At 66.2% G+C, this 46,930-nt stretch carries 44 protein-coding genes and 2 pseudogenes; 28 read left to right on the top strand and 18 right to left on the bottom strand.

Going from position 1 to position 46,930, the window contains the following annotated elements; all coding sequences use genetic code 11:
- The 6 genes and pseudogenes from BSIN_RS25840 to BSIN_RS14530 all read left to right on the top strand — a co-directional run.
- Window positions 1-276, top strand: a pseudogene (locus tag BSIN_RS25840) (hypothetical protein); the annotation flags it as partial.
- A 106-nt stretch (window positions 277-382) separates the two neighbouring features.
- On the top strand, window positions 383-715 hold the full coding sequence (locus BSIN_RS14550; protein WP_059517518.1) for a RebB family R body protein: 333 nt from the start codon (window positions 383-385) through the stop codon (window positions 713-715).
- 97 nt (window positions 716-812) lie between these two features.
- Window positions 813-1,145, top strand: a complete 333-nt coding sequence (locus BSIN_RS14545; RefSeq protein WP_059517516.1) for a RebB family R body protein — start codon at window positions 813-815, stop codon at window positions 1,143-1,145.
- Between the two features lie 120 nt (window positions 1,146-1,265).
- Window positions 1,266-1,910 carry a glycoside hydrolase domain-containing protein gene (locus tag BSIN_RS14540; protein ID WP_069233427.1) on the top strand — a complete coding sequence of 215 codons (645 nt, stop codon included), beginning with the start codon at window positions 1,266-1,268 and terminating at the stop codon, window positions 1,908-1,910.
- A 185-nt stretch (window positions 1,911-2,095) separates the two neighbouring features.
- Entirely contained in the window at window positions 2,096-2,434 is a 339-nt protein-coding gene (locus BSIN_RS14535; RefSeq protein ID WP_089341023.1) for a hypothetical protein, read from the top strand.
- 4 nt (window positions 2,435-2,438) lie between these two features.
- On the top strand, window positions 2,439-4,556 hold the full coding sequence (locus BSIN_RS14530; RefSeq protein WP_089341022.1) for a phosphocholine-specific phospholipase C: 2,118 nt from the start codon (window positions 2,439-2,441) through the stop codon (window positions 4,554-4,556).
- A gap of 297 nt (window positions 4,557-4,853) precedes the next feature.
- On the opposite strand, the gene BSIN_RS14525 is transcribed toward BSIN_RS14530, so the two are convergent.
- Window positions 4,854-5,498, bottom strand: a complete 645-nt coding sequence (locus BSIN_RS14525; protein ID WP_089341021.1) for an RBBP9/YdeN family alpha/beta hydrolase — start codon at window positions 5,496-5,498, stop codon at window positions 4,854-4,856.
- Between the two features lie 149 nt (window positions 5,499-5,647).
- Here BSIN_RS14525 and BSIN_RS14520 point away from each other — a divergent pair, with 149 nt between their 5' ends.
- The 5 genes from BSIN_RS14520 to BSIN_RS14500 all read left to right on the top strand — a co-directional run bounded on the left by BSIN_RS14520 (window position 5,648) and on the right by BSIN_RS14500 (window position 8,852).
- Window positions 5,648-6,085, top strand: coding sequence for a VOC family protein (locus tag BSIN_RS14520; protein WP_059517982.1), 438 nt, complete (start codon window positions 5,648-5,650; stop codon window positions 6,083-6,085).
- A 4-nt stretch (window positions 6,086-6,089) separates the two neighbouring features.
- On the top strand, window positions 6,090-7,031 hold the full coding sequence (locus tag BSIN_RS14515; protein WP_089341020.1) for a 2-hydroxyacid dehydrogenase: 942 nt from the start codon (window positions 6,090-6,092) through the stop codon (window positions 7,029-7,031).
- Window positions 7,032-7,131: 100 nt separating this feature from the next.
- Entirely contained in the window at window positions 7,132-8,067 is a 936-nt protein-coding gene (locus BSIN_RS14510) for a hydroxymethylglutaryl-CoA lyase (protein WP_089341019.1), read from the top strand.
- Between the two features lie 69 nt (window positions 8,068-8,136).
- The gene (locus BSIN_RS14505; RefSeq protein ID WP_089341018.1) at window positions 8,137-8,643 is read left to right on the top strand and encodes a YbaK/EbsC family protein; all 507 of its coding nucleotides are present in this window, start codon (window positions 8,137-8,139) and stop codon (window positions 8,641-8,643) included.
- Window positions 8,535-8,852, top strand: a complete 318-nt coding sequence (locus BSIN_RS14500) for a DUF1289 domain-containing protein (protein WP_369828187.1) — start codon at window positions 8,535-8,537, stop codon at window positions 8,850-8,852. Before BSIN_RS14505 ends, BSIN_RS14500 begins: the two co-directional genes overlap by 109 nt.
- 273 nt (window positions 8,853-9,125) lie before the next feature.
- Here BSIN_RS14500 and BSIN_RS14495 read toward each other — a convergent pair whose 3' ends face one another.
- Entirely contained in the window at window positions 9,126-10,028 is a 903-nt protein-coding gene (locus BSIN_RS14495) for a DMT family transporter (RefSeq protein ID WP_089341017.1), read from the bottom strand.
- A 111-nt stretch (window positions 10,029-10,139) separates the two neighbouring features.
- On the opposite strand from BSIN_RS14495, the gene BSIN_RS14490 reads away from it, so the two are divergent.
- On the top strand, window positions 10,140-10,628 hold the full coding sequence (locus BSIN_RS14490; RefSeq protein ID WP_089341016.1) for an Lrp/AsnC family transcriptional regulator: 489 nt from the start codon (window positions 10,140-10,142) through the stop codon (window positions 10,626-10,628).
- Window positions 10,629-10,644: 16 nt separating this feature from the next.
- Here the strand turns inward: BSIN_RS14490 and BSIN_RS14485 are convergent, their stop codons facing one another.
- On the bottom strand, window positions 10,645-11,538 hold the full coding sequence (locus tag BSIN_RS14485) for an alpha/beta fold hydrolase (RefSeq protein WP_059517491.1): 894 nt from the start codon (window positions 11,536-11,538) through the stop codon (window positions 10,645-10,647).
- A gap of 659 nt (window positions 11,539-12,197) precedes the next feature.
- Between BSIN_RS14485 and BSIN_RS14480 the strand changes: the two genes are divergently transcribed.
- Window positions 12,198-13,157 (top strand): NAD(P)H-dependent flavin oxidoreductase, encoded by a 960-nt coding sequence (locus BSIN_RS14480; RefSeq protein WP_069233435.1) that lies wholly within the window; start codon window positions 12,198-12,200, stop codon window positions 13,155-13,157.
- Window positions 13,158-13,341: 184 nt separating this feature from the next.
- On the opposite strand, the gene BSIN_RS14475 is transcribed toward BSIN_RS14480, so the two are convergent.
- The 3 genes from BSIN_RS14475 to BSIN_RS14465 all read right to left on the bottom strand — a co-directional run bounded on the left by BSIN_RS14475 (window position 13,342) and on the right by BSIN_RS14465 (window position 16,589).
- The gene (locus tag BSIN_RS14475; protein WP_059517487.1) at window positions 13,342-14,304 is read right to left on the bottom strand and encodes a LysR family transcriptional regulator; all 963 of its coding nucleotides are present in this window, start codon (window positions 14,302-14,304) and stop codon (window positions 13,342-13,344) included.
- Between the two features lie 339 nt (window positions 14,305-14,643).
- Complete coding sequence (locus BSIN_RS14470) at window positions 14,644-15,720, bottom strand: porin (RefSeq protein WP_059517476.1); 1,077 nt, start codon at window positions 15,718-15,720, stop codon at window positions 14,644-14,646.
- Window positions 15,721-16,088: 368 nt separating this feature from the next.
- The gene (locus BSIN_RS14465; RefSeq protein WP_089341015.1) at window positions 16,089-16,589 is read right to left on the bottom strand and encodes a peptide-binding protein; all 501 of its coding nucleotides are present in this window, start codon (window positions 16,587-16,589) and stop codon (window positions 16,089-16,091) included.
- Window positions 16,590-16,972: 383 nt separating this feature from the next.
- Between BSIN_RS14465 and BSIN_RS14460 the strand changes: the two genes are divergently transcribed.
- The 6 genes from BSIN_RS14460 to BSIN_RS14435 all read left to right on the top strand — a co-directional run bounded on the left by BSIN_RS14460 (window position 16,973) and on the right by BSIN_RS14435 (window position 24,340).
- Window positions 16,973-18,016 carry a bile acid:sodium symporter family protein gene (locus BSIN_RS14460; protein WP_089341014.1) on the top strand — a complete coding sequence of 348 codons (1,044 nt, stop codon included), beginning with the start codon at window positions 16,973-16,975 and terminating at the stop codon, window positions 18,014-18,016.
- Between the two features lie 799 nt (window positions 18,017-18,815).
- Window positions 18,816-20,375: a methyl-accepting chemotaxis protein gene (locus BSIN_RS14455; protein ID WP_089341013.1), complete on the top strand. Its 1,560-nt coding sequence runs from the start codon at window positions 18,816-18,818 to the stop codon at window positions 20,373-20,375.
- Window positions 20,376-20,562: 187 nt separating this feature from the next.
- Window positions 20,563-21,582, top strand: a complete 1,020-nt coding sequence (locus BSIN_RS14450) for a LacI family DNA-binding transcriptional regulator (RefSeq protein WP_089341012.1) — start codon at window positions 20,563-20,565, stop codon at window positions 21,580-21,582.
- On the top strand, window positions 21,579-23,030 hold the full coding sequence (locus BSIN_RS14445; protein ID WP_089341011.1) for an AGE family epimerase/isomerase: 1,452 nt from the start codon (window positions 21,579-21,581) through the stop codon (window positions 23,028-23,030). The genes BSIN_RS14450 and BSIN_RS14445 overlap by 4 nt, the downstream gene beginning before the upstream one ends.
- Window positions 23,027-23,935 carry a carbohydrate kinase family protein gene (locus BSIN_RS14440; RefSeq protein ID WP_089341010.1) on the top strand — a complete coding sequence of 303 codons (909 nt, stop codon included), beginning with the start codon at window positions 23,027-23,029 and terminating at the stop codon, window positions 23,933-23,935. Before BSIN_RS14445 ends, BSIN_RS14440 begins: the two co-directional genes overlap by 4 nt.
- Window positions 23,936-24,115: 180 nt before the next feature.
- On the top strand, window positions 24,116-24,340 hold the full coding sequence (locus BSIN_RS14435) for a hypothetical protein (RefSeq protein WP_059517459.1): 225 nt from the start codon (window positions 24,116-24,118) through the stop codon (window positions 24,338-24,340).
- A gap of 36 nt (window positions 24,341-24,376) precedes the next feature.
- On the opposite strand, the gene BSIN_RS14430 is transcribed toward BSIN_RS14435, so the two are convergent.
- Window positions 24,377-24,571, bottom strand: a complete 195-nt coding sequence (locus tag BSIN_RS14430) for a DUF2905 domain-containing protein (RefSeq protein WP_059517457.1) — start codon at window positions 24,569-24,571, stop codon at window positions 24,377-24,379.
- A gap of 21 nt (window positions 24,572-24,592) precedes the next feature.
- Window positions 24,593-25,783 carry a class I SAM-dependent methyltransferase gene (locus BSIN_RS14425; RefSeq protein ID WP_089341027.1) on the bottom strand — a complete coding sequence of 397 codons (1,191 nt, stop codon included), beginning with the start codon at window positions 25,781-25,783 and terminating at the stop codon, window positions 24,593-24,595.
- A gap of 13 nt (window positions 25,784-25,796) precedes the next feature.
- Between BSIN_RS14425 and BSIN_RS14420 the strand changes: the two genes are divergently transcribed.
- The 6 genes from BSIN_RS14420 to glmS all read left to right on the top strand — a co-directional run bounded on the left by BSIN_RS14420 (window position 25,797) and on the right by glmS (window position 32,294).
- Window positions 25,797-26,585, top strand: a complete 789-nt coding sequence (locus BSIN_RS14420; protein WP_173678687.1) for an SDR family NAD(P)-dependent oxidoreductase — start codon at window positions 25,797-25,799, stop codon at window positions 26,583-26,585.
- 83 nt (window positions 26,586-26,668) lie between these two features.
- On the top strand, window positions 26,669-27,073 hold the full coding sequence (locus tag BSIN_RS14415; RefSeq protein WP_069233445.1) for a dihydroneopterin aldolase: 405 nt from the start codon (window positions 26,669-26,671) through the stop codon (window positions 27,071-27,073).
- Window positions 27,070-28,098 carry a tRNA 2-thiocytidine(32) synthetase TtcA gene (ttcA, locus tag BSIN_RS14410; RefSeq protein WP_089341009.1) on the top strand — a complete coding sequence of 343 codons (1,029 nt, stop codon included), beginning with the start codon at window positions 27,070-27,072 and terminating at the stop codon, window positions 28,096-28,098. Before BSIN_RS14415 ends, ttcA begins: the two co-directional genes overlap by 4 nt.
- A 167-nt stretch (window positions 28,099-28,265) precedes the next feature.
- Window positions 28,266-28,670, top strand: coding sequence for a YybH family protein (locus BSIN_RS14405; RefSeq protein ID WP_089341026.1), 405 nt, complete (start codon window positions 28,266-28,268; stop codon window positions 28,668-28,670).
- Window positions 28,671-29,007: 337 nt separating this feature from the next.
- Window positions 29,008-30,369, top strand: coding sequence for a bifunctional UDP-N-acetylglucosamine diphosphorylase/glucosamine-1-phosphate N-acetyltransferase GlmU (gene glmU / locus BSIN_RS14400; RefSeq protein ID WP_089341008.1), 1,362 nt, complete (start codon window positions 29,008-29,010; stop codon window positions 30,367-30,369).
- A 71-nt stretch (window positions 30,370-30,440) separates the two neighbouring features.
- Window positions 30,441-32,294: a glutamine--fructose-6-phosphate transaminase (isomerizing) gene (gene glmS / locus BSIN_RS14395; RefSeq protein ID WP_089341007.1), complete on the top strand. Its 1,854-nt coding sequence runs from the start codon at window positions 30,441-30,443 to the stop codon at window positions 32,292-32,294.
- Between the two features lie 120 nt (window positions 32,295-32,414).
- Here the strand turns inward: glmS and BSIN_RS14390 are convergent, their stop codons facing one another.
- The 9 genes from BSIN_RS14390 to BSIN_RS26030 form a co-directional block, all read right to left on the bottom strand.
- Window positions 32,415-32,615 (bottom strand): heavy-metal-associated domain-containing protein, encoded by a 201-nt coding sequence (locus BSIN_RS14390; RefSeq protein WP_059517443.1) that lies wholly within the window; start codon window positions 32,613-32,615, stop codon window positions 32,415-32,417.
- 204 nt (window positions 32,616-32,819) lie between these two features.
- Entirely contained in the window at window positions 32,820-33,524 is a 705-nt protein-coding gene (locus BSIN_RS14385; protein WP_173678688.1) for a hypothetical protein, read from the bottom strand.
- Between the two features lie 104 nt (window positions 33,525-33,628).
- Window positions 33,629-34,132, bottom strand: a complete 504-nt coding sequence (locus tag BSIN_RS14380) for a hypothetical protein (protein ID WP_089341025.1) — start codon at window positions 34,130-34,132, stop codon at window positions 33,629-33,631.
- Window positions 34,133-34,349: 217 nt separating this feature from the next.
- A complete protein-coding gene (argG, locus tag BSIN_RS14375) occupies window positions 34,350-35,693 on the bottom strand; it encodes an argininosuccinate synthase (RefSeq protein ID WP_059517439.1) in 1,344 nt (447 codons plus the stop codon).
- A 124-nt stretch (window positions 35,694-35,817) separates the two neighbouring features.
- Entirely contained in the window at window positions 35,818-37,179 is a 1,362-nt protein-coding gene (gor, locus tag BSIN_RS14370) for a glutathione-disulfide reductase (protein ID WP_089341005.1), read from the bottom strand.
- Between the two features lie 180 nt (window positions 37,180-37,359).
- Window positions 37,360-37,584, bottom strand: coding sequence for a hypothetical protein (locus tag BSIN_RS14365; RefSeq protein WP_089341024.1), 225 nt, complete (start codon window positions 37,582-37,584; stop codon window positions 37,360-37,362).
- A gap of 311 nt (window positions 37,585-37,895) precedes the next feature.
- Entirely contained in the window at window positions 37,896-38,078 is a 183-nt protein-coding gene (locus BSIN_RS14360; protein ID WP_089341004.1) for a hypothetical protein, read from the bottom strand.
- A 56-nt stretch (window positions 38,079-38,134) separates the two neighbouring features.
- Entirely contained in the window at window positions 38,135-39,784 is a 1,650-nt protein-coding gene (locus tag BSIN_RS14355; RefSeq protein WP_089341003.1) for an NRAMP family divalent metal transporter, read from the bottom strand.
- 108 nt (window positions 39,785-39,892) lie between these two features.
- Window positions 39,893-40,033, bottom strand: a complete 141-nt coding sequence (locus BSIN_RS26030; RefSeq protein WP_173678686.1) for a hypothetical protein — start codon at window positions 40,031-40,033, stop codon at window positions 39,893-39,895.
- A 1,390-nt stretch (window positions 40,034-41,423) separates the two neighbouring features.
- Here BSIN_RS26030 and BSIN_RS14340 point away from each other — a divergent pair.
- Complete coding sequence (locus BSIN_RS14340) at window positions 41,424-43,025, top strand: carbohydrate porin (protein ID WP_089341000.1); 1,602 nt, start codon at window positions 41,424-41,426, stop codon at window positions 43,023-43,025.
- A 371-nt stretch (window positions 43,026-43,396) separates the two neighbouring features.
- Here the strand turns inward: BSIN_RS14340 and BSIN_RS14335 are convergent, their stop codons facing one another.
- Window positions 43,397-44,695, bottom strand: a complete 1,299-nt coding sequence (locus BSIN_RS14335) for an NADH:flavin oxidoreductase/NADH oxidase family protein (RefSeq protein WP_089340999.1) — start codon at window positions 44,693-44,695, stop codon at window positions 43,397-43,399.
- 652 nt (window positions 44,696-45,347) lie between these two features.
- On the opposite strand from BSIN_RS14335, the gene hpnI reads away from it, so the two are divergent.
- Together hpnI and BSIN_RS14325 are read left to right on the top strand one after the other, a co-directional pair.
- Window positions 45,348-46,607: a bacteriohopanetetrol glucosamine biosynthesis glycosyltransferase HpnI gene (gene hpnI, locus BSIN_RS14330; protein WP_089340998.1), complete on the top strand. Its 1,260-nt coding sequence runs from the start codon at window positions 45,348-45,350 to the stop codon at window positions 46,605-46,607.
- A 28-nt stretch (window positions 46,608-46,635) separates the two neighbouring features.
- Window positions 46,636-46,930, top strand: a pseudogene (locus tag BSIN_RS14325) (hypothetical protein); the annotation flags it as partial.

Raw genomic sequence — 46,930 nt, 5'->3', positions numbered from 1 at the left:
ACGCCGCCCGCGAGCCCCGCTGCACCCGCCGCCGGCGAACCGCCGGCCGCCGTGCCGGCACCGCCCAACACGGCCCACCCCAAGCCGATCGCGGATGCGCTGCAATCGGTCACGTCGCTCGCCGAGTTGCGCACGGCGCTGCAACGCTTCGCCGCGCAAGCGGATATGCGGCCCGCTGAAGCGCAACTGGCGCGCGCAGCCGATTACGTGATCGAGCTGATTCAGCGCGATATCGCCACGCACACGGACGCCCGCGCATACGCGCCGGCATCCTGATGATTCGTATTGCCAAACAATCGGACGCCACGCTCACATTCCGCGCGCCTCAACGTTCTTTCCTGCGCACGGCATTTTCCGTGCATGACATGATAGGAGCCACACCATGACTTTTCCGACCACCGTCAACGACCAAATCACCGACGCCGTCACGCAGTCGAACGTCAAAGTCGTCGCGGAAAGCCCCGCGATGGCCTTGGGTTCGATCTACCAGACGATGGCGCACTCCACCGGCATCCTGTTCCAGAACGCCGTGTCCGCGCAGCAGCAGCAGAACACGCTCGCGCAGGCGGCCGCCAACATGGGCTTGATGCAGATCTACAGCGTCGACACCACCGCCGGCGCGGCGGCCACCGAGAAGGTCGCGCAAGGCGGCATCGCCGACAACCTCACGAGCCTGTTGACCGTGCTGCAATCGTTCCGCTCGCCGCCGCAATGACGCCGCCGGGCATCGCCGCATGAGCCGGCGCCGGGCTGACCGTCAGCGCGCCGCGCCGCTTCCATTCCCGCTACGACTCAACTTCTAGGAATCAGCCATGACCACTCCGACCGCAGTCAATTCGCAAATCACCGATGCCGTCACGCAATCGAACGTCAAGGTTTTGGGAGAAAGCCCCGCAACGGCGCTGGGCACGATCTACCAGACGATGGCGCATTCCACCGGCATCCTGTTCCAGAACGCCGTGTCCGCGCAGCAACAGCAGAACACTGCGGCGCAGGCAGCCACCAACATGGGCGTGATGCAGATCTACAGCGTCGACACCACTGCCGGCGCGGCAGCTACCGAGAAGATCGCGCAAGGCGGCATCGCCGACAACCTCACGAGCCTGCTGACCGTGCTGCAAGCGTTCCGCTCGCAACCGCAATAACCGCACTCGCGAACCGGATACGGCCGCCCCGCGCCCGCGAATCGACGCGCCGCCGCACGCCGATTCGTCTTGGCGCGGGCCGCCCGGCCGCCGCACCCCGGACAGATCAAAGGACATGCCATGCCAAACGGATTCGACACCGTGCAAAACTGCGCCGCCAACGCGAACGCGATCCGCAACGCGCAATACGACTTCGTTGCCCGCTATCTGAGCATCGATCTCTACGACGATCCCCCTCATCCCAAGGTGATCGGCCGCGACGAGGCCAACGCGATCTGGAACGCCGGCCTGAAGCTCGTGCTCGTCTACGAGGACGCCCCGTCGTCCTGCGATTACTTCAGCGCGCTGCGAGGCTACATCGACGGTTTGCGCGCCGCGACCCAAGCAGGCGATCTCGGCGCGCGAAACGGCGGCTTGTATTTCACGGTCGACTACGACGCGCCAGCCGCCGACATCGACGGATGCATCACCTCATATTTCCACGGCGTCGCAAGCGGCGTCGCGGCAGCCGGCAACGGCAACCGCCGATACGGCATCGGCGTGTACGGATCGGGCAGCACGTGCCGGGCGATGCAGCAGGCAGGCCTCGTCCAGTACACGTGGCTTGCGAACTCGGCCGGATGGTCCGGCTATGATCCGTCGCGGCCGTGGTCGATCGTGCAGCAGGCGCAAACGACGATTTCGCTCGATTGCGGAACAATGCACGTCGACCCTGATACGGCAAGCGCGAACTTCGGCGCGTTCGTGCCGCCGGCCGCCGGCTGAGCGGCGCGCCCGAAGAGCGCCCACTTGCGCGGCAGCCGGTGCGCATCGGCGTCAATGACAGCCATTCGTCAGACATGGAAAGAAAATCGTCATCACATTGGCGTAGCAAACAGGTCACGCAATCGACGCATCATTTCGTCATACTTCGCAGCATGCCCAATTCGCGTTCCTCCCGGAGCCTGCCGATGCGCCACCGTTCAGCCATGCTCGGCGCCGTCGTCTGCGCCGCGTCGCTCGTGGCGGCCTGCAGCGACGACGCGTCCGAAGCATCGCGCGCGCAGGCCAATGCCGCCGCGCAGCAACCGCCGTTCGCCAGGAACAGCGCCGATGCGTTCAACGGCGGCGCGCCAGCCGGCGGCAACGCCGCCGCGAGCGCGCCGCTCGCGCCGCCCGTGATCCACTACCCGCCCGAAGACGCCGACGAAGACGCATCCGGCGCGAAGGCAGCGCTCATGCATGCCGCATCGAGCCCAGGTCGAACGCGCGGCATCGCCGCGCCCTCTTCCCCGCAGAACCCGAGGTGAACAGATGACATCAGAAAGCCGCCGCCGTTTCCTGCAGACCGTCGCGCAATCCACGAGCGCCGCCGCCGCGCTCACCGTCTTGCCCGAATCGATTCGCCGTGCGCTCGCGATCCCCGCCGCATCGCGCACCGGCACCATCCGGGACGTCGAGCACATTGTCGTGTTCATGCAGGAAAACCGCTCGTTCGATCATTATTTCGGACACCTGCGCGGCGTGCGCGGTTACAACGACCGCTTCCCGATCCCGCTGCCCAACGGTAAGCCGGTCTGGTACCAGCCGTCGAAAGCCGACCCCGGCAAGCCCGTGTTGCCGTTTCGTCTCAATACGCTGACCACGAGCGCGCAATGCATCGGCGATCTCGATCACTCGTGGTACAAAACGCACGCGGCGATCGACGGCGGCCGCTACGACCAGTGGCCCGCGAACAAGACCGACATGACGATGGGCTATCACGTGCGCGAGGACATCCCGTTCCACTATGCGCTCGCCGACGCGTTCACCGTCTGCGACCACTATTTCTGTTCGCTGCCCGGCCCGACGCATCCGAACCGCTCGTATCTGATGACCGGCACGGTCGATCCGACGGGCAAGTTCGGCGGCCCGCTGCTCGACAACAACGACTACGTGGACGGCGACGTGCCGCCGCAATATCAACTGCTGTCGTGGACGACCTACCCGGAGCGCCTCGAGGCCGCAGGCATTTCGTGGCAGATCTATCAACAGGGCACGACCTGGGTCGATCCGCTGAACGGCAACTACGGGACGAACATCCTGCAAAACTTCGCGAACTTCATCGATGCGAAGCCGGGCTCGTCGCTGTATCAACGCGCGCAAACGGTGCGCACGCTCGACGATCTGAAAGCCGACGTGCTCGCGAACAAGCTGCCGCAGGTGTCGTGGCTGCTGCCGCCCGCCGCGTTCTCCGAACATCCGAAGTACACCCCTGCGTATGGCGCGAACTACACGTCGCACATTCTCGATGCGCTGACCGCGAACCCCGACGTGTGGCGCAAAACCGTGCTCTTCATCATGTACGACGAGAACGACGGCTTCTTCGACCACATCGTGCCGCCGCAACCGCCGACGTCACGTGCGCAGGGCTTGTCCACCGTCACCGTCGACGGCGAGATCCATAACGTCGTGAACCCCGGACGCGGCGGCAAATACACGGCCGACGGCCTGCCTTACGGCCTGGGCCCGCGCGTGCCGATGACCATCGTCTCGCCGTGGACGAAGGGCGGTTTCGTGTGCTCGGAAGTCTTCGACCATACGTCGGTGATCCGCTTCATCGCCGCGCGCTTCGGCATCGACGAGCCGAACATCACGCCATGGCGCCGCACCGTGTGCGGCGACCTGACGTCGGCATTCGATTTCCGCACGCCGGATGCGACACTGCCGCCGCTGCCCGACACCAGCAACTATCGATCGATCGCCGACCAGCTCTGCTCGACCAAGCCCGCGCCGAGCGTGCCCGCCGCGCCGAGCCCGGTCGACCCGCAAGAGCCGGGCGTGCGCCCGGCGCGCGCGCTGCCCTACGAATTGCATGTGAACGCGCGCGTGCAGGGCGGCACGACGCTGCGCATCGAATTCGCGAACCGCGGCAAACAGGGCGCGCACTTCTATGTGTACGCGACGAACCGCGGCGATGGCCCGTGGCGCTATACGGTCGGCGCACACGCCACGTTGCACGACGAGTTCGACCTGTCGGCGACGAACGGCGCGTATGCGTTCACCGTATACGGCCCGAACGGCTTCGTGCGCACGTTCGCCGGCACTGCCGCGCCCGACGGGCACGGCCCGCATGCGGCCGCGCATCCGGAAGTGCAGGCGGGCTACGACGTCGCGAACGGCAACCTGTATTTGAAGCTCAAGAATCACGGCGGACAGAGCATCAAGCTGAGCCTGTCGGACAACGCATACGGCGCGCCTGCGCGTCAGCTGACACTGCGCGGCGGCGACGAGCGCATCGAGCAGTGGCCGCTTGCATCGAGCCATCACTGGTATGACGTGACAGTGTCGGACGGCGCAACGGGCAAGTTCGTGCGCCGCTTCGCAGGCCATATCGAAACCGGCAAGCCGAGCTATTCCGATCCGGCGGCGCTCGCGCCCGTTACGGCTTGACCAGCCTCCGGGCGGCGCGCGCAACGCGCCGTCGCTCGTGGGGCAGTGCGCGACGCAAGCAGGCTGCCTTTTGCGTCGCGATCCTGCCGGAGGCGGGCGACGCGCCGGTCAGCTGCAATCGGCGGCGTTCCGCCTGGGCCCTGCGTCAAACCGCATTCGCACGCGTCGGCCGTCGCCGCAACGCACGCGCAATCCAGCGCTTCAACGACGCAAGCCGCATCGGCGATGCCCCGGCCGCCACGAACGCGCCTCCTGCCAGCCGCGTCATCGCACACGCACCGCCGCCGTTTCGACGGCTCAAACCGTGGCGAGCGAATTCCGCCCGAACGTGCCGGCGGTGCGCTCGTCATTGTCATCGTCATTCTGAAATCTGAGCGGCGCCGCGCAATGCACGAGCGTATCGACCAGATATTTCGCGCGCGGCCACGGCCCGTAGCCGGCGGCGGTATTGATATGCCCGGCGTCGCCGAGATTGACGAACGCGCTGCCGAGCCGGTGCGCAAGCTCGCGCGCGTCCGCGAGCGTCATCCATGGGTCGGTCTCGCTGCCGATCAGAATCGACGGCACGGCGAGCCGGTACGCGTCGAACTCGCCCGCGAACGCGAATTTGCGCGGATTGGCCGGCGCCACGAACAGCACGCCGATCACATCCGCCGTTGACATCTCGGCAGCCGATGCAGACTGCACGAGCGCATGCGCGGCCGCCAGGCAGCCGAAACTGTGCGCGGCCAGCACGAACGGGCCGCGCTCGCGCGCGAGCAGATCGCGGACCTTTTGCGCCCAGCGCGCGAGATGCGGCGCATCCCAGTCGTCCTGTTCGACGCGCAACGCGCGTGCGAACTGCCGCTCGAGCCAGGTCTGCCAGTGCGCGCCTTCGCTGCCGTGCAGGCCGGGCACCGTGACAAGGCGCGGCGGCCAAGTCGATTTGCTGCATGAGCGCATGTGTCCCTCGCCAAACTAGGAGCTTGGTGACGATTCTCACGCGCGTCACGCGCGCGGCGAACCAATTTTTTGTGCTTTGCATTTCGACGGCCCGCGACGCGCGGCGCGACAAAACCGTAGAATGTCAGCTTCCGATGAGGAGACACCGCATGTCCGCTACGCGATCTGGCGCGTTGCGCCCGTTCCATCTCGCCTTTCCGGTCACGAGCCTCGAGCGGGCGCGCCGCTTCTACGGCGAGTTGCTCGGCTGCCCGGAAGGCCGCAGTTCCGAACATTGGGTCGACTTCGATTTCTTCGGCCACCAGCTCGTCGCGCATCTCGCGCCCGGCGAGGCGGGCGATTCGGCCGTCAATCCGGTTGACGGCGACGAGGTTCCGGTGCGCCATTTCGGCGTCGTGCTGTCGATGGACGAATGGCATGCGCTTGCCGACAAGCTCAAGGCGGCCGGTACGCATTTCTTGATCGAGCCGCATATCCGCTTCAAGGGCGAAGCCGGCGAGCAAGCAACGATGTTCTTCACGGATGCGTGCGGCAACGCGCTCGAGTTCAAGGCATTCGCCGACATCGGCCAGCTCTTCGCGAAATAGCCGCATGCGCATCCTGCTCCATACGCCGAACGACGACGCGGGCGACTGGCAACGCGATATCGAGCGCACACTGCCCGGCGCGCAGCCGCGCGCATGGCAGCCGGGCGACGACGCGCCCGCCGATTACGCGCTCGTCTGGCGCGCGCCGCGTGCGTTCTTCGCGCCGCGCGCGGGCCTGAAGGCGATCTTCAATTTGGGCGCGGGCGTCGATGCGATGCTCGCGCTCGAACGCGATCATCCGGGCACGCTGCCGAGCGGCGTGCCGCTCGTGCGCCTTGAAGACGCCGGCATGGCGCAGCAGATGATCGACTACGTCGCGCATGCGGCGCTGCGCTATCTGCGCCGCTTCGACGAATACGCGTTGCTGCAGCGCGAGCGCCGCTGGCAGGTGCTCGAACCGCATCCGCGCGACACGTTCGTCGTCGGCGTGCTCGGCCTCGGCGCGCTCGGCCGGCAGGTCGCGCACGCGCTCGCCGCGCTCGGCCTGCCGGTGCGCGGCTACAGCCGCACGGCGAAAACGCTTGGCGGCATCGCGACATTCGCCGGCCGCACGCAGTTCGACGCATTCGCCGACGGCGTGAAACTGCTCGTGAACCTGTTGCCGAGCACGGCCGATACCGCCGGCCTCCTGAACGCGCAGACGTTCTCGAAGCTCGCGCGCGGCGCCTACCTCATCAACGCCGCGCGCGGCGCGCATCTCGTCGAAGCGGACTTGCTCGACGCGCTCGCGAGCGGCCGCGTCGCCGCCGCGACGCTCGACGTCTTCGCCGACGAGCCGCTGCCGCAGCACCATCCGTTCTGGCGCGAGCCGCGCATCACCATCACGCCGCATTGCGCCGCGCAAACGCTGCGCGCCGACGCCGTGCGGCAAATCGCCGAGAAGATCGCCGCGCTCGAACGCGGCGAGCCGATCAGCGGCGTGGTCGATCGCGCGCGCGGCTACTGAGCGCGCAACCGCACGAGCCCGATCACGCCATGCCCACCACCGCGAAAGCCCCGCCCTCGCCCATCTCGATGCCGGGGCGCCCCCACCTCAGGAGACTCGCATGACGCTGCCCTCTTCCGTCAAGATCGTCGAAGTCGGCCCGCGCGACGGGCTGCAAAACGAAAAGGCGTTCGTCCCCACCGACGTCAAGATCGAACTCGTGAACCGGCTCTCGCGTGCCGGCTTTCGCAATGTCGAGGCGGCGTCGTTCGTATCGCCGAAATGGGTGCCGCAGATGGCCGACGGCGCCGACGTGATGGCCGGCATCGAACGCTGCGCGGGCACGATCTACTCGGCGCTGACCCCGAACCTGAAAGGCTTCGAGAACGCGCTCGCCGCGCGCGCCGACGAAGTGGTGATCTTCGGCGCGGCAAGCGAGGCGTTCTCGCAGCGCAATATCAACTGCAGCATCGCCGAGAGCATCGCGCGCTTCGAGCCCGTCGCGCGCGCGGCGAAGGAAGCGGGCGTGCGGCTGCGCGCGAGCGTATCGTGCGCGCTCGGCTGCCCGTACCAGGGCGACGTGCCGGTCGCGGCGGTCGTCGACGTCGTCGAGCGGCTCGCCGCGCTCGGCTGCGACGAGATCGACATCGCCGACACGATAGGCGTCGGCACGCCGGCACAGACGCGCGCCGTGCTCGACACGGTCGCGAAGGTATTCCCGCGCGAGCGGCTGTCGGGCCACTTCCACGACACCTATGGGCAAGCGCTCGCCAATATCTACGCGGCGCTTCTCGAAGGCATCACGATCTTCCACGCGTCGGTCGCGGGCCTCGGCGGCTGCCCATATGCGAAGGGTGCGACCGGCAACGTCGCGACGGAAGACGTGCTGTACCTGATGCGCGGCCTGGGCATCGAGACCGGCGTCGATCTCGACGCGGTGGTCGCCACCGGCGATTTCATCTCGAACGCAATCGGCCGCGCGAATGTGTCGCGCGCGGGCCGCGCGCTGCTCGCCAAGCAACGCGCGAGCGCCGACGAGCCGCCCGCGTGCGCATGACGCGCCCCCGCCCCGTTATTCGGATCGATCGAACCACTCCAATCACTCAAACCCAGCAAAGCCATCGTCATGCCACATCCAGCTCCCCTCGACCAGCTCCCCGATTCCGCGCGCCGCGTCGCGCTTTTGCTGCGTGAGCGCGGCCATGCGAAGGACATCGTCATGCTCGAGGAAACCGGCAAGACCTCGGCCGAAGCAGCCGCAGGCCTCGGCTGCTCGGTCGCGCAGATCGCGAAATCGATTCTGTTTCGCCGTCGTGCCGACAGCGCGCCGGTGCTCGTCGTCGCGAGCGGCGCGAACCGCGTCGACGAGAAGAAGGTCGCCGCGCATGTTGGCAACATCGGCCGCGCCGATGCGAAGTTCGTCCGCGACCACACCGGCTACGCGATCGGCGGCGTGTGCCCGGTCGGCCATCTCGTCGAGCCCGTCACGCTGATCGATCGCGATCTGCTCGAACTCGACAGCCTGTGGGCGGCGGCCGGCCATCCGCATGCGGTGTTCAATTTGTCGCCGCAGGAACTCGTCGCGCTGACGGGCGCGCCCATCGCCGAAATCGCCGTGCGCGACCCGGCATGAGCGAAACGACGACACAACGCCGCGCCGGCCCGCAGGCGCATGCGGTCAATGCCGGCGTGCCGTCGCCGTGCACGAACGTATGCAGGATCGACGAGCTGACCGGCTGGTGCGCCGGCTGCCGCCGCACGCGCGACGAGATTGCCGGCTGGCGCAGCTTCGACGACGACGCGAAACGCGCGGTGCTGGCCCGACTCGCCGCGCGCCGGTAATCGGCCGGCGGCCGATCCGGATGTAATGGCCGCACGGGTGGCACGCGGGCAGGCGTCGTGCGTCAACCTGACGGCGCACGCATCGGCATTCGAAAAAAAAAGCCGTTCGCCCCAACAGGCGAACGGCGTGCATAAGAGAATTCTGTCGACGTGATCAACGTCATGCTCCATGATACGACGCCCACTCGCTGCACCGCATCAGGAGTTTCCCTACAATTTTCTTGCGCCGTCCCACACGGCTTGCGCTTCACTGTCCCGCTCCCTGCCGCACGGTCAGTTGCGCACCGCAACACGCCGCGCCGGCACGATGCGCCATCCGAGATTCACGCCGGCCGCCGCGAGCAGGATCAACACCGCGCCGAATACCTGGCTCCATGCGAGCGTCTGCCCGAACGCGAACCGATCGACGACGATCGCGACAACCGGATAGACGAACGACAGCGCGCCGATCGTCGCGGTCGGCAGCTTCTGAATCGCGCCGTACAACAGCACGTACATCACACCCGTGTTGACGACGCCGAGCACGACGAGATCGAACCATTGCATCGGCGTCGCGGGCAACGCGTCGAAGTGAGCGAACGGCGCGAGCAGCAGCATGCCGACACCCGTCTGGAACAGCGCGAGCAGATGCGGCGGCGTGCCCTTCAGACGCTTCGTGACGATCGACGACACCGCGTAGAGAAACGCCGCGCCGAGCGCGAGCGCAACGCCTTCCAGATACTGGCCGGGCAGCGCGAGCACCGCGGGCTCGACCCGCACGACGCACACCAGGCCCGCAAATGCGATCGCAAGCCACGCGATGGTCGATACGGTGAGACGCTCGCGGAAGATCAGCGCGCCGAGCGCGACGAGCATGAACGGCTGCGTGTTGTAGACCGCCGTGGCCATCGAAATGGACGCGCGTGAATACGCGGCGAACAGCAGCACCCAGTTCGCGACAATCGTGACGCTGCTGAGCGCAGCGAGCGCGACCGTGCGCGCGCGAAACAGGTCGCGGCGCAACAGACCCAGCGCCGCGCAGACGACGAGCATCGTCGCCCCGCCGAACAGGCAACGGAAAAACACCACGTTCATCAAATGCTGCTGCGACGACACGACCAGCCAGCCGATCGTCCCGGACATCAGCATCGCAAGCACCATCTCCAGCGCACCGCGGCGCATTTCGTTCGAAGCCATTTGAATTCACCCAATGCAAAGGTCTGGCTTCGATTTTAGAGACTTGCATCGCGCATCTCTATCGCTAAACTGAGAAAAAGACGCCGCTGCACCTTTGAAACGAAGGTCAATATGCAAAAACGCCTTTCATCGACCACGCATCCGGCGAGCCCGCTCGACGCGCTCGACCGCGAGTTGCTGCGCGCACTCGCCGACGACGCGCGCCTGAGCGTCAGCGAGCTTGCGCGGCGCATCGGGCTGTCCGCGCCGAGCACGGCCGAACGTCTGCGCCGGCTCGACGCGCAAGGGGTGATCACGCGCTTCACGGTCGAACTCGATCCGCGCGCGCTCGGCTACACGCTGCAAGCGATCGTGCGCGTCAAACCGCTGCCCGGCCAGCTTCATCTGGTCGAGGAATTGCTGCGCCGCATTCCCGAGTTCGTCGAATGCGACAAGGTCACGGGCGACGACTGCTTCGTCTGCCGTCTCTATCTGCGCTCGATCGAGCAGCTCGACGAAATACTCGCGAAGGTGACCGAGCGGGCGGAAACGAGCACCGCGATCGTCAAGTCGACACCCGTTGCGCGGCGCCTGCCGCCGCTGTCGACCGACGGCGACTGACGTTTGCCGCGCCCTGTCACACGGGCTCGCTTGCCTCGAAGAACGCCAACGCCTCATCGATCAACGCGACGGGCGCTTCTTCCGGAATGTAGTGGCCGCATGCGATCGCGCGGCCGCTCACGTCACGCGCCACGCGCCGCCATTCGTCGAGCGGATCGAACAAACGTCCGACTACGCCTTCCTCGCCCCACAGCACGCGCAGCGGGCATACAAGCTTGTTGCCGCGCTCGAGATCCGCGCGGTCGTGCTCGAGATCGATCGTCGCGGACGCCCGGTAGTCCTCGCACATCGCATGCACCGCGCCCGGCTGGCGCAATGCGTCGCGATACGCCTGCAGCGCCTGCGGCGAGAACGGCGCGAGCCCGGCCGAGCGATGCGCCATCACCGCGTCGATATACGCATCGGTATGACCGCCGATCAGCGTCTCGGGCAACGGCTCGGGCTGTATCAGAAAGAACCAGTGAAAATAAGCGGTCGCAAACGCGCGGTCGGTGCGCTCGTACATCGCCAGCGTCGGCGCGATGTCGAGCAGCAGCATGCGCTCGACCGCATCGCGATGATCGAGCGCCATCCGGTGCGCAACGCGCGCGCCGCGATCGTGCGCGCACACGTAGAAGCGGGGAAAGCCGAAGTGACGCATCACGGCCACCTGATCAGCCGCCATCGTGCGCTTCGAGTAACACGCATGCCGCGCATCGCCCGCCGGCTTACTCGAGGCGCCGTAGCCGCGCAGATCCGTGGCGATCACGGTGAAATGCCTGGCGAGCGTCACGGCGACACGATGCCAAATCATGTGCGTCTGCGGGTGCCCGTGAAGCAACAAAAGGGGCGGCCCCGTGCCTCCTTTGACGCCGAAAATATCGACATCTTGCACCGTCACGCGAAACGGTGCGAACGCCTCAAACGACATGGTCTTGTTCTCTAGAATCGTTGTGCTTGATATTGTAGAAGTGCGGTTGTCGCGCATCGCGCGCGCCGGTGCGCAAAACATAGAAACTGAGCACTCATTCGACAGGGCCCCGGCCGCAGCGCATTTTGTTAAGCATGCCTATAATGGCACGACCGTTCGTGTTAATTTGCCACTAATGCGTATCCGGCCCGACCGCATTCGATCCGTCCGATCCTGCCGGAATGCCCGTGCGCCACGAACGATACGATGCGCTTTGTCATCGCGCGCGCAACAACAACCGCCACGGGCCACAAGTGAGTGCCGAAGCGCTACCTTCGGCTCGTGGCATGGAGCCGGAGTCAACGCTAAAGCGCTAACTCTGGTCGACCGCCGCGGGGCGGGTGTAAGGCGCTGAAGCGCCTACTCCCGCTATCCGCGGCATGGGACCAGAGTCAATGCTAAAGCGCTAACTCTGGTCGACCGCTGCGGGGCGGGTGTAAGGCGCTAAAGCGCCTACTCCCGCTATCCGCGGCATGGGACCAGAGTAAGCGCTAAAGCGCTAACTCTGGTCGACCGCTGCGGGGCGGGTGTAAGGCGCTAAAGCGCCTACTCCCGCTATCCGCGGCATGGGACCAGAGTAAGCGCTAAAGCGCTAACTCTGGTCGACACCGGAGACACATATGGCCCTGCCTGCCGTTCTGCAACAACTCGCGCTGCCCGTGATCGCTTCGCCGATGTTCATCGTCAGCTATCCTGAACTCGTGCTGGCACAATGCAAGGCGGGCATCGTCGGCTCGTTTCCCGCCCTCAACGCACGGCCCGCCGAATTGCTCGACGAATGGCTCACGCAATTGCAAGCGCAGCTCGCCGAGCACAAAGCCGCGCACCCCGACGCAGTGATCGGGCCGATCGCCGTCAACCAGATCGTCCACCAGTCGAACGTGCGGCTCGAGCACGATATCCGCGTCTGCGTCGATCACAAGGTGCCGATCTTCATCACCAGCCTGCGCGCACCCGCACGCGAAATCGTCGACGCCGTCCACAGCTACGGCGGCATCGTGCTGCACGACGTCATCAATCTGAGGCATGCCCAAAAAGCGCTCGAAGCGGGAGTCGACGGCCTCATCCTCGTCGCGGCAGGCGCGGGCGGCCATGCGGGCACGACGTCGCCGTTCGCGCTCGTCGGCGAAGTGCGCAAGATCTTCGACGGCCCGATCGTGCTATCCGGCTCGATCGCCAACGGCGGCTCGATCCTCGCCGCGCAGGCAATGGGCGCCGATCTCGCGTACATAGGCACGCGCTTCATCGCGACGCAGGAAGCGCACGCGGTGGACGATTACAAGCGCGCAATCGTCGATGCGAAATCCGCCGACATCATCTACACGAATCTCTTCACCGGCGTGCACGGCAACTACATTCGCGAGAGCATCGTGAACGCGGGCCTCGATCCGGAAGCACTGCCGGTCGCCGACAAATCGAAGATGAATTTCGGCAACGACAAGTCGAAGGCGTGGAAGGACATCTGGGGTGCGGGGCAAGGCGTCGGCCTGATGGACGACGTGCCGAGCGTCGCGGAACTGGTCGGGCGCCTGAAGCGCGAGTACGACGAAGCGAAAGCCCGCCTGGGAATTCGCGCTTAACGCGCTGACGGAAGATTCACGGCTGCGCCATACGGCGCGCCGTGGCGAACGCCGCGCAGCATGGCGCGCGAACGGCGTCGCGCTCGGGCGCGGCGCACCGAAGCCGCGGCGGCACGCGCGGCCCGCTCGCCACCGCGCAGCGCACGCCTAATCATCCGCCACGCCGAACCGGCAAGCCACGCCGTCAACCGAGCCGCTTCATCCGCGGCATCGAATACTGCCGCAGCCGCTCGTCGATCGACGGACACAGCGATTGCCCGGAGAAGCGATCGGCAACGAAGTCGACGAACGTGCGCACCTTCGCCGACACGTGCCGTCGGCTCGCGTACACCGCGTAGATCGGCAACTCCCGCGGCGGCAGCACGTCGAGCAGCAGCGGCACAAGACGCCCGGCCTCGATGTCCTCGCCGACCACTTCGGTGCCGAGCAGCGCAATGCCCGCGCCGCCCAGCACCGCGACGCGCAACCCTTCGAGGTGGTTGACGATCATGTTGCCCGACAGCGGCGCGCGCGAAGCGGTGGCGACGTCGGTCAGCGCGGCGTCGAACAATGTGTCGTTCGACTCGCGGCGGATGTAATTGTGATGCTGGAGATCGGCAACCGTTGTCGGCGTGCCGCGCTTTTCGAGATATTCAGGCGACGCGACGAGCACGATGTGCGCAGTGGCGATCTGCCGCGCGACGAGCGACGACGACTTCATGCCCGTGGCCGCGGCGCGAACCGCGACGTCGTACCCTTCGTCGATCAACTCGACGACCCGGTCGGACAACGTAATCTCGACCGTCACATCGGGGTAGCGCTCGGCATACGACGACGCAGCGTCCATCACGTACCGCAACCCGAACGCCGACAGCGACGTCAGGCGCAGACGCCCTTGCGGCACGACGCTCGACGCGCCGACTGCCTGACCGGCTTCGTCGAGTTCGGTCAGCGCCTGCACCAGCCGTTCGTAATATTCGCGCCCCGCCTCCGTCGGCGCGACGCGGCGTGTCGTGCGATGCAAAAGCCGTGCTCCGAGCTGATGCTCGAGATGCATCACGTGCTTGCTCGCCATCGCCGCCGACATCTCCATGCGTTCCGCCGCGCCGACGAAGCTGCCGACTTCGACGACGTACCGGAACACATTCATGCTGACGAGGGTGTCCATCGAAATAGTGCTCGCAACTGTTAAAAATTTGTCTAGTCGCAAGCAACTGTAACAAAGCTAATGAGCCCGAAACGTCAAGAAAGGAAAAATGACAGCGAGTAATGTAACGCCGCTAACTTATCTCAAGGGATCGGCCGGGTAGTGCGGGTTCTAGCGCACTTTTTCATCGTGATCCGAAGCGTTTACACGGCCGGCGCAGCCGGCTGACGGGCCGCAAACCCATGCAAACGCCCACCCCGAATGCAGCCGCGCCGCCTCGCCGGACCAGCCGCTATCCATATTCATCTCGCAGCTATCCATATACGCGACACACGGATGGCCCGCGCCAACGCGCCGCCGTCAGAATTTCGCCCGAATTCCCGCGCCGAACGTATCGCCGCTGCCCATCCCCGAAAAACGGTCGTTCATGTAGGCGGCATACAAATCCGTGCGCTTGGACAGCGGATAGTCGTAGCCGACCGCCCAAGTACGGTGGGTCTGCTCGAGACCGCCCGATCCGTGCGAGTACGCATACGATGCAAGCGCTCTGCCCGCGCCAAGCGGCACCGCCACGCCGCCTTGCACGGTATTCACGTGCCAGCTTCCGGCATCCTGCTCGTTGTGCGTATACATATATTGTCCGTAGAGCTTGACGAGTTTGAAGTCGTAGGACAGGCCGACTTGCGCGACACCTTGGCTCTTCATTCTCGACACGAGCGCGCCGAGATCGCCCGGATCGTTGTTGAAGTTCACGTACTGATAAACCGCTGTTGCTGCAAACGGGCCGTTTGCATAATTCAGTTGTCCGCTCCATTTTTTTGAGCGGTTTTCCCCCGCCGAATTGCCGAACGCATACATTACCCCCCCGCTTAATCCGCCGAACGACGGGCTCGTATAACCGACCGCGTTATTCCAGCCCGAATCGCCGACGACGCCCTGATCGGTCGTATACGTCGGGAACGTGCCGAGGCCGAGGAACACGTGGTAGACCATCGGCGAGAACACGTATGAATCGATGAACGGGTTGAAGAGGATCGTCGAGACGAACAGATGGGTCGTCAGACGCCCGGCCGTCACCGTGCCGTATGGCGTCGCGAGCCCGACATACGCGTTGCGCCCGAAGAACGTATCGCCGTCGAAGCGGCCGTAGCGGCCGGTCTGCGCGCGGAAAAAATCCTCCAGCGTGAAGATTGCCTGATACCCGCCGCCGAGATCCTCGGTGCCGCGAATCCCCCAGTAAGACGTCGACATCCCGCCGCCCTGCACGCCCCACGCCCGCTGGCCGCCGGGAAATTTCTGCGCGCCGATCCACTCGTCGACCTGGCCGTACAGTTGAACGCTCGATTGCGCCCGGGCAAGCGTCGCGCCCCCGGCGAGCGCCACGGCGGCGGCGCACATACAAGTGGTTTTCAACGCACGGCTGGCGGTTGATTTCATAAGATCTCCAAATTGTCTATCTGTCGGTCTTGACGAACGGTCTTGGGAAATGATGCGGCGCACATCGCATACGAGCGCGGCAACGGAATGCGAGCGCTCGAACGCGGTCCATCTTCCAAGGCCATTTTTATGGTCAAAAAAGAAGAGACTTATTGCAGATATACCGTCTGCATTAATTTCCCGGCGATTTGTCGGGCGTCCGCGGCCAAAGGCCGGCTCCCGGCGCGATGCATCGCGCCGGGCCGCGCGCGTCGCTCGCGATGAGGCGCGAAAGATAGCGTAATCAATGAGATGCGCGGCGGGATTTCGCGCGAGTGTGGCGAATTTGCATCAGCACGCGGCGTGTGCCGCCGCATTAGACGAATGTGTCAGTTGCGGGAAAAAGGCGCGAGAAACGGTTCGCGCGCCGCGCCGTTTTGCCCGCGCGGCGCGGGAGCGGTCCGCCCGCCGCGTTCCTCGTTGTAGCGCGCGACATCGGCACGGATCGAGCCCGCGCGCATTGGCAGGTTGACCGAGCCGGGCGCGTGCGGCACCTGCCGCGCATCGGCACTGATCGGCCGGTATGGGCTTTGTGCCGCGTAGCGCCCGTAGGACGGCGTCGGGCGCAAGCCCCAGCGGGGGCCGTAACCGCTGACGCCGATCCTGGCATCCCGGCCATGCGGCGGCGCCGCTTGCAGATAGCCGGCGCCGCCGCGCCAGCCGCCGCTATCTTCCGCGGCGTAGGCTGACGGCGCGCCGCCGCGCGGGCCGCCGCCGAATCCGGGCCCGCCGCCGCGCGGCGGCTGCGCGAAGACGAGCGACGCCGCAAGCGCACCGAACGCGCTCACGGCCCATTGCCCGATCCTCCGTTTTACCCGTTCCGTCTTCATCACTGGCCCACTACATGCCTTGTCCATTCAAGTTCGCGCGAAACGTATATCGCCCGAGACTTTCAACAGTAATTTATGGGTGCCGCGAAAGCGTGTCGAGCCAAAAAGTGTTAGACCTCAGGCATCGGTGTAACACCATGTTACTGCTAGGTTTTTCACCTATTCCGCCCATTTTGTCAGACTGATTTTTAACATTTCGATAACCGGATTAAAAACCATCGAATGGGCAATCGATGACTCGTTGAAATGCGCTCGAATCATCAATCGATTCTCTGAATGAATTTGCCTATTCAATAGTCAGCCGTGACAATAGCCGGACCGACAACGGCCGGCGTCCGCGTTGAGCGCCGTGCCGCTCACCCTGCATTCAATCGAGATCCGAAATGGCGCGTTCACGCTTCATCCCCGACAATTTCACCCTCGCGCTTGTCGGCACCGTCGTGCTCGCAAGCGTGCTGCCCTGCCGCGGCGCCGCCGCGCACGCGTTCAACTGGGCCACCGACATCGCGGTCGGGCTGCTGTTCTTCCTGCACGGCGCGAAGCTCTCGCGCGAGGCCATCATCGCCGGTGTGACGCATTGGCGGCTGCACTTGGTCGTGCTCGTCAGCACGTTCGCGCTGTTTCCGCTCGTCGGCCTCGCGCTCAAGCCCGTGCTCACGCCGCTCGTCACCCCCGCGCTTTATGCGGGCGTGCTGTTCCTCTGCACGCTGCCGTCGACCGTGCAATCGTCGATCGCGTTCACGTCGATCGCGAAGGGCAACGTGCCGGCGGCTGTCTGCTCGGCATCCGCATCGAGCCTCATCGGCATCTTCGTCACGCCCGCGCTCGTCGGCCTGTTGATCACATCGCACGGAACCGGCGCGGCCGCGTCGCCGTGGAGCACGATCGGTGCGATCGTCATGCAGTTGCTCGTGCCGTTCGTCGCCGGTCAACTGCTGCGGCCCGTGATCGGCGCCTGGATCGAGCGCCATCGCGGCGTGCTGCGCTTCGTCGATCAGGGTTCGATCCTGCTCGTGGTCTACGTCGCGTTCAGCGAAGCGGTCAATCAAGGGCTCTGGCATCAGATTCCACCCACCGCGCTCGGCGGTCTCGTCGTCGTCAACGTCGTGCTGCTCGCGATCGCGCTCGGCATCACCGCGTTCACGAGCAAGCGGCTCGGCTTCAATCGCGCGGACCAGATCACGATCATCTTTTGCGGCTCGAAAAAAAGCCTCGCGGCCGGCGTGCCGATGGCGAAGGTGATCTTCGCGGCGCATGCGGTTGGAGCAGTCGTGCTGCCGCTGATGCTGTTCCATCAGATCCAGTTGATGACCTGCGCGGCGCTCGCGCAGCGCTGGGGCGCTCGCGACACCAGCCGCGAGCGGCAAACCGCCGCGCGCGACGACGCAATGGGCGCGGCGAAGGCGGGCATCGCCGCGAAACGTTGAGTTTCATCGAGTTTCGCTGAATGCCGAGCGGCTCCCGCACGGGTGCGTCCCGCGCGGCCAGGCCGCTCGAGGCGGTCCAGTGCTGGCGCTGGACCGCTTCATTGCCGAGTCGCACGGCTGCCGCCACGAAGGAAAACGCCCGGCGACGCAGGGGCGCTGTTTTATCCGGAGCAATTGAATCGGCAGGCCGACTGTGAGCCGCCGCGTCGATGAAATGACGCCCGCTGCGGATCTTCTGTCGAATAAGCCGCCGGCCGCGGAAGAGGCCGTCGCCAGGACGCGTTCGCGTTGGTTGCGCCGCGCGGCTCGGCCGATGAAGCTGCGGGCTCAACCGGCTAAGGCAAAGCTGCGGGTTAATCTTTTTTAGCCCATTTTTTTGCTTTTTAATCCGCTTTTTCCGTTCCAAACGCGAAATTCCGGATACGGGCACCCGCGTCTTTACCTCGGCACAGACGCCACCCGTCCCGGCATCGGGCGTCTGTCGGACGTGCCTTACCCCGCGCCATTTTCCGCCCCGCGCCCGAACGCTTGCGCGCGTCTTGCTCGCCGCCCGCCCTCGCCCCGTGCAGGTGCGCCCCGCGGTTTTGCCCGGGTCTGCGCATTTCCCATCTCCGCATCTTCCACTTCCCGCCTCCACCATCACCGCCCCCGCCCGAGGCGGAATGCCCGATGCGCCCAAAACGGGCATCGCTTCACAAAAAATTCATTCAATCTGCCCGTACCGGCGCCGTTAAGCCTGCTTCTCGTCACTGCGCTCCACGTCACGAGCGCGACGCGCCGCCCTCGGAAAGCACGCCCGATGAACACCACCCGCCTCACCGTCAAAACCCGGCTGCGCCTGCTTGTCGCGCTCGTCGTCCTGGTACTTGCCGCAGTTGGCGGCATCGGCCTTGCAGGCGTTGCCCGCATCGGCGACGCGCTCGCGCATGTCTTCGAGGATCGCGTGAAGGCCCTGCAGCGGATCTCGTCGCTCGACGAGATCGTCACGCAAACCCGCTACGCGATCGGCGACGCCGTGCTCGATCCGTCCGCCGCCAAAACCGATGCGCTCACCAGCGCGTCGGCGCGCGACGTCATGGCGATCGACCGCCTGCTCACCGAGCATCGCGCAATGCCGCTCGCCGACGCCGAGCGCGCGCAGGCCGAGCGTCTTGCCGCCGATTGGACGACGCTGCGCGACCAGGGCATCCGGCCGGTGATCGCCCTGCTGAAGGCGAACAATCTGTCCGAAGCGCAATGGGTGGTCACGCAGACGCTCGAGCCGGCCGCGCAGCGCGTCAAGACCGAGAGCGCGCAATTGCGGCAAGTCCAGCTCGACGCGGCGCAACGCGCATACGACCGCGCGCGGGGCATGGCTCGGCTCGTCCAATGGGCGGTCGCAGGCTGCGTATTGGCGGGCGTCGCGCTCGTCGCCGCGCTGTGCGCGACGATGGCGCGCGCGCTTGCGCGGCAGCTCGGCGGCGAACCGCATGACGCTGCAGCTGTCGCCAGCGGCATAGCGGCCGGCAATCTCGCGCTCGACGTGCACGCCGCCGACGCCGCGCCCGGCAGCGTGCTGCATGCGATGCACACGATGCGCGCACGCCTTGCCGCGACGATCGGCACGCTGCAACGCGCGGCCGACGCGATTGCGCACACGACGGCCGATATCGCGCACGGCAACCACGACCTGTCGCGCCGCACCGACGAGCACGCAGCCGGCCTTCAGCAGACGGCCAGCAGCATGGAGCAGCTCGCCGCGACCCTACGCGCCAACGCCGACCATGCACGTCAGGCCAGTTCGCTCGCCTCGGCGGCGTCGGCGCAAGCCGAGCACGGTGGCGCGGCGGCGCGCGACGCGATGACGCGAATGGAAGCGTTATCGGTGCGTTCGCAGCAAATCCGCAGCATTTCGTCGACGATCGAAGGCATTGCATTCCAGACCAACCTGCTCGCGCTCAACGCGGCCGTCGAGGCGGCGCGCGCGGGCCCCGCCGGCCGAGGCTTCGCGGTAGTCGCCCAGGAGGTGCGCGGCCTCGCGCATCGCAGCGCGCAGGCGGCCAAGGAAATTTCGGCGCTGATCGCCAGCGTGACGGACGAAGTCGAACGCGGCACGGACACCGTGAAGGCCGCGGGCGGCACGATCGTCGATATGCTCGCGTCGGTGCGCCAGGTTGCAACGCTCGTCGACGAGATTTCGCATGCGTGCGACGAGCAGCATTCTGGGATCGACCAGATCAACCGCGCGGTCGCGCAAATGGATCAGATGACTCAGCACAATGCGTTGCTCGTGCAGAAGGCGGCCGGCGCGGCGGGCGCGCTCGCCGACGAAGCGGCCGCGTTGCGCGCAGCGGCGGCGATTTTCCGGGTGGCGGCGTGATGTGGTGATCAGTCAGGGGGCAGCATCGGCATTTCGAGCCGAGTTTACTATTTTTAGTAAACAAATAATCGTCACCCATCCCAATTAAATCAAGAAAAATCAAGCGCCATTAGCATAATCCCTGAGCGTTTTACTAAAAATCATGCCATAAAATCACAATCACACTAAACACCTGTCACGCCCAACGATGAGCACCACCATTCGCGATGTTGCGCAGGCTGCCAACGTGTCGATCGGCACGGTGTCCCGCGCGCTGAAGAATCAACCCGGCCTGTCCGAAGCCACCCGCGCGCGCGTGGTCGAGATCGCGCGCCAGATGAATTACGACCCGGCGCAGCTACGCCCGCGAATCAGGCGGCTCACGTTCCTGCTGCACCGCCAGCACAATCACTTCGCCTCCACGCCGTTTTTCTCGCACGTGCTGCACGGCGTCGAGGACGCGTGCCGCGCGCGCGGCATCGTGCCGTCGCTGCTGACGACCGGGCCGAACGACGACGTGCTCCGCCAGATGCGCCCTCACGCGCCCGACGCGATCGCGGTCGCGGGCTTCATGGAGCCGGAGACGCTCGAAGCGCTCGCCGCGACAGGCCGCCCACTCGTGCTCATCGATATCCGCGCGCCGGGGCTGCGCTCGATCAACGTCGACAATGCCGGCGGCGCCGCACTCGCGATGCGGCATCTGTTCGACACCGGCCGCCGGCGCATTGCGTTCATCGGCGGCTCGCTCGCGCACTACAGCATCGCGCAGCGGGCGTTGGGCTATCGGCGCGCGTTCTTCGATGCCGGGATGCTGTTCGACCCGTCGCTCGAACTGTCGATCGACCCGAACCTCGGGCCCGACGTCGGCGCGGCCAAAGCCATGCGACAATTGCTCGATGCGGACGGGCCGCTCCCCGACGCGGTGTTTGCCTACAACGATGCGGCCGCGCTCGCCGCGATGCGCGAGTGCCTGGCGCGCGGCGTGCGGGTGCCGGACGACATCGCGTTCGTCGGCTTCGACGACATCCCCGCCGCCGCCCACGCGAGCCCGCCGCTGACGACACTGGCCATCGACAAGGAAACGCTCGGCCGGCAAGGCATCGAATTGCTGCTCGCGGACGCGCCCGAGCAAACCGAACTCAGCGTTCCCGTGCAGTTGGTCGCGCGGGCCAGCAGCGCAGGCGCGACGCACGCGCCGCACGCTCTCACCTCGGTACTTGGATCATGACGACTTCAGCCACGCCCGCGCCCCACACGGCCATCGGCACACCGCAAGCAAGCAGGCCGCCCTCCCCCGCGTCCGGCGCGCACGCCGGATGCGGCGAGCCTGCCGTGCCGCGCGTCGAAAACTTCCGTGACCGGCAGTTCCTGCTGTCGCACGTGCAGCACACGCTGCGCTTTTACGCGCCGAACGTGCTCGATCCGTCGGGCGGCTTCTACCACTTCTTCCGCGACGACGGCACCGTCTACGACCGCACGACACGCCACCTCGTCAGCAGTTGCCGCTTCGTCTTCAACTACGCGATGGCATACCGCCACTTCGGCAATCCGCGCGATCTCGATTACGCACGCCATGGGCTGCGCTTTCTGCGCGACGCGCACTGGGACGCGGCGCACGAAGGCTACGACTGGGAAATCGAGTGGCGCGACGGCGTAAAACGCGCGACGCGCGACGGCACGCGCCACTGCTACGGGCTCGCGTTCGTTCTGCTTGCGGCCGCGCACGCGGCGATGGCGGGCATCGACGAAGCCAAGCCGCTGATTGCCCAGACCTTCGAGCTGATGGAGCATCGTTTCTGGGATGCCGCGGCGGGCCTCTACGCGGACGACGCCACGCCCGACTGGAGCGTCTCCAGCTATCGCGGCCAAAACACGAACATGCACGCGACCGAGGCGCTCCTCGCCGCCTACGAGGCGACCGGCCATCTGACATATCTCGACCGCGCGGAAAAGGTCGCCACGCATATCGTCCAGCGCCAAGCCGCGCTGTCGAACGATCTCGTGTGGGAGCATTTCCGGGCCGATTGGTCGGTCGACTGGGAATACAACAAGGAAGACAGCTCGAACATCTTCCGCCCGTGGGGGTTCCAGCCGGGCCATCAGACCGAATGGGCGAAGCTGCTGCTGATTCTCGAACGGCACCGCCCGCTCGACTGGCTGCTGCCGCGCGCGATCGCGCTGTTCGACGCGGCGCTCGCGCACGCGTGGGACGCCGATCACGGCGGTCTCTGCTACGGCTTCGACCCCGACTACAAAGTGTGCGACCACGACAAGTATTTCTGGGTGCAAGCCGAAAGCCTCGCCGCCGCCGCGCTGCTCGGCCAGCGCACCGGCAGCGAACGCTTCTGGGACTGGTACGACGAGATCTGGCGCTATAGCTGGACGCATTTCGTCGATCACCATTACGGCGCCTGGTACCGAATCCTCACCTGCGACAACCGCAAGTACAGCGACGAGAAGAGCCCGGCCGGCAAAACCGACTACCACACGATGGGCGCCTGCTACGAAGTCCTGAACGCATTGCCGGCACCGCACGCAGCGGATGGCGGCAACGACGGCGCCGCGGCCGATCGCGCGACGCCGCCTGCGCAAGGCAACGGCACGCACGCACAACATGCCGGCCACGGCAGCCCCGCCGGCGCGCCGCCCCGCCACAACGGAGGCACCCTGCGATGAGCGCGACGTTTCCGCAATTCGTCTCTGCCGGCGACATCCTCACCGACCTGGTCCGCACCGACAGCGCGAACTGGGCGTCGCGTCCGGGCGGCGCCGGCTGGAACGTCGCACGCGCGGTCGCGAAGCTCGGGGTGGCGAGCGCATGCGCGGGCGCGCTCGGCCGCGACTGTTTCTCCGACGCACTCTGGCGCGAAAGCGAAGCGGCGGGGCTCGACCTGCGCTTCCTGCAGCGCGTCGAGCGCGCGCCGCTTCTCGCGGTTGTTCATCAAACGCATCCGCCCGCGTACTTCTTCATCGGCGAAAACAGCGCCGATCTCGCCTTCGATCCGGCAAGCCTGCCGCAGGGCTGGCGCCAGCATGTGAAATGGGCGCATTTCGGCTGCATCAGCCTCGTGCGCGAGCCGCTCGCGTCGACGCTCGTCACGCTCGCGGCCGAGTTGCGCGAAGCGGGCGTGTCGATCAGCTTCGATCCGAACTACCGCAATCTGATGACGGACAGCTTCAAGCCGACGCTCGAGACGATGGCGAAGCTCGCCGACGTGATCAAAGTCTCCGACGAAGACCTGCGGCATCTGTTCGCGGACGACGACGAACCGCGCGCGATCGCGCGGCTGCGCGCGCTCAATCCGCATGCGGCGCTGCTGGTCACGCGCGGCGCGCGCACGGCGACGCTCCACTCCGGCGGCCGGACGTTCGACGCGCAACCGCCGCGCGTCGACGTGATGGATACGGTCGGTGCCGGCGACGCGACGATCGGCGGCTTACTGTTCAGCCTGATGACGATGGAAAGCCGCGGCTGGCGCGAACATCTCGCATTCGCGCTGGCGGCAGGCGCGGCGGCCTGCCAGCACACCGGCGCGCACGCGCCGACGCTCGACGAGGTGCTTGCGCTCGTCGCGCCGTAACCACGGCCCGCACGATACACCCGTCCGGCTCGCGTCAGCGCCGCAACTTTGCCGCCGCGACATCGTCGCGCAGCTGCTGAAAGCGCGGCATCGGGATGTTAGGATGAAGCGTCGTTTCTGCTTTGCATCGAATCGAAGTAAGTGCTCGTGCACTTCTGCGGCCAACACGGGAGAAGCATCATGGACGGCGGCAATACCTACACGAAGGGCATCTACACGGCCAAGGCGCACACCCACAAGACGGACGACGGGCGCTATCAGGGATACGTGATCCTCTCCCGGGACGATGGCGAAACGCCTGACAATACCGTCTACGAAGTCGGCGCAACGAGCGTCAGCGAATCGGAAGCGTTCGACGAAGCGAAGGCGCTCGCCCACCGGATTCTCGGCGAACTGGCGCTGTGACGGCGCGCGGCGCGGCGTGCCGCGCGGGCGTCATGCTCACCAAAGCCGCGCAATCACCGACACGATCGCCATGATCACGAGCGTCGACATGAACGGAAACGGATAAACGCGCGAGCCGAGCTTGAGCGTCACGTCGCCGGGCAGGCGCCCGACGCCGAGCTTCGACAGCCACGGCCACGCGCGCGCGAGCACCATCACGGCGATGAACGTGGTGAGCAGCCAGCGCAGCATCGCAATTCCCCTTGTCGGCGCTTACAGCGTATGTGAACGGTCGCCGCGCGCAAACGCCTCGAGCGTGCCGTCGATGCCGCGCGAAAACGCGATCACCTTGAAAAGCTCGCCCATCTCCGCCTCCGAAATCAGCTTGTGCACCGCATTCGCGGCGGGCAGGAAACGCTGCGCGTCGGACGGATCGATTTCGGCGAGCACGTCGGTAATTCCCGCGTTCAGCAGAAAGCGCGCCTGCGACGTGTAGCCGAGCAGATCCGCACCGGCGCCGACGCCTGCCTCGTAGATCGCGCTGAACTCGACGTGCGCGGTCATGTCCTGCAACCCCGGATAGACGAACGGATCGTCGTGCGCGTGGTGCCGGTAATGGCACATCAGCGTACCCTGCGCACGCTGCCGGTGGTAGTACTCGTGAAACGGAAAGCCGTAGTCGATGAAAAACGCCGCGCCGCGCGCGAGCATCGTGCAGACCGTGCGGACGAATGCCGCGGCCGCGTCGTGCGTCTCCGTCACGTAGCCGTCATCGGCGTCGATTCCGGCAAGACGCGCGGTATCGCCAGCCTGCGCGAGCGGCCGCTCGGCGAACACGAACGCGCCCGCGCCGCTCACCGCGACGCCGCGCTCGCACCAGCCGCGCGCGCGCTTGACGAAAAGCCGCACCGGCATCGCGTCGAGCACCTCGTTGCCGATCACCACGCCGTCGAAGCGCTCGGGCAGCGCGTCGAGCCAGCGCACGCGCGCGGCCAGCGCGCGCGCGTCGGCTTCGAGCGTCTCGCGCTGGCGCGCACGCAATTCGCCGGACAAATCGACGATCGCGTATTCGTCAAGCTCGACGCCAAGCGCCACGAGCGCGCTCAACAGGCCCGCGGCCAGCCTGCCCGTGCCCGCGCCGAACTCCATCACGCGCCGCGTGCCGCTCAGCTCGAGCGCCTGCGCGATCGGGCGCGCGAGCGTGCGTGCGAAAAGCGGCGACAGTTCGGGCGCGGTAACGAAATCGCTGCCGTCGTCCGCGCGCCGGCCGAACTTGCGCGCGCCGCCGCTGTAATAGCCGGCACCCGGCGCGTACAGCGCGTGCTCCATATAGCGCGAGAATGGAATCCAGCCGCCCGCCGACGCGATCTGCGCGCGCAGCGCGGCTGCGAGCGATTCGGACTGCGCGAGCGCGTCCGGGCTGGGAACGGGTAAACTAGCGGGTTCGTGAGCTTTCGGGTTCATCCCGGCATTGTAAATGACCGTTTCCGCCGACCTCCGGGACGCTTCCGCCGATGTCCGCGTGGCGCAACGCACGCGGGCCGTGCTGATCGCGCTCACCATGCCCGACGATGCGGGCGCGATCGGCCGCGCGCTCGCGCTCGGCTTCGCGCAGCGCGGCTGGGATGTGGCGATCGCCGCAAGCATGGAGCCGCCGGGCGCGAACGCGGATGCGCACGACGCTGCCCGCGCGGCCGCGTCGATCGCCGCCGAAGTCGAATCGCTCGGCCGCCGCGCAGCGGCGCTGGCGGCCGACTTCGCCGCCGAGCACGACGTCGCGCGGCTCGTCGACGCGTGCGGCGCGGCGCTTGGCCGCCCGAGCTGCGTGATCGTCCAGGCGGCAGGCCGCGCGGACAACGCGCGCGACATCGGCTATGCATCGCTTGCCGAGACGATCGCCCGCGAAGTCGCCGCGCCGCTCGTGCTCGCGCGCGCGCTCGCCGCCGCGACGCCCGAGGCCGCGCGCGACGACGAGCGCGAACGCGCCGTCGTGATTCACCTGCTGGACGAGACCGTGTTCCATCCGGCGCCCGAGCGCTTGTCGCACTCGCTCGCGCAAGCCGCGCTGCACCGCGCGACTGCCGCGCAGGCGCTCGCGCTCGCGCCTAAGGTGCGCGTGGTCGGCCTCGTGCGCGGGCGCGCGCCGCGCGTGGACGAAATCGCCGATGCGGCCTGCTATCTTGCCGAGGCGTCCGGCGTGACCGGCGCGACGCTGACCATCGACGGCGGCGAGCATCTCGAGCCGACGGCCGGCGGCAAAAATTGACGGGCGCGGCCGCGCGCGGGCATTCCGACGCCGCGTGCGGCCGCGCCGCTTTACGTGCATCACCCTTTGTGACTGGATCGACCATGTTTGCCGCCCTCCTGCACCCCAGGCTCGCCGATTGCCGCCGGCTGTATCTGCGCAACTACGAGGTGTATATCAATATCGGCGCGTTCGAGCACGAGAAGCGCGGCGAGCAGCGTGTCGTCATCAATGTCGACGTGTTCGTGCCGCTCGCGCTGACGACGCCCGTCGAAGACCGGCTGCGCGAAGTGGTCGATTACGACCTGCTGAAGCAAAGCGTCGCGCAGTGCGTCGCGCGCGGCCACATTCATTTGCAGGAAACGCTGTGCGACGCGATCGCCGCGAATCTGCTCGCGCACGGCGCCGTGCGCGCGGTGCGCGTCTGCACCGAAAAACCGGACGCTTATTCCGATTGCGACGCCGTCGGCGTCGAGGTTTTCCGTATCAAGGACGAGGAGCGAGCATGAATGTGCGCCAAAGCACGTACCCGTCGGGTACGCCCCACCCCGGCACGCCGGACGAGGCCGGCGCGGCCGCCGGCGTCGAAGCCGCGGTGGCCGAACCCAGCCGCCGCGCACTGACGCGCCGCGAGCAAAAAGAGGCCTACGAGAACAACAAGCTGTTCAAGCGGCTCGTGCGCCAGGTCGGCCAGGCAATCGGCGATTACAACATGATCGAGCATGGCGACAAGGTGATGGTCTGCCTGTCGGGCGGCAAGGACAGCTACGCGCTGCTCGATATCCTGCTGCGGCTGCGCGAGCGCGCGCCGATCGATTTCGACATCGTCGCGGTCAACCTCGACCAGAAGCAGCCGGGTTTTCCCGAGCACGTGCTGCCCGAATACCTGACGCGAATCGGCGTGCCGTTCCATATCGAAAACCAGGATACCTACAGCATCGTCAAGCGCCTCGTGCCCGAGGGCAAGACCACCTGCTCGCTGTGCTCGCGGCTGCGCCGCGGCATTCTGTACCGCGTCGCGGGCGAACTCGGCGCGACCAAGATCGCGCTCGGCCACCACCGCGACGACATTCTGCAAACGCTGCTGCTGAACCTGTTCCATGGCGGCAAGCTGAAGGGCATGCCGCCGAAGCTGCAATCGGACGACGGCAGGAACATCGTGATCCGGCCGCTTGCGTATGTGAAGGAAACCGATCTGGAACAGTACGCGCAGCTGCGCGAATTCCCGATCATTCCGTGCAACCTGTGCGGCAGCCAGCCGAACCTGAAGCGCGCCGAGATGAAGGCGCTGATCCGCGAATGGGACAAGCGCTTCCCAGGGCGCGTCGACAATATGTTCAACGCGCTCGCCAATGTCGTGCCGTCGCACTTGATGGACGCGACGCTGTTCCCGTTCGCCGGACTGCGCGCGACGGGCCGCGCCGACCCCGGCGGCGACATCGCGTTCGACGAGCAACCGTGCGGCGCCGATACGGACGCGCCGTCAGGCGGCGCGCTCAAGCCGATCTCGATCGTTCAGTTCGACGACCTGTAACACGCGGGCCGCGGATGGCCGCCGCGCGCGGCGATCCGGCGGCGGGCGCCGCGCGGCTCGCTTCGGCCTCGCCCGGCCACACGCAGCGCAAGCGGATCGGGCGGTTTCATGATGACGCGGCGCATACGCGCCAGAATCGATCGCGCATGATCGAAACGGAGAACGGCATGACCGAAGACGAACGGGCGATTCGCGAGCTGGTCGACACTTGGATATCGGCCAGCCAAAGCGGCGATATCGCGACGGTGCTAAGCCTGATGACGGACGACGTGGTTTTCCTGGTCCCCGGCCAGGCGCCGTTCGGCAAACGTGAATTCGAGGCATCGGCCGGCGCGATGAAAGGCGCCGGGCTCGATATCGAAGGCGGCAGCGAAATCGAGGAGATTTGCGTGCTCGGCGACTGGGCCTATCTGCGCAATCGCATCGACATGACGATACGCGCCCCCGGCGGCGCGGCGCCGGTGCGCCGGCAAGGCCGCACGCTGACGATCCTGCGCAAAGAGGCCGACGGCCGCTGGCGGCTCGCGCGCGATGCCAATCTCGTGATGCCGGTACCGCCCGAATCGGCATAGCCGTGCGCGTCGAGCGGCGAAAGCGCCGCGTAACGGAGCGCCGAACGGCCCGCGCGCGAGCATGCGGCGCCCGTGCGAGCCGGCCGCAGGCAGCGCACGCGAGCGCCGGCCGCTAGCCGGCGAGGCTCGAGACCGCAGTGTGCCGTGCGCCTCGACGAACCGCCGGCTCGCCCGGCGCCGCTGCAAACCGAATGCATGCAAACCGCACGCAGCAAATCGCTGCCCGGCACGGCGCAACCCCGCCGCGCCGCCGGTTTGACCCTGCCGCGCACACGCGTCGGCAAGGGCCCGCATGCTAAAATGGCCAGCTTCGAACTCTCCCTACGACGCTGGCGCCATGAATATCGTGATTTTGGCGGCAGGCACCGGCAAGCGCATGCGTTCGGCGCTGCCTAAAGTGCTTCATCCTCTGGCCGGCAGGCCGCTTCTCTCCCACGTGATTGATACCGCCCGCGCGCTTGCGCCGTCGCGGCTCGTCGTCGTGATCGGCCACGGCGCGGATCAGGTGCGCGCCGCCGTCGCCGCGCTGGACGTCCAGTTCGCGCTGCAGGAGCAGCAGCTGGGCACCGGCCATGCGGTGCGTCAGGCGCTGCCGCTGCTCGACCCCGCGCAACCGACGCTCGTGCTGTACGGCGACGTGCCGCTCACGCGCACCGCCACGCTCAAGCGTCTCGTCGATGCCGCAACCGATGCGCGCTACGGCGTGCTCACCGTCACGCTCGACGACCCCACCGGTTACGGGCGCATCGTGCGCGACCAGGCCGGCTGCGTGGTGCGCATCGTCGAGCAGAAGGACGCGAGCGCCGACGAGCTGAAGATCGCCGAGATCAACACCGGCATCGTCGTGGCGCCGACCGCGCAGCTCGCGATGTGGCTCGGCGCGCTCGGCAACGACAACGCGCAGGGCGAGTACTACCTGACCGACGTGGTCGAGCAGGCGATCGAGGCGGGCTTCGAGATCGTCACGACGCAGCCCGACGACGAATGGGAAACGCTCGGCGTCAACAGCAAGGCGCAGCTTGCCGAGCTTGAACGCATCCATCAGCGCCAGCTTGCCGATACGCTGCTCGCCGACGGCGTCACGCTCGCCGATCCCGCCCGCATCGACGTGCGCGGCAGGCTCGCGTGCGGCCGCGACGTGTCGATCGACGTGAACTGCGTGTTCGAAGGCGACGTGACGATCGCCGATGACGTGACGATCGGCGCGCACTGCGTGATCCGCAACGCGACGATCGGCGCGGGCGCGCGCATCGACGCGTTCTCGCACGTCGACGGCGCGGCGATCGGCGCGCATGCGGTGGTCGGCCCGTATGCGCGGCTGCGCCCGGGCACGGCGCTCGCCGACGACGCGCACGTCGGCAACTTCGTCGAGGTGAAGAACGCGGTGATCGGCCACGGCTCGAAGGCCAACCACCTCACGTACATCGGCGATGCCGACATCGGCGCGCGCGTGAACATCGGCGCGGGCACGATCACCTGCAATTACGATGGCGCGAACAAATTCCGCACGATCATCGAGGACGACGTGTTCGTCGGCTCCGATACGCAGCTCGTCGCGCCGGTGCGCGTCGGCCGCGGCGTGACGATCGCGGCCGGCACGACGATCTGGAAGGACGTCGCCGAAGGCATGCTCGCGCTGAACGACAAAACGCAGACACAAAAGAGCGGCTACGTGCGGCCGGTCAAGAAAAAGAGCTAGAAAACGGGCGTTGAAGAACGGGGCTTCGCGGGCGCGCCGAATGCGCCCGCATCATTTTTAGGACAAGAATCATGTGCGGAATTGTCGGCGCGGTTGCGCAACGTAATATCGTTCCGGTGCTGATCGAGGGGTTGCGCCGTCTGGAATATCGCGGCTACGACTCGTGCGGCGTCGCGGTGCTCGAAGCCGGCGCGGGCGCCCCTACGCCGGGTGCCCCTACGCCGGGTGCCCCGAAGCGCGCGCGCAGCGTCGAGCGCGTGGCCGATCTCGATGCCCAAGTGCGCGAGTCGCGCCTCGAGGGCGTGACGGGCATCGCGCACACGCGCTGGGCGACGCACGGCGCGCCCATCACGCAAAACGCGCATCCGATCTTCTCGTCCAACGCGCTCGCGCTCGTGCACAACGGCATCATCGAGAACTTCGAGCCGCTGCGCGACGCGTTGCGTGCGAAGGGCTACGAGTTCGTGTCGCAGACCGACACCGAAGTCGTCGCGCATCTGATCCACAGCCTCTATCAAGGCAACCTGTTCGACGCGGTGCAGCAGGCCGTCAGGCAACTGCACGGCGCCTACGCGATCGCGGTGATCCACCGTGACGAACCGCATACCGTGGTGGGCGCGCGGCAGGGCTCGCCGCTCGTGGTCGGCTTCGGCGAGCGCGAGAACTTTCTCGCGTCCGACGCGCTCGCGCTCGCGGGCAGCACCGATCGCTTCACGTTCCTCGAGGAAGGCGACGTGTGCGAGCTGACGCTCGACGGTGTGCGCATCGCCGATCGCGACGGCGCGCGCGCCGAGCGCGACGTGCGCGTGGTGGCCGCCTACGGCGGCGCGGTCGAGCTTGGGCCGTACCGGCACTTCATGCAAAAGGAGATCTTCGAGCAGCCGCGCGCGATCTCCGACACGATCCCGCAAACCGACGCGTTCGGCCCGTCGCTGTTCGGCGAGCACGCGGCCGGCGTGTTTGCCGACATCGACAGTCTGCTGATCCTCGCGTGCGGCACGAGCTACTACTCGGGGGTGACCGCGAAATACTGGCTCGAATCGATCGCGAAAATTCCGACGCAAGTCGAAATCGCGAGCGAATACCGCTACCGCGAATCGGTGCCGAATCCGCGTGCGCTGGTCGTCGTCATCTCGCAATCGGGCGAGACGGCGGACACGCTCGCCGCGCTCAAGCACGCGCAGGCGCTCGGCCACTCGCACACGCTCGCGATCTGCAATGTCGCGACGAGTGCGATGGTGCGGCAAACCGGGCTGCAATTCCTGACGCACGCGGGCACCGAGATCGGCGTCGCGTCGACCAAGGCGTTCACCACGCAGCTCGTCGCGCTCTTCGTGCTCGCGGCCACGCTCGGCAAGCTGCGCGGGCATGTCGACGCCGCACGCGAAGCCGACTACCTGAAGCAACTGCGCCATCTGCCCGCCGCGCTCAACAGCGTGCTCGCGCTCGAGCCGCAGATCATCGCGTGGTCCGAAGAGTTCGCGCGCAAGGAAAACGCGCTGTTCCTCGGCCGCGGGCTGCATTACCCGATTTCGCTCGAAGGTGCGCTGAAGCTCAAGGAAATCTCGTACATCCACGCGGAAGCGTACCCGGCGGGCGAACTCAAGCACGGGCCGCTCGCGCTCGTGACCGAAGCGATGCCGGTGGTGACCGTCGCGCCGAACGATACGCTGCTCGAGAAGCTGAAATCGAACATGCAGGAAGTGCGCGCGCGCGGCGGCGAACTGTACGTATTCGCCGATGCGGACACGCATATCGTCAATGGCGAAGGGCTGCACGTGATCCGGATGCCGGAGCACTACGGGCTGCTGTCGCCGATCCTGCACGTCGTGCCGCTGCAATTGCTCGCGTATCACACGGCATGCGCGCGAGGCACGGATGTGGACAAGCCGCGGAATCTGGCGAAATCGGTGACGGTGGAATAGGCGGCGGCGTCGGGCGCGCCGACTTCGTGCGGGCGATTCGGCACCGCGCGCCGCGGGCCGGCCTCGCCGCCACGCGGCATCCGCCGCGCCATGCGTGCGTCCCGCGCACGCCCGCGCCGCTTACGACGCGACGACGACCGGATGAAACCCCGCCGCCTCGACCACCTCGACCACGCGCTCGGCACCCAGCGTCGAGCCGACGCTGACGATTTTCGATTCGACGTCCGCCGCGACGGTCGCGGCCGGGTCCGCAGCCGTGATCGCCTGTTTGATCGCGTTCGCGCAACCGCCGCACGACATGTCTTTCACTTCGAGTTTCATCTGCTTTCTCCTGTCCGAGTGTGTGAACGTGACTGAAGCGTGCATCTTCCCACGGTGGGAAGGTCAAGCAGATTTTCGATTCCGTTGCGGCGATACGCACACGAGCGATGCCCACGATACCCGGCGCAATACGCGGCAATCACGCGGATGAACGCGTCAATCGCCGTGCCGCGCCCGCTTGAGGCCCGGCATGACGGGGCACCGTCAAGGCTTCGCGGCCGCCTGGCACAAAGCGAGATTGTGCAGTATGGCCTTGCCGGTCGATTGGTAATTTTCGGCATCGCACGGCGGCAAGCCGAACGCATCGTCCTTCTGCCGTTGTACGGCGACCGTATCGGCCAGCACCGCCGCACACCGCGCGCGGTCGCCGCGGTGATACTCGGCCAGCGCGAGATCGCTCTTCGCCTTGTCGCGCTCGATCCAATCCATGAACGCCGCGCATTGCGACAGCAGCGCGGTCATCGTCGCGCGCGCGGCGTCGTAATCCTTCACCGCGTATTGCCGGTGTGATTGCTCGATGCGCGCTGCGCGCTGCCGATCGGTGCAGGCAGCCGGCGGGCGGCGATACTCGCCGTCGAAACCGGCGCGTGCGCCGCAATTGTCACGGCAAGCGTCGGCACCCGCCGAATCGAGCTTGAGCACGCGCCGGCCGTCACCGGACAGCGCGATGCGGCACACGCCGCCGCTGTCCGTCGCGACGGCCGTGTGCCCGTCGACGGTGCCGCTCAGCGAGCAGGTGTGGCAATTGCCGCCGATCGTCTCCAGCGTGAAGCGGTTCGCATGGATGCTCAGCACGCCGTGCGCGCTGCCACCTTCGACATACACATATTGGCCCGGCTCGATGGCCGGGCCGGCCACGCTCGCGCATACGCCCACCGACAAACTCGCGGCGGCCGCCGCGCGGATCATCCGGATTCCGAAGCTCATATGCCCTCGTCGCTGCGTCGCGGTATGGGAAAGTGGGAGTGGAAATGGAAAACGCGAAGTGCCGTGCGACGCACGCGCCGCCGCCCTCAGGCCGCCGCCTGCGCCTGCAGCCTCAAGCGCCGCGCCTGCCGCGGCAACACGACGTACAGTGCGCCGATAACATTCAACGCCAATCCGAGCGCCTGGCCGGGCACCGGATGGCCTGCATGCCGCAACGGCCATTGCACGGCGATGCTGATCAGCACCGACACCAGCAGCCCCCAGCCGGTGCTGGTCAACGCGAGCATCGTCGCCTGCTTGAGCGTCTGCGCGACCGGCACGCTCAGCGCGTGCGCCGCGAAACCCTTGCGAGTCATATACCCGCTGATCGGCAAATATAAAAGGGTACTGACGATCACCAGCAAGCCGAATGCGATCGTCAGCCCGAGCGGCGGATGGCCGGCGGCCGAGCGCATCCGAGTCATCCAGAAAACCAACGCGGCGATGTCGATCAGCCATATCGGCAGCGTGGCCGCCATTTGGCGCCAAAAACAGGACCACCACACCGACAAGCGCCGAACGAACCCCATCGGCGGCAGCATCTCGAACATATCAATCTCCATTCTTGTTATCGATTCTACGATGGCGCGGATGCGGCCCGCGACGATTGATGCGTAAGACGGCGCCCCCCCCCCCGAAAAGCGCCGTTGCGGCGGCCGGTGCGGCGGGCACGGCGGGCGCAAGCGCGCGCCGTGCGATCGGACCTCGAACTGGGTTCCAAAATTTGGGCCTTGAATTCAGGCATTGAATCCGGCCCGACATGCGGCGTTACTCGCCGCCGTTCTTTTCGTCCTTCAGTTGCGGCAGCGCCGACGCGTCGGCCGGCGTCAACAGGCCGACTTGCGAATAAATCCGCAGCTTGTCGCGCGTATCGGTGATGTCGAGATTGCGCATCGTCAACTGCCCGATCCGGTCGCGCGGCGAGAACGTCGATGCAACCTTCTCCATCGACAGCCGCTCCGGCTGATACGTGAGGTTCGGCGAGCGCGTGCGGACGATCGAATAATCGTTGCCGCGCCGCAGCTCGATCGTCACTTCGCCCGTGATCGCGCGCGCGACCCAGCGTTGCGCGGTCTCGCGCAGCATGACCGCCTGCGGGTCGAACCAGCGGCCCTGATACAGCAGGCGGCCGAGACGGCGGCCGTTCTCGCGGTACTGCTCGATCGTATCCTCGTTGTGAATGCCGGTGACGAGCCGCTCGTATGCGATATACAGCAGCGCGAGCCCCGGTGCTTCGTAAATGCCGCGGCTCTTCGCCTCGATGATCCGGTTCTCGATCTGATCGCTCATTCCAAGGCCGTGACGCCCGCCGATCCGGTTTGCCTCGAGCAGCAGCTCGACCTGGTCCTTGAACTCGACGCCGTTGAGCGCGACCGGGCGGCCTTCGTCGAAGCGCACCGTCACTTCTTCCCGATCGATCTTCACGTCGTCGCGCCAGAACGCGACGCCCATGATCGGATTCACGATCCGGATGCCGCTTTCCAGGCTCTCCAGATCCTTGGCCTCATGCGTCGCGCCGAGCAGATTCGAATCGGTCGAATAGGCCTTCTCCGCCGACATCTTGTACTCGAAGCCCGACTTGCGCATGAATTCGGACATTTCCGCGCGCCCGCCCAGCTCGTCGATGAAGCGCTGATCGAGCCAAGGCTTGTAGATCTTCAGATCCGGATTCACGAGCAGGCCGTAGCGGTAGAAACGCTCGATGTCGTTGCCCTTGTACGTGCTGCCGTCGCCCCAGATGTTCACGCCGTCTTCCTTCATCGCGGCGACGAGCATCGTGCCCGTCACGGCGCGGCCAATCGGGGTCGTATTGAAATAGGTGACGCCAGCCGTCGAGATATGGAACGCGCCGCATTGGAGCGCCGCGATGCCCTCCGCGACGAGCTGCGCGCGGCAATCGATCAGGCGTGCGCCTTCGGCGCCGTATTGGATCGCGCGCTTGGGGATCGAATCGTAATCGTCTTCGTCGGGCTGACCGAGGTTCGCCGTGTACGCATAAGGAACGGCCCCCTTGATACGCATCCAGTGCAGCGCAGCGCTCGTATCGAGACCGCCGGAGAACGCGATGCCGACCTTCTGGCCGGCCGGGAGACTTTCAAGAATCGTGGTCATGAGGAAAACCGTTCAATCAAGTGGACAGGGAATTTCGCGGAATTCAAGAGTATATCGGGCAGGCCTCTTTAAACGAAATTTCGGCCACAGGCCGCGCGGGATCGAATCGAGCGGCGCACCTCTTTCACGCGCCGTCCGGCTCCTTTTGCCGCAGCGTGACGAACTCCTCGGCCGCGGTCGGATGAATGCCGATCGTCTCGTCGAACTGCGCCTTCGTCGCGCCGGCGCGGATCGCGATCGCGACGCCCTGAATGATCTCCGCCGCATCGCGCCCCACCATGTGCGCGCCCACGACACGTTGGCTGTCGCGCGCGACGACGAGCTTCATGAACGTCCTTTCGTCGCGTCCGGACAGCGTATGCCGCAGCGCCTTGAACGCAGTCTTGTAGATGTCGATCCCGCCGTGCTCGGCGCGGGCGCGCGCCTCGGTCAGCCCGACCGTCGCCACCTCGGGCTGGCTGAACACGGCGGACGGAATGTAGTGATGATCGGCCGCGATCCGCTTGCCGCCGAACAGATTCGCCGCGAGCAGCGTGCCGTCGCGCGTCGCGACAGGCGTCAGTTGCGGCCGGGCGGTCACGTCGCCGATCGCGTGGATCGACGGCACGCGCGTTGCCGAATACGCATCGACCTCGATCGCCCCGTTCGCATCGCGTGTGACGCCAAGCGCTTCCAGGCCGAGCCCGTCGCAGTTCGCGGCGCGGCCTGTCGCATACAGCACGGCGTCGTAAGGGCCGCTCGCGCCGTGCGCAAGCTGCAGCGTCAGTGCGCCGTGCGCGCCGCGCTCGATCGCGCCGATGCTCGCGCGCGTATGAATCGCGATGCCCTGTTTGGCCATCTCGTCGTGCAGGAAACGCCGCACGTCGTCGTCGAAGCCGCGCAGGATTTCGTCGCCGCGATAAAACAGCTCGACGTGCGCCCCCAGCCCGTTGAAAATGCCCGCGAACTCGACCGCGATATAACCGCCACCGACGATCGCGATCCGGCCGGGCAGCTCAGGCAGGCTCAACGCCTCGCGCGACGTGATCGCGTGCTCGATGCCGGGAATCGCCGGCAGCGTCGGCCGCGAGCCCGTCGCGATGCCGATGTGCCGCGCGGTGAGGCGGCGCCCGGCGAGTTCGACCGTGTGGGCGTCGGCAAGCGTCGCGCGCCCTTCACGAATATCGACGCCGGCTTTCGTCAGCAGATCGACATAAATGCGGCTCAGCCGCGCGATCTCACGATCCTTCGCGGCAATGAGCGCGGGCCACGAGAACGCGCCGCGATCGAAGGTCCAGCCGAAGCCGGCCGCGTCCTCGACTTCGTGGCTGTAATGCGACGCGTAGACGAGCAGTTTCTTCGGAATACAGCCGCGCAGCACGCAGGTACCGCCAATCTGCTCCGACTCGGCGATGCCGACGCGCACGCCGTACGATGCGGCGATCCGCGCAAGGCGCACCCCGCCCGAGCCCGCGCCGATCACAAACAGGTCGTAGTCGAATTCCATCGCATCGCTCCATCGAAGTCCGGATGACCGGACGATAGCAAGATTTCGACTTTCTTGCGGAGCGCGCGCACGGCCGATCGGCACACGGCCCGCGCGCAAAGAAAACGGGAGGCCAAGCTTTCGCTTGCCTCCCGCGTCGTGCGGGCGCGCCGCGCGCCCGCCATGCCCGTCTGCCGTGCGTTACGCCTGCGATGCGCCGCTGTCCGGCGCGGCCGTATTGTCGCCCCCTTCGGCCGCTTCGCCTTCCTTCTTCTCGACGAGATTCTCAAGCGCCTCGGCGCCCTTGAAACCCGCAACCGCAGCCGCGGCCTTCGTCAACAAACCAGCATCCGAATCGACCTTCTCGGCCGCCTCGACCGCCGCAACCGCACCCGCAATCTCGCCCACCGTATTCAAGATTCCCATCGCCATCACCGTTTATGGTTGAACGTGAGCGTGCATGATCGCACCGGCATCGATGCCACGCCACGGTTGTAACATTCGGTAGCGCCCGTTACGTCCGGCACGACCTCCCGCGAGCCGGCGCGCGATCGACGACGATCACGATGCCGCGAGCCAAGCTTAGTCCACTCGCCGCCGCATGACTGTCAAACTATGTCGAATACTTTTCGACGGGCTTTCACTCGACAGGCATCCTCTGCATTCGCGCGTTTGGCACGATGGGCACGGCCGGTCAGGCACGGCCGGTCAGGCACGGACGGTTAGCGGCACGCCGGTCACTCACTCGCGCCGGACGCAGGCGCCGCCACGCTTGCCGCCACACCGCCGCCGGACGCGGACGCCGGCGCGGATGCCGGATGGCTTGCGTTGCTGCTCACGGCATCGTCGTCGTCCGGCTTCGTGCATCCGGATAGCAGCAGTGCGGTGATCGCCGCTGCGGCGCATGCGTATCGCTTCATTGCGTCACTCCCTTCGAAAGGCGCCGTCGAAACGGCATCGGCATTCAGCCGATACGTTATTTGAAGAACGTCATCTGCACGACCTTGACGATCACGAGCCCGACCGCAAGCACCAGATAGCCGCGCAGCACGCCCATCCAGATGCGCGTCGACAGCGTGATCCGCGGCGCAGGCAACGTGTCGAGCGGTGGCATCCGCCACGTGTCGCGCAGGCTGCGCTCCATGGGTGCGGCCGGCTGCGCGCCGCCGCGCTTGCGCAGCGCGAGCGTCGCGCCATAGCCGAGCACCGCGAGCAGCGTGCCGAACGCGAGCACTTCGAGCATCGTCTCGCCGCTGATGTCCGGATACAGCACCGATGCCGTCAAAATGATCGACAGCATCACGAGCACCCAGATCACCGCGCCGGTGAACAGGTTCAACCTCGTCGAGTTGACCCACGGCCCGAGCACCGCGCGATCGTTGCACAACAGCAGCAGGAACACCGTCGCGCTCGGCAGCAGCACGCCCGCGAGCGTCTGCACCGCCTCGGTCAGCAGGCCGAGCGGGCTGCCCGGAATCAGCACGAGCACGGCCGCCGCGGCAACGATGCCGAAATAGACGAAATAGAACCCCTTCGCATCCGACACGCTGCGATGCAACGAATGATGGATCTTGAACACGTCGCCGATCGCATAGGCCGTCGCGAGCGAGACTGCCGCGGCGCCGATGATCGACGCGTCGAGCAGCGCGATCGCGAACAACGTCGCGCTCGTGTGGCCGGCGTACTTCGCCAGGCCCGCGATCACGCCGCCTGCATCGCTGAAGTTGCCGTATTCCGGCTTGCCCGCGTAAAGCGCCGCGCAAAACGAGATCATCGCGACCGCGCCGATCATCACGAATACGATGCCGATCCACAAGTCCGCCTTCTCGTATTTCATGAAGCGCGGCGTGATCCGCTTGTCGATCACGTAGCTCTGCTGAAAGAAGAGCTGCCACGGCGCGATCGTTGTGCCGACGATGCCGATCACCAGCAACATCACATCGGAAAGTTTCGCGTGCGCGGGCCAGCTCGGCACGACCAGATCGCGCGCGATTTGATGCACGGGCGGGTGAATCGTGACGAGCACGGGCACGAGCAGCAGGCTCACCACGCACAGCCCGATCGCGAAGCGCTCGAACCGGCGGAAATCGCCGGTGCTGACGGCCGCCATCGTAAGCGCCGCCGCGATGCACACGCCTGCGATCTTCGATACGCCGAAGAAATCGAGCACGAACGTAATGCCGATGAATTCGGTAACGATCGTCAGCGCGTTCAGGATGAACAGGTCGATCACGCTGAACGCGCCCCAGAACTTGCCGAAGCGCTCGAAAATCAACCGCGCGTGGCCGACGCCCGTGACTGCGCCAAGACGCAGCACCATTTCCTGATTGACGAACAGCACCGGCACGAGCAGCAGCAGCGTCCAGAGCAGCGACGTGCCGTAGTTCTGGCCCGCCTGCGTATAAGTGCCGAACGCGCCGGCGTCGTTATCGCCGACCATCACGATGAGACCCGGCCCGAGAATGGCGAGCAGCGTGCGAAAACGCGCCCACCAGCCGTTGCGCGGCGCGGTGTCGTGGTGCGCGATCGTGCCGAGCGCGCCCTTGATGTCGCCCAGATGCGCGTGATCGAGAACGGCGCTGCGCTCCCGCGCAATCGGTGGAGAGAGGTCGGTTGGCGTGGACATGCTGTTACTCCGATAAGTGTGTAGTCGTTAAGCGGCGCATTGAGCCGACATAGGCAAACGCGCGCCGCCGGACGGCAACGCTTGCCTATGTCGAAACGCGCAGCGGGTTCAGAAAATCAATGTTTTCAGGCGCTGCCAGAATGTGGCGTGTGCCGGCTTGCCCGCGGCATCGAGCGACAGCATCGCGTCGTAGTGAAGGCGCGATTCTTCAACGTGCGGCAGTTGCGACAGAAGCAGACCGAATTGCATGACGAGGCTCCGGGCGAGTGTTCTCGCGTCGAGGGAAGCTAGGCGCCCGGTGCATGCGCGAGGCGCGATCGGTCGAGCCCCACGCGCTTCCCTTAATGATCGAAATCGAAACGATTCAGGATGGGGCGTATGGGATAGCTGTCACTGTCCGGCATATCGGCTCCTTGTATTCAAAAGGTCATCGTCCAGCGCATACGCGCGATACGAATACGCCAGCCGCGCGCATGCACGGCGCCCGACGCGGCGTGAGCGGCGTCGAGCGCGCGCGCCGCCAGCCAGCGGCTCGCGGCGTTGCCGAATGCGCGCGTGCGAAAGCGCAGCGCTCATGCGGCGCGAATCAAGGGTGCACGGACGAGGGAAACTGGAGTACTACGGCGCGCACCGTCTGCATGATCGGCAGGACGGCGGCGGAAAGAAGGCGCGGACGTCTTGCCGTTCAGGCGGAGAAATTGCTCGAAGGTCGACTACTGCAAGTGTCCAAGGCATCGGCCCCATCTGTGGAGATGGCCGGATTCTAGGTAGGCGGCAGATCGAAAGTCAATCGCCAATGATTGGTATCGCAAAAAAATTTCGCGCCGCGCGTCGGCTGTAAGTTTTGAGGCAATGAAATCGAGCCCGATGCTTTCAATGCCGCGCGCGCCGTGTCGCATGCAAACCCGGCCAAAAACGCAGGCACCGCGAACGTATGCCGGCCGGCTCGGCATTTTTATTCGTTTTTTACTTGCATGCGTATCGATAGGCCGCATACAATCCGCCGCAATTCTTTACCGAAGGAGCGTCCCACGTGGACACGTGCCCTAGTAGTGAAAATCTGAAGCCGGTTCATGCCGGCCGCGTCATCGCGAGATAGCCGCTTGGGTTTCCTTCGCCGCTAACTCGCACCAGTCGGGTTAGCGCGCTTCATCGCCGACGGCTTTCGCCTGTCCGGCCGCACGCAGCACGCTTGCTCTGTTTCGTCGTCAGCCGTCCCGCCGGGCGGGCGACGTCACGTATCGTCCAACGTGCGCCGCTGCGCACGGGAGCGCAGTCATGCTTGTTCCATTCGTTATCGCCAAACTCAGGCGATATGCCGATCCGCCTATCCGCCGGCGCGGCATTTCGGCCATCCCGCCGCTTGCGCAACCCGCAGGCCACGACTTGCCGCCACGCGCCGATCATCGCGCGTGGCCCGCGGCGTGGGCAATCGTCGCGGCCGCCGCATTCGCAATCGCGTTCGCGGCGCTGTTGATTCAAGCAAGCTTTCGCATCGGCCTGCATCAATCGATTCGCATAAGCTGGTGGTTCTCCTAGGCCGCCAGCCAGCCACCGGTTTGCCGCGGCCGGCGGGCTTCTCCGAGCGGCAGGCGGCCGCCATGCCCGGGCGCTTCAGTTCAACAAGCAACGATTCGTCATGAAGAAAACCATTCATCACCTGCTCGCAAAATCCGGCGTCGTCACCGGCCTGCCGTTGCTGCTGTCGCTCGGCGTCGCGCAGCCGGCGCTCGCGCAAACGGCAAACGCCACGCCGGCAACGCCCGACAACGCCGCGCCGGCATCAGCCGGCCACGCCGCGCCTACGCCGGCCGCAGCGGACCAGGCTCAGGCTGCAACGGCCGGGGCCGCTGACGGCTCATCCGCCGCGCAACGCGCGCAAGCCGCGCCCGATGCGCACCCCGCCCCCGCGCCGGGCGATCCGCCCGCCGAAGCGCCTGCGCCAACCGGCTTCTGGGAACGCTCGAATCTGCTCGGCGATATGGGGGGCCTGCGCAGTAAGCTCGGCGATCACGGCATCACGCTCAACTTGCAGGAAACCAGCGAATATCTGACCAACCTGTCGGGCGGCACCAAACGCGGCGGCGCCTACGACGGCCTCACGCAATTCGGTTTCAGCGTCGATACCGACAAGGCATTCGGCCTGCCGGGCGGCACGTTCAACGTCTCCGCGCTGCAGATCCACGGCACGAACCTGACGCAGCGCAACTTGCAATTGCTGCAGACAGCAACCGGCATCGAGGCGGAATCGACGACGCGCCTCTGGGAGCTGTGGTATCAGCAAGCGTTCGCGGGCGGCCGCGCGGACGTGAAGATCGGCCAGCAGAGTCTCGACCAGGAATTCATGGTGAGCCAGTACGCCAGCACCTTCATCAACGCGACCTTCGGCTGGCCGGTGCTGCCGTCCACCGACATGCCGGCGGGCGGCCCCGCCTATCCGCTGTCGTCGCTCGGCGTGCGGCTGCGCGTGAAGGCGTCTGATGCATGGACGGTGATGGCGGGCGTGTTCGACGGCAATCCGGCAGGCGGTCCGGGCGATCCCCAGCAACTCAACCGTCACGGCACGAACTTCAATCTGGGCAATGGCGCGCTCTTCATCGGCGAGTTGCAGTACGCGCTCAACGCGCCGCCCGCCGACTCGAAAGCGCCGCCGCCCGCCGGCCTGCCGGGCATGTACAAGCTCGGCTTCTGGTACAACACCGAGCGTTTCGACGATCCGCGCTACGACACGAACGGCGTGCCGCTCGCGAGTCCGGCAAGCAACGGCGCGCCCGCGACGCATCGCGGCAATTACGGTTTCTATGCACTCGCCGATCAGATGGTGTGGCGGCCGAGCGCGGACAGCCCACGCTCGCTGAACGTGTTCGCGCGCGTCATGGGCGCGCCGGGCGATCGCAATCAGGTCGATTTCGCGTTCAATGCCGGCGTCACGCTGAAGGCGCCGTTCGCGGGCCGCGACAACGACACGGCCGGCGTTGCGATCGGCTACGCGAAGCTCGGCTCGCGCGCACGCGGATTCGACGGCGATACCGGCGTCTACACGACGCCCGGCTATCCCGTGCGCCGCGCCGAGACCCTGCTCGAAGCGACTTACCAATATCAGGTAACGCCGTGGTGGCAATTGCAGGCGGACTTTCAGTATGTATTCCGGCCGGGCGGCGGCATCCCGAATCCGAACGAACCGGGCGCACGGATCGGCAACGAGGCGATCATCGGGCTGCGCACGACGATTGTGTTCTGATCCGACGGCGGGACGCTCGCCGTGGAGCGGTTGGGTATGCACAGCGGTGACGCGGCGCCGGTTCCGGTTGACGACGATGGCTTGGCCGAGGGCGAAGCTCCGCACCGACGCCGGATCAACAGCGTAAGCGGATAGCACCGCCGCCAACCCCGCGCAAACCTGGCATCGGCCAACGCGCGCAGCGGCCGCACAAGCCATGCCGGGCCGCCCTTCACCTCGACGCGCCAAGCCGGGCGTAGGTCAAACCGCGCGGCCGGTCATTTGCCAGAATGGCCGCGCACCTTGCACTCGAGCGGCGTGCGCTTGAGCCTGCCTCGACAATCAGCGCACCGCACACGCTGGGCACGGCCACCGTGCCCGCGCCCTCCCTTTTACGCCGCTCCTTTACACGGCCCTTTTACGCCGTCCCCCTCCGACGACGCGCGCAACCGCTGCGTCTTCCAGATCTGGAACCCCCTCGCCGCAAGCTCGATCAGAAAAGACTTCAATCCGCTTTCGTCCGGAATCGGACGGCGGCCTTTGGCAATCCGATGCATTTGTCGCGAATACCACGTGACTTCGAGCGAGCCGAGACTGTCGAAATATTTGATGCCCGTGGTGAGCGGCTTGATGCGATGAAGCGTTTCCTCGCCGCGCAGCAGCCGCGCCGGCGCATCCGGCTCGATCGTGAAAATACGGCCGAGGCCGATCAAATCGAGTGCACCGGCGCGCAATGGCGCCGTCATCCCGGCAAGGCTACGAAATCCGCCCGTGACCATCAGCGGCACGCTAACCTCGGCGCGCACCTTCTCCGCGAACTCCAAAAAATACGCTTCGCGCGCGAGCGTCGACGCCTTGCGTTGGCCGACCTGCATCACCGGTTCCTCATAAGTGCCGCCGGAGATTTCCACGAGATCGATACCGGCCTGCGCGAGCGCGCGGATCACGTCGAGCGACTCTTCCTCGGTGAACCCGCCGCGCTGGAAATCAGCCGAATTCAGCTTGATCGAGACCGGAAAATCCGGGCCGACGCGGCGGCGCACTTCGTGATACACGGCAAGCACGAAGCGGCGGCGCTTCTCGACGTTGCCGCCCCAATCGTCATCGCGCTGATTGTGATGCGGCGACAAAAACTGGCTGATCAGATAACCATGCGCGCCGTGCAGTTGCACGCCGGTAAAGCCCGCTTGCTTGGCGATCGCGGCGGCCGCGCCGAAGCGCGTGATGATGTCGTCGATCTGCGCGGTCGTCAGCGCGCGCGGCACCGGGAAGTACGGCGCGAGCTTCGGTCCGAAACCGATCGCCGAAGGCGCGACAGTTTCGCGGTTGAGCCCGCGCATCGCCTGCTTGCCGGGGTGATTGAGCTGCATCCACAATTCGCTGCCATGCGCGGTGCCGGCCGCCGCCCACTCGCGCAGGTGCGGCAGATCACGCTCGTCCTCGATCACGACGTTGCCCGGCTCGCCGAGCGCACGGCGATCGATCATCACGTTGCCGGTCAACAGCATCCCCGCTCCCGAAGACGACCAGCGCCGATACAGCGTGATCAACTCCGATGTCACGCAGCCGTCGGCATTGGCGAGCGTCTCGGTGAGCGCCGATTTCGCGAGACGATTTTTCAACACCGTGCCGTTGGGCAACGTGAGCGGTTGCGACAGCACTGCGCTCATATTCGGGTCTGGATCTGGCATGTTGCGATTCTCCGGCTAAACCGACAAAACCATCAAAAAACGAATCATTCTTCAATGACACGGTTGATATCGTAGGTTCCGAAAAAGAACTTTGCAAGCGAAGTAAAACGGCAAACTGTTCGACTGCGGCAGCTACGTGGGTCCGCGCGCGTCGCGTATGTCACGGCAGGCCACCGTTTGTCGCGATCGGAAGATGAGACATGCGGCCTGGCGCTGGTCCCCGGCTGGCCCTCTCCTATGCGCGCCAATCCGCCGAACTGCCCCTCGGCATGCCGGCAAACTCGCCACGCCGCGGCATGAACAAGCGCGGCCAACGCAGCACGCCATCGACGATTTGTCAGGCAATCCGAAGCAATTTGTCATTCACGCGTCATCGGAAAGTCGGCTTCGCGCTTTATCGTGGCCCCTTCGGCCTCGTGCAAACAAAGCGCGCCATCGCAGCGAGACGTCGCCCTTGCCTCGCATGGCCGGATACGGCATGCTGGAACGAACGCTCGATACGCTCGGCCGTTCTGCCCGGCCCCTGCCGATGAGAGTCGCATTCACGCGGAGCTATCAGCTTGGTCCCCGTCGCCCTCGCCGTTCGCCGTTCCAGCCGCCCAGACACGCATGCCACCGCCCACGCGCGCCCATTCGCACGGGGGATTGCACGATGAGGACGCGCGCTTGGCTCACCGTTGCAATTGCCGCGCTGCTTGCGGTTGAGTTGTTCTCGTTCGGCGATATCCGGCACACCGCCGCGAGCATCGCCTCGCAGCTCGCGGCGATGCTCGCGGCGCTCTGCGCGCTGAGCGCGCTGCTCGGCTGCGTCTACACGTTGCTGGCGGGTGCGCTCACGCGGCACTTCTTTGCGCGCGCGCCACACGAGCCGCGGCATTGTCCACCGGTGACGATCGTCAAGCCGCTGCATGGCACCGAGCAAGCGCTGTTCGCGAATCTCGCGAGCTTCTGCGAGCAGCGCTATGACGGTCCGATCCAGTTCCTGTTCGGCGTGCACGACCGCAACGACCCCGCGCTGCGCGCCGTCGAAGCGTTATGCCACGCCTTTCCGCACGCGCGCGTGACGACGATCGCCGACGCGCGCCTATACGGCCCGAACCGCAAGATCGCCAACCTCGTCAACATGCTGCCCGCCGCCATGCACGATCTGCTGATCTTCGCGGACAGCGACGTGAGCGTCGGCCCCGATTACGTGCGCCACGTCGTCGGTGAACTCGAACAGCCCGGCGTCGGGCTCGTGACCTGCGCGTACCGCGGCCGGCCCGATCCGGGCTTCTGGCCGCGCATCGAGTCGCTCGTGACCAATCATCATTTCCTGCCCGGCGTCGTCACGGGCCTCGCGCTCAAGCTCGCGCGTCCGTGCTTTGGGCAGACCATCGCGATGCGCCGCGCCACGCTCGATGCAATCGGTGGTCTCACGCAATTCGCACACCATCTCGCGGAGGATCATGCGATCGGTGAAGCGGTGCGCGCGCACGGCGAGCGCGTATCGGTGCCGCCGTTCGTCATCGAGCACGGCTGCGTCGAAACGAGCGCGAGACGGCTCGCCACGCACGAACTGCGCTGGAGCCGCACGATTCGCGCCGTCGATCCGCGCGGCCATCTCGGCCTGATCGTCACGCATCCGTTCGCGCTCGCCCTGTTGAGCGCCGTGCTGTCCGACGGCGCGTGGTGGTCCTGGCCGCTCGTGCCGATCGCGCTTGCCGCACGCCTGGCCGCCAAATACGCAACCGATCGCGCCGTGCGGCAGCCGGTGCGCGACCTGTGGCTGCTGCCGCTTGCCGATCTGGTCGCATTCGGCGTCTTCGTCACGAGTTTCTCGTCGTCACGCGTGATCTGGCGCGGCTTGAGTTTCGATGTCGATCGCGAGGGCCGCTTGTGCCCCGCCCCCGAAAAACGTTCGAACGCATAGCGCCGCCGGCCCGTCGCATTACTTCGTCATGCCAAACGAATCGATTCCGCAACAAACGCCGATACAGCCGCACGCGCCGCGCCGGCGTGCGCTCAAGCACGCCGGGCGTATCGCGGCGCTCGCCGGCCTCGCGCTCTCGCTCTGGCTCGTCGCGCGCGACAACCCCGCTGCCGTGCTTGCGTTGATGCGCGCCGCGGGCGCCGGGCTCGTCATCGCCGCCGCTGCGCATCTGCTGCCGATGCTCGCCAACGCCAAGGATTGGCAAACGCTGTTCGCCCCGGCCAGCCGGCCGGGGCGAACAGCGTTTGCCAATCCTTGGCGTT

The sequence above is a fragment of the Burkholderia singularis genome (genome assembly GCF_900176645.1).
Classification (GTDB): domain Bacteria; phylum Pseudomonadota; class Gammaproteobacteria; order Burkholderiales; family Burkholderiaceae; genus Burkholderia; species Burkholderia singularis.
The sequence above is the reverse complement of the archived record's forward strand: the minus strand, read 5'-3'. Positions and strand labels throughout refer to the sequence as shown.

Excerpts from the sequence above, each read along its gene's own strand:
- BSIN_RS14550 (WP_059517518.1), top strand. The coding sequence starts at position 383 with ATGACTTTTCCGACCACCGTCAACGACCAAATCACCGACGCCGTCACG.
- BSIN_RS14545 (WP_059517516.1), top strand. The coding sequence starts at position 813 with ATGACCACTCCGACCGCAGTCAATTCGCAAATCACCGATGCCGTCACG.
- BSIN_RS14540 (WP_069233427.1), top strand. The coding sequence starts at position 1,266 with ATGCCAAACGGATTCGACACCGTGCAAAACTGCGCCGCCAACGCGAAC.
- BSIN_RS14535 (WP_089341023.1), top strand. The coding sequence starts at position 2,096 with ATGCGCCACCGTTCAGCCATGCTCGGCGCCGTCGTCTGCGCCGCGTCG.
- BSIN_RS14530 (WP_089341022.1), top strand. The coding sequence starts at position 2,439 with ATGACATCAGAAAGCCGCCGCCGTTTCCTGCAGACCGTCGCGCAATCC.
- BSIN_RS14525 (WP_089341021.1), bottom strand. The coding sequence starts at position 5,498 with ATGCGCTCATGCAGCAAATCGACTTGGCCGCCGCGCCTTGTCACGGTG.
- BSIN_RS14520 (WP_059517982.1), top strand. The coding sequence starts at position 5,648 with ATGTCCGCTACGCGATCTGGCGCGTTGCGCCCGTTCCATCTCGCCTTT.
- BSIN_RS14515 (WP_089341020.1), top strand. The coding sequence starts at position 6,090 with ATGCGCATCCTGCTCCATACGCCGAACGACGACGCGGGCGACTGGCAA.
- BSIN_RS14510 (WP_089341019.1), top strand. The coding sequence starts at position 7,132 with ATGACGCTGCCCTCTTCCGTCAAGATCGTCGAAGTCGGCCCGCGCGAC.
- BSIN_RS14505 (WP_089341018.1), top strand. The coding sequence starts at position 8,137 with ATGCCACATCCAGCTCCCCTCGACCAGCTCCCCGATTCCGCGCGCCGC.
- BSIN_RS14495 (WP_089341017.1), bottom strand. The coding sequence starts at position 10,028 with ATGGCTTCGAACGAAATGCGCCGCGGTGCGCTGGAGATGGTGCTTGCG.
- BSIN_RS14490 (WP_089341016.1), top strand. The coding sequence starts at position 10,140 with ATGCAAAAACGCCTTTCATCGACCACGCATCCGGCGAGCCCGCTCGAC.
- BSIN_RS14485 (WP_059517491.1), bottom strand. The coding sequence starts at position 11,538 with ATGTCGTTTGAGGCGTTCGCACCGTTTCGCGTGACGGTGCAAGATGTC.
- BSIN_RS14480 (WP_069233435.1), top strand. The coding sequence starts at position 12,198 with ATGGCCCTGCCTGCCGTTCTGCAACAACTCGCGCTGCCCGTGATCGCT.
- BSIN_RS14475 (WP_059517487.1), bottom strand. The coding sequence starts at position 14,304 with ATGGACACCCTCGTCAGCATGAATGTGTTCCGGTACGTCGTCGAAGTC.
- BSIN_RS14470 (WP_059517476.1), bottom strand. The coding sequence starts at position 15,720 with ATGAAATCAACCGCCAGCCGTGCGTTGAAAACCACTTGTATGTGCGCC.
- BSIN_RS14465 (WP_089341015.1), bottom strand. The coding sequence starts at position 16,589 with ATGAAGACGGAACGGGTAAAACGGAGGATCGGGCAATGGGCCGTGAGC.
- BSIN_RS14460 (WP_089341014.1), top strand. The coding sequence starts at position 16,973 with ATGGCGCGTTCACGCTTCATCCCCGACAATTTCACCCTCGCGCTTGTC.
- BSIN_RS14455 (WP_089341013.1), top strand. The coding sequence starts at position 18,816 with ATGAACACCACCCGCCTCACCGTCAAAACCCGGCTGCGCCTGCTTGTC.
- BSIN_RS14450 (WP_089341012.1), top strand. The coding sequence starts at position 20,563 with ATGAGCACCACCATTCGCGATGTTGCGCAGGCTGCCAACGTGTCGATC.
- BSIN_RS14445 (WP_089341011.1), top strand. The coding sequence starts at position 21,579 with ATGACGACTTCAGCCACGCCCGCGCCCCACACGGCCATCGGCACACCG.
- BSIN_RS14440 (WP_089341010.1), top strand. The coding sequence starts at position 23,027 with ATGAGCGCGACGTTTCCGCAATTCGTCTCTGCCGGCGACATCCTCACC.
- BSIN_RS14435 (WP_059517459.1), top strand. The coding sequence starts at position 24,116 with ATGGACGGCGGCAATACCTACACGAAGGGCATCTACACGGCCAAGGCG.
- BSIN_RS14430 (WP_059517457.1), bottom strand. The coding sequence starts at position 24,571 with ATGCTGCGCTGGCTGCTCACCACGTTCATCGCCGTGATGGTGCTCGCG.
- BSIN_RS14425 (WP_089341027.1), bottom strand. The coding sequence starts at position 25,783 with ATGAACCCGAAAGCTCACGAACCCGCTAGTTTACCCGTTCCCAGCCCG.
- BSIN_RS14420 (WP_173678687.1), top strand. The coding sequence starts at position 25,797 with ATGACCGTTTCCGCCGACCTCCGGGACGCTTCCGCCGATGTCCGCGTG.
- BSIN_RS14415 (WP_069233445.1), top strand. The coding sequence starts at position 26,669 with ATGTTTGCCGCCCTCCTGCACCCCAGGCTCGCCGATTGCCGCCGGCTG.
- ttcA (WP_089341009.1), top strand. The coding sequence starts at position 27,070 with ATGAATGTGCGCCAAAGCACGTACCCGTCGGGTACGCCCCACCCCGGC.
- BSIN_RS14405 (WP_089341026.1), top strand. The coding sequence starts at position 28,266 with ATGACCGAAGACGAACGGGCGATTCGCGAGCTGGTCGACACTTGGATA.
- glmU (WP_089341008.1), top strand. The coding sequence starts at position 29,008 with ATGAATATCGTGATTTTGGCGGCAGGCACCGGCAAGCGCATGCGTTCG.
- glmS (WP_089341007.1), top strand. The coding sequence starts at position 30,441 with ATGTGCGGAATTGTCGGCGCGGTTGCGCAACGTAATATCGTTCCGGTG.
- BSIN_RS14390 (WP_059517443.1), bottom strand. The coding sequence starts at position 32,615 with ATGAAACTCGAAGTGAAAGACATGTCGTGCGGCGGTTGCGCGAACGCG.
- BSIN_RS14385 (WP_173678688.1), bottom strand. The coding sequence starts at position 33,524 with ATGATCCGCGCGGCGGCCGCCGCGAGTTTGTCGGTGGGCGTATGCGCG.
- BSIN_RS14380 (WP_089341025.1), bottom strand. The coding sequence starts at position 34,132 with ATGTTCGAGATGCTGCCGCCGATGGGGTTCGTTCGGCGCTTGTCGGTG.
- argG (WP_059517439.1), bottom strand. The coding sequence starts at position 35,693 with ATGACCACGATTCTTGAAAGTCTCCCGGCCGGCCAGAAGGTCGGCATC.
- gor (WP_089341005.1), bottom strand. The coding sequence starts at position 37,179 with ATGGAATTCGACTACGACCTGTTTGTGATCGGCGCGGGCTCGGGCGGG.
- BSIN_RS14365 (WP_089341024.1), bottom strand. The coding sequence starts at position 37,584 with ATGGGAATCTTGAATACGGTGGGCGAGATTGCGGGTGCGGTTGCGGCG.
- BSIN_RS14360 (WP_089341004.1), bottom strand. The coding sequence starts at position 38,078 with ATGAAGCGATACGCATGCGCCGCAGCGGCGATCACCGCACTGCTGCTA.
- BSIN_RS14355 (WP_089341003.1), bottom strand. The coding sequence starts at position 39,784 with ATGTCCACGCCAACCGACCTCTCTCCACCGATTGCGCGGGAGCGCAGC.
- BSIN_RS26030 (WP_173678686.1), bottom strand. The coding sequence starts at position 40,033 with ATGCAATTCGGTCTGCTTCTGTCGCAACTGCCGCACGTTGAAGAATCG.
- BSIN_RS14340 (WP_089341000.1), top strand. The coding sequence starts at position 41,424 with ATGAAGAAAACCATTCATCACCTGCTCGCAAAATCCGGCGTCGTCACC.
- BSIN_RS14335 (WP_089340999.1), bottom strand. The coding sequence starts at position 44,695 with ATGCCAGATCCAGACCCGAATATGAGCGCAGTGCTGTCGCAACCGCTC.
- hpnI (WP_089340998.1), top strand. The coding sequence starts at position 45,348 with ATGAGGACGCGCGCTTGGCTCACCGTTGCAATTGCCGCGCTGCTTGCG.